The organism is Luteimonas panaciterrae (assembly GCF_020511115.1).
Lineage (GTDB): Bacteria > Pseudomonadota > Gammaproteobacteria > Xanthomonadales > Xanthomonadaceae > Luteimonas > Luteimonas panaciterrae.
Map to the genome: position 1 here is coordinate 57672 of NZ_JAJAVH010000014.1, position 57671 is coordinate 115342.

Here is a 57671-nt window from a genome sequence, read left to right on the forward strand (position 1 = left end):
ATCGCTGCATCTCGCAGTGCCCGCTGCCGTCCGGTACGGGTGATCGATTGAGAACAAAAACGATGACTGAAAGCCTGTTTCTTCAACCTCCCACGGGGGGCTTGACCCTTGAACGTCTGCCGAACGTGCTTGCACGCACTGGCCTGTCCCGCGCCGTCATCTACCGGCGCATCGCTTCCGGTGAATTTCCGGCCCCCGTCAAACTCGGCGAGCGCGCCTCCGCGTGGGATGCCCGCGAGGTGGACCGCTGGATTGCTGAGCGCATTGCCGTGCGCGATGCGACGGGGGCCACATGAGCCGGCTTCCGGGGGGATGTCCCCTAACTATTGGTCCTGAGAACAGGAACCCTTCTTCGGTCTCGATCGGCCTGCGGCTCACTGGCAATCGTTGTCAGTGCGCCGCCTGCGGTCTGCTGTTCTCCAGCGTCCGGGAGTTCGACCGGCACCGGACCGGCGCCTATGCGCGGCCGGGAGAGTTAACCCACAAGCGCCGATGTCTCACCCCAACCGAACTTGCCGAACTGGGGTGGCGAACGAACGCCCAAGGCTTCTGGATGCAACCCCGTCCAGGACATGCGCCGGTAAGGGTAGAAGCCCCATCTAGCCCCACACCCGCTATAGGCGTACAGGGGAGCCGCTATGGCCCGTAAACCCAAGCCCGGCGCGGACCGCTGGGCGGATATCAAGGGTGGCATGGCGTTCGTTGTGCCGGTGCAACTGACTAGGCACGAGAGCTGGCGGCTCATGTCACCCTGGGCACACAAGCTAGTAGCGGACTTGTCTACCCAGTACACCGGGTACAACAACGGTTATCTGTGCGCCGCTTGGACCTTAATGAAGAAGCGAGGCTGGAAGTCCCGCACAACCCTAGCCAAAGCCTGTGCGGAGCTGGAACACTATCGAGTCATCGAACGCACCCAGCAGGGCGGCAGGAACCGGCCGAACCTCTACGCCTTCACCTGGAGACGTATTGATCGGATCGAGGGCCGCCCCTTGGATGTGGGAGCAACTCTTACATCCAGCAATGCATGGGATGCGCCCCTGGTCCCTTTCCGCTATAGACCAAAATTCAGATCTTCATGCCCACTCAATGGGCTAGAGAGCCAATGACAGGCCCAGCGGATGGATTCAGTGTGGCCATCTATTGGGCTTAAGAATGATTACAAGCCCAGCCAGCGGGCCTATGAGTAGGTAAAAAACACTTCGCCTTGACCACCTACTGGACACCTAATAATTGTTACCAGTACATAGAGCCGTGAGTGTTAGTAGTACGCACTAGCTCATGGCTGGATGACCGCTGCCCGCCAAAAGCGAACACTGACGGGCTAAGGTCGCGGCTTGCAATTGTGCCCTCACGCACTGAAGCCCGCTGATCCATTGTCCAGACCTCGTTCTCGCCATGCTTGCTGAGGCCAGGCCTAATCGGCAAAATGCCACAATGGCGACTTTTAGCCTTGGCCGATATCAATGAACGGCGAAACCCGGTTGGCCAAATTTGCGGATGCCCTTACGAAGAAGGGAGCGAAGCCGTCCAGTGGACAGGATGTAAAGAGTACGACCGATCATGCCCTGATAAACGGCCATGCAAATGACATGGTCTATAAGCTGCTGCCACGCAAAGATAGGCGTGTGCATGGTGTGTTTTTCTCGGGTTCAACGTGGGCACGAGCCCTCGTGGAACAGTTGAACATTGAACAATGGTCACGATTCCTGGACCCAAGTGCAGGCACGGGCGATCTCCTTCTGGAAATCTGTAAGGGCTTGCCGCTAGAAGAGACCTCAACTCTCACAATCAAAGCTTGGGAGAAACGTCTCGGTGCGATTGATCTCCGGGAATCCTTCCTAAGGATTGCGTGGGCACGAATCCAAGCTTTGGCGATGACTCGTCATAGAGAAACGATAGACACATCACATTTCAGGCCACTCCCGCGAAGTTTTCGCGCTGGGAACTTATTCACAACGCCTTTGACGTTGCATTCCGGCGATTGCTTGGTCATGAACCCGCCGTATCAGCGCATGTTAGCGGGCCGTGATAGCTACGTCGGCGCGGGGAAGCGATCTGCGGCCGCTCTCCACGTCGAATACGTATTGCGTTCAGCACCAGAAAATGTCGGCCTGATCGCCCTCGTTCCTGATGTTCTCCGTAGCGGAAGCTCGTATAAGGGCTTTCGCGAAGCACTCAGAAATCGCATGGAAATTACGAGCTTCAACGGACACGGAAGTTTTGGCGGAGATGCCGATATTGATGTGGCGATCCTTCGCGCGGTAACGAAGAGCCTTGCAGTGAAAGTCTCTGCAGTGGAGCTTCTTACGCCCAGCCAAAAATCTACTGGAACCCTGGAGAAGGTGGCGGATCTTTGCAGTGTTGGCGTCGGACCGGTGGTCCCACACCGGACCGAAGAAACAGGAAGGCCACACGGATATCTGACTGCGAGAAATTCGCCGATCTGGGGGGCAGTCGAGACGCCTACAGAGAAAGCACGGTTTGAAGCACGCCTGCAAAATGGTCCATTTGTGGTTGTGCGTCGAACATCCAGCCCAAAAGACAAGCAGCGCGCACGCGCGACACTCGTCCGCGGCAAGGGACCATGGCTGGTCGAAAATCACCTGCTGGTGATTAGTCCTCGGAGCGGAACGATCAAGGACTGCCAGAAGATCATTAAGAATTTCAAGGATTTCCGCACAGATGAATGGCTAAACCATCACATCCGTTGTCGCCATCTCACAGTTGAAGCGATTGCGTCCGTGCCAATCTGGGATGGCGAGCAGGCTTAGGGGCAGCATAATCATGATTCCAGCATCAAGCAGCTTTCGTTTCGCTCCCTCTATCCTGACACGGCTGGGCGAAGAACTGGTTCCCAATCTTGACCAAGCGATTATCGAGCTTATTCGAAACGCCTACGATGCTGACGCCTCACTCTGCACGATCGAGCTTAAGGATGTAAAGCAGCCTGGGGGGACAATTGTGCTCTCAGACGACGGCATCGGAATGCGGGTAGACGACATTAGGAATGGCTGGCTGATACTTGGTGGATCATCCAAGGAAAGCAGCAAGCTCACGCCCATCCGCGGTCGACGCACTGTTGGAGACAAGGGATTAGGCCGTCTCGCTGCGCTGCGCGCAGGCGCTAAAGCGCTGATGATCACTCGGCACATGGATGAAAACGAGGCTTATGCTGTAGAGGTCGATTGGAAGAATTTTGAATCCGTTCGTGTTGTCGAAGATGTTGTCCTGCCCATCACGCTTGCTGAGCGGGATAGCCCAGGCACGACCATCACGTTGACAGGAATAAGACGTGCACTTAACCGTGCGGAGGTCGATCGACTTGGACGCAGCATTGTGCTTCTCACAAGTCCTTTCGACGGAGGAAGCGACTTTCGCGTGAATTTGACAGCCCCTGAGTATCCGGAGCTCGAAGCACGTGTCAGGAATGCATATCTGGAGGACGCTGAGTTCATCCTGCGCGCCGAGATACGCGATGACGGTACGGCGTTCGCAGAGGTACGTGATTGGAAGAATATACTTCTTTACAGTGCGGAAGCCCCCGATTGGCTTCCCCGACAGCCCGCCAGCGAAGCTAAGTACAACGCTCCGAGAACGATCTTTGAACTCTACAATTTCGTTTTCAATAAGAATGCATTTGCTGGCAGATCGTCGACGATTGGCGAGGTCAGGCAATGGCTGAAACTCGTGGGCGGTGTTCATTTCTATCATCGCCATTTTCGAGTTCCTCCATACGGTGATCCTGGTCACGACTGGCTTGACATGAACCTGGCTCGTGCTCGAAGCCCAGAGGAACGGCCATCGACCAACAACAGCGTTGGGCGCGTTGTTGTTGACGATCCTGACGGCATTCTGCGCCAGAAGACAGATCGTTTCGGATTTATCGAAAGCGAAGAATTTTTAGAAATTAGGCGCTTCGCCAAGAACGCTCTTGAATGGTTCGCCAGACGCCGCCTGCGCGATGCTGAGGCGCGTCGGGACCTCGAGAAAGAAGAGATGCGCCGGGGACCTACCGAGGCTAGAGCGGATCTGGAAAGATCGATCACCAGGGCTATGCCGGCGCAAGAACAGGAACGCGCGATCAGGGCGCTTGATCGCATGCAGCAGACCTTTGAGAAGGCTCTAAAATCTACTCGCGACGATCTCGTTCTTTATCGTTCCCTGGCTACTGCAGGCACAACTGCCGCTGTATTTGCCCATGAAGTTGGGAAACCAATTCGTACTATTGCCGGCTCCCAGAAGAGTATTCGACACCGCGTAAAATCTCTTAAGCCAGCAAGGACCGTCGAGAGGCTAATCCCGGCTCTGGATCGAATCGTGAGTGCATCTAACCGTCTAACGCGCTTCGCAGGAATGCAGATCGATTTTCTTAAGCGCGAGAAGCGCCGACACGGCGCTGTGGATGTTAACAAGGTTATCCACCAACTTCATGATCTCTGGCAACCAGTACTGCGCGACGCCAAGATCGTTTTGCACTTCGAGCCGCACGATGTAGAGAGTGCCGTAATGTTTGGCGCTGAAGCACTGGTGGAAACAATCATCACCAATTGCTTAACAAACGCTGTAAGTGCGTTTGAGCAACCGGGTGCCCGTACTAAGGACCGTCAGGTGCATCTACGGGCTATTGCCGAAGGCAACACTGTTGCCATAGAGATTGAAGATAACGGTCCGGGCATATCGATGGATATTGCTGATATCTGGCTTCCCGGAAAGACCACTCGTCCGGAAGGAACAGGGTTCGGCTTGACAATCGCTAAGGACTCGGCACTCGACCTCAGCGGGACCTATGCCGCATCCAACACGCCTGACGGAGGAGCCAAGTTTCGCTTTGTTTTTCCTCTCATGTCCAACTACAGCTAATTGGAACTGCCATCATGCGCGCGATAAAAACGGTCGCAGTCATAGACGACGACGACGATGCAGCGGAGACAATTATTGGGGCTCTTGAAGACGGAGATTTCACAGCATTCCGCCAAGAAGCGCACGAGTCCATCGAGGAACTCGTGAACGCCATAGTCACAAGTTCCGATGCTGCAGTTTGTGATCATCGGCTTCGGTATGGCGGTTTCGCCGATATCTCAGGAGCCGATCTGGCGTCCAGACTAGTACTTAGGGAGCACCCGACGATCCTGGTAACCCAGTACCTTGATCAGGATGCCGATATCGCAATCCGCAGCTATAGACCGAATCTTCCTGTCGTCCTAAGGCGCGAAGACGCCGATGAGCCGGACGAGCTACGCGATGCCTTTGCCCGTTGTGTTGTGGAGATTACACGTGGCCGAAAAGATGACCGGATCCCACAGTTAACGCTGCTGGAAGTTCTTTCCATCGAAAAAGTGAACGGCGCTAAGGTGATAGATGCGGTTGTTCACGGCTGGCACTCCTCGAACGCAGTCCGGTTTCCGATGTCGCTAGTAAAAGAAGCTGACAGAGACGGCATCAAGCCTGGTGATACGCTGAGTGCAATGACGAACCTGCGGACAGAAAAGCAGATCGATTTGTATTTTGAGGATGTGAAGCTTGCCCCAGCGCCGGATCCGAACGATGGCCTCGAGTGAGCTAATTGTTGTAGACGTTGGGCATGGCAATTGCGCCATTATTCAACATGGCACTGAGGCCATCGTCATTGATGCCCCAGCGAAGCCCATCGTCGCGCGAATTCTGGATGAGCTCGGCATTCAATCGATAAATTATTTAGTCCTATCGCACGCAGATGCAGATCATCTATCCGGCGCGGTCCCTCTGATTCTCAATCGGGAACGCCCCGTTGCCCATGTGTATGTCAATCCGGACAGACGGACTTCGCAGGCGTGGTTGCGATTTCGCCAAGCTGTAGCTACTGCACACAAAGAATTTCAGACCGCCACGACGGTCCATCCTTCGGTAAGCACTGCCGATTCTGGCACTATCACTATGGCTGGAACCACCTTGCACATCGTGCATCCACAACCTGAAATGTGCTTGACCGGCACGGGCGGAATCGATATCGATGGACAGAAGGTCACGGCAAATAACATGTCTGCCGTAGTTTTGGTCGAGCACAATGGGAACAGGATTTGTTTGCTAGCTGGTGACGCAGACCGACGCAGCCTCGATCGCATGGTTGACAACAAAGCTAACCTGCATGCTCAGATACTGATCTTTCCACACCACGGCGGACGCGCCGCCGTCAGCGACAACCGGAGTTTCGCCCGCGACCTTGTCGCATCTGTCGAACCTTCAGTTGTACTGTTCTCGCTCGGCCGCGGTTCTCACGGCACCCCTCGCCCTGAAATTGTTGCCGGCGTCAGAGAAGCAATGACCGAACAGCCGTCTCCCTACATCGCTTGTACCCAACTCTCCGCGCGCTGCGCAACAGTGTTACCAGCATCTGCGCCGAGAGTGCTCGATTCACGATCTGATGGATTCAAGGATAATAGGTGCTGTGCTGGAACGTTGACTCTTTCCTTGGCAGATGACGGCTTAGCTAAATTACTAGCGGACCTAGCGGAGCATCATGGGAACTTCGTGACCAAAGAGGTGCCTGGGGCGCTTTGTCGAAAGACATTGACAGCACGATGATTGTTAGCTGGAGCATGCCACGCGCCGTTCAAACAGACTAATTGCGAACATCCGCTTTGTATCGATAGTTGGCATAAATTATCAAGTCTAAAGTAGAAGAAAATAGACACGCCGCTCCAAGCTTATGGCCTCGGCTTTGGGCAAAGCCGTGCGGCCCGAATTTAATACTGGGTAGAAATTGATCCGGCCCCAGACCTTGGGGATGCGGACGCCTTTTGCAGGACTGGAATGGACCTAGAAGGTGCGCCGGCAGGAATAGAAGGCCATCCTAGACTCTGGCCGCTATAGGGGTGGCTCCCACCCGCTAGAAGGCCGTGAAATGCGGTTCGGCGCACCCAAGAGAGTTTTTGGACATAGAAAAAGTATGTGCCTGGGGCTGTGCCCAAGGACGGAGTTTTCTGACACTGTAAAAAGGAGATCGGCGTCTCAGCCAGCCGCGTTTCGCCGACTGAGAACAAGGCGGAACAATGAGAGGAGTTTGCGTTCCGGTTAGAGCGCCAACCCCGCCGATGCCTCTGTCTCACGCGACCCGAGGTTTCTTTATCGGAATGACCTTGTCCGCATCGTTTCGCAGCGCGTCCAGATAATCCGCCCATGCCTGCATCATCTTGCGGCGTTCGGCCAGGTGCGCTGTGCGATTGTAGGCGCGGCCGTTCGGATCGCGGACGGCGTGGGCAAGCTGGTGTTCGATATAGTCGGGGCGGAAGCCCAGCACCTCGTCCAGAATGGTACGTGCCATCGCGCGGAAGCCGTGACCGGTCATTGTGTCACCATCGAAGCCCATGCGACGTAGTGCAGCGGTCACGGTGTTCTCGCTCATCGGCCGATCCTTGCCGCGCACGCCCGGAAAGACGTATTCGCCGCGCCCGGTCAGCGGATGCAGGTCGCGCAGGATTTCCACGGCCTGCGACGCCAGCGGCACGATATGCGGCATCCCGGTCTTGCTTGCCGTGTAGCGCCACTCGCCCGCATCCAAGTCCATGTCAGCCCAGCGCGCGCGGCGCAGTTCCCCAGGGCGCACGAAAAACAACGGGGCCAGCTTCAATGCAGCCATGACGACTGGGGTTCCCTGATATCCGTGCAGCGCGCGCAGCAAGGGAGCAACTTCTGCCGGCTCGGTCAGGCTGGCAAAATGTCCGCCCTGCGGCTGCGACAATGCCCCAGCCAATTCCGCCGCCGGGTTGAACTGCAAGCGCCCGGTGGCAATACCGAAGCGGAACACCTGGGTCGCCAGCGTGCGCGCACGGTGTGCGGTCTCCACAGCGCCGCGCCGCTCGATACGCTGCAATGCAGCCAACAGCATCAGCGGCGTAATGTCGGCTATGGGTACACTCCCGATGTACGGCCCAAGGTCTTTTTCCAGCAGGCGACGCTCACGGATCGCCGTGCCGGGAGCAAGCTTCCCCGCCCGCTTCGCCATCAATTCGGCGGCGATGACCGCAAAACTATTGGCCGCACGCTCTTTGCCTGCGGCCTTTTCGGCTTTGCGCTGGATGCCGGGATCGCCGCCAGCGGCCAGCAGCTTGCGCGCCTCGTCTCGCTTGGCGCGCGCTTGCGCCAGCCCGACATCGGGATAGACCCCGAGCGCCAACCGCTTTTCCTTGCCCCCATAGCGGTATTTCAGCCGCCACCACTTGCCCCCAGCGGGCGCGATTTCCAGATATAGGCCGCCGCCGTCGAACAAGCGCAACGGCTTGTCTGCGGGCTTTGCTTTGCGAATGGCAGCATCGGAAAGGGGCATGGGGGCATCTCACTGGGGGCATCAGGCTGGCACGTCTCTCCATCTGCCCCCATATTTGCCCCCAGTTGCCCCAAGATTGCAAGAGCCGGCACTGGACGCCCCAAGACTCCGAGACAACAAAAAACCCGCATTTCTGCGGGTTTCTTGGACTTTCAAAGCCGTCACGAGACGGTAATTTGGTCGGGGTAGCCGGATTTGAACCGACGACCACTTGTCCCCCAGACAAGTGCGCTACCAGGCTGCGCTATACCCCGGTGCGAGGGATTATACCCTCTGGTCGATCACTCTTTGGAATCTTCCTGCCTGTCTCCGGTCCGCGGGCCAGATTCGGCCGACTCGGCTAATCCCGCTGATTCCTGCCCGGCAACCGGCGGCAAGGCGATCGGTGGCGGCGCCTCGCGCTTCCGGACTACAAGCCAGATCACGAGCACGATCACCGCTACGGGAACAAGGAAGCAACCCAGCGTGATCAGCCAATGAAAGATGCTGAAACTTCCCATGTCTTTCCTTCCTCCTTGAATGCAGGCAGGAAACGCAGACTGGATCAGCGGCGCAGCAGCTGCAGGATCTCCTCGAGCTCCATCCGCACCTGCTTGACGATCTGGCTGCTCAGCGCCGATTCCTGCTTGGCGCCATCACCTTCCAGGCGCAGGCGCGCACCGCCGATGGTGTAGCCCTGCTCGTACAGCAGGCCGCGGATCTGCCGCACCATCAGCACGTCGTGACGCTGGTAGTAGCGGCGGTTGCCGCGGCGCTTGGCCGGGCTCAGGCTCGGGAATTCGGTTTCCCAGTAGCGCAGCACGTGCGGCTTGACGTCGCACAGCTCGCTGACCTCACCGATGGTGAAGTAGCGCTTGGCCGGGATCGGCGGAAGTTCGCGATTGCTGCCGGGATCAAGCATGGTCACCGCCTGCGTAGGCTTCCACACGTTCCTTCAGCTTCTGTCCGGGACGGAACGTCACCACCGTGCGCGCGGAAATCGGAATTTCCTCGCCGGTCTTGGGATTGCGTCCGGGACGTTGATTCTTGCGGCGCAGATCGAAATTGCCGAAGCCGGACAGTTTCACCTGCCGCCCCTGCTGCAGCGCTTCGCGCAGCACGTCGAAGAACGCGTCGACGAATTCCTTCGCCTCGCGCTTGTTCAGGCCGACTTCTTCATACAACCGCTCGGCCATTTCCGCTTTCGTCAGTGCCGCCATGTCTGCTCCTTTACAAACCCTGATGCCATCCATGACGCAGCCCACACTGTCTTCGGACGTCCTGCCCCACCGTCCATGGTCGGGCATTCAGGAATCGCGCAGTGCCTGAAGGCACAGCGCCACTCCTTCAACTTCTGATCCGCCCCCCATGCGTGGACGCCAGGGCAGCCGTCACTTCGGCCACCACCACATCCACGTCGCGGTCGGTCAGAGTGCGGGAATCGTCCTGCAGAATCAAGCCCATGGCGAGACTCTTGAAACCGGTTTCGACCCCCTTGCCGACGTAGCGATCGAACAGGCGCAGCTCGCGCAGGCTGGTGCCCGCGGCCTTGCGCACCGTCGCGGAGATCGCCTCCCAGGCGAGATTTTCCGGAACGATGAACGCGAGATCGCGTCGTACCGAAGGAAATTTGGACAGCACGCCAGCGCGCGGCAACACCCGCTGCTGCAATGCGTCAAGCCCCAGCTCGAAGGCGATCACGGGGTGATCAAGGTCGAGGGCACGCTGCAATCGGGGGTGCAATTCACCGATCCAGCCTACCTGCACGCCGTCGCGGAACACGTCCGCCGAGCGGCCCGGATGCCCCCACGGCGCGCGTGACAGACGATATTCGAGCTGCGCGCCGGAGAGCGCGGCCAGGCTGTCGAGATCGCCCTTGAGATCGTGGAAATCGACGGAGCGCGATGCGACACCCCACTGCTCGGATGCGGCGGGACCGTAGACGGCGGTGGCGATGTGCTTCGTTTCTACAGGGCCGGATTCAGGCGTCTCATTCGCCGCAAATACATTGCCGACTTCGAACAGCCGCACCCGCGGCTGCTGACGCGCCACGTTGCGCGCCAACGCTTCGACCAGCCCCGGCAACAGACGCGTGCGCATGATGCCGAGTTCGGCGCTCAGCGGATTGGCCAGCGGCACGCTGCCTTGCGCGACATCCCAGCGCTGCAACAGCGCGGCATCCACGAAGGCGTAGTTGATCGCTTCCAGACAATCGCGCGCGATCAGCTGGCGGCGCAGTTCGGATTCGCCCACGAGCGTCTCGCTCGGCGTCACCACGCCCGCCGTGCTGCCTGGCAGCGTGGTCGGAATCGTGTCGTAGCCGTGGATGCGCGCGATCTCCTCGATCAGATCTTCCTCGATCGCGATGTCGAAGCGGCGCGTCGGCGGCGTCACGCGCCAGCCGTCGGCATTGGATTCGACCGCGAGACCGAGCGCGTGCAGGATGCGCTCGACTTCCGTATCGGCCACCGTCAGGCCGAGCACGCGCGCCAGCCGCGCACGCCGCAGCGTCACCGGCTGCGGGCGTGGGAGATATTCGGGCAACACGGCTTCGGTGATCGGGCCGGGCGCGCCGCCGGCGATCTCGACGATCAGGCGCGTGGCGTGCTCGATCGCGATGCGCGGCAGTTCCGGATCGACACCGCGTTCGAAACGATGACCGGCATCGGTATGCAAACCGAGCTTGCGCCCGCGACCGATGATCACCGCCGGTGTGAAATGCGCCGCTTCCAGGAACACATTGCGCGTCACGTCGGTGACGCGGCTGTCGTAGCCGCCCATGATGCCGCCGAGCGCAACGACGCGCTGCTCGGCACCGGCGCCGTCGGTGATGGCGAGGAACTGTTCGTCCAGCGTCACCGTCTCGCCGTTGAGCAGCTTGGTCGTCTCGCCCGCGCGCGCATGGCGCACGCCGACCGGCCCGCGCAGCGTGTCGCGATCGAAGGCGTGCATCGGCTGACCGATTTCCAGCATCACGTACTGAGTGACGTCGACCAGGAACGAGACCGGACGGATGCCGCTGCGACGCAGACGCTCGCTCATCCACAACGGTGTCGCCACCGCCGCGTTGACACCCTCGATCACGCGGCCGCAGTAGCGCGGCACGTCGGCGCCGGCGTGCAGTTCCACCGGCAGGGCGGCATCGTTGAGCGCCGGCATCGGTGTCACGTCGAATGACGTCACCTTGCTGCCACAGGCCGCGGCGACGTCGTAGGCGATGCCGCGAATGCCGAAGCAGTCGGCGCGGTTGGGCGTAAGCTTCAGTTCGATACTGGCATCGGGCAGGCAGAGCACTTCGGCGAGCGGTGCGCCGATGGGCGCGTCGTCCGGAAGCTCCAGCAGGCCGGACGCATCGGCATCCACGCCCAGCTCTTTCGCTGAGCACAGCATGCCGTTGGATTCGACACCGCGCAGCTTCGCCGCCTTGATGACGATGTCGCCGACCCTGGTGCCGATCGTCGCCAACGGCGCGACCAGACCAGGGCGTGCATTCGGCGCGCCGCAGACGATCTGCAGCAGTTCGCCCTTCCCGGCATCGACCTGGCACACCTGCAGGCGATCGGCCTCGGGATGCTTCGCGCACTTGACGATACGCGCCACGATCACGCCATCGAGCGATGCGCCGAGCGGCGTGATGTCCTCGACTTCCAGGCCGATCGCGGTCAGGGTGGCGGCCAGCTGCTCGCGTGTGGCGTCGACTTCGACGTGTTGGCGGAGCCAGTTTTCGGAGAATTTCATTGCTTACTCATCCGGTCAGCGTTGAGCGGCGGCGGAAAGACAACTCTTGTCGTCTTGCCGGCCGCTCGCCGTTTGTCTTCAGGCGAACTGCTTCAGGAAACGCACGTCGTTGTCGAAGAAGCTGCGCAGATCGTCGACGCCGTAACGCAACATCGCATGCCGCTCCACGCCCATGCCGAAGGCGAAGCCGGTGTAGCGCTCCGGATCGATGCCGCAGTTGCGCAGCACGTTCGGATGCACCATGCCGCAACCCATGACCTCGAGCCAGCGCGTGCTGCCGTCGGCCTGTTCCCACGCGATGTCGACTTCCGCCGACGGTTCGGTGAAGGGGAAGTAGCTCGGGCGGAAGCGCATGGCGAAATCGCGCTCGAAGAAGGCGCGCTCGAATTCGGCGATGGTGCCCTTCAGATCGGCCATGCTGGCGTGCTCGTCGATCACCAGGCCCTCGCACTGATGGAACATCGGCGTGTGGGTCTGGTCGGAATCGGAGCGGTACACCTTGCCGATCGCGATCATGCGCAGCGGCGGCTTGTGCTGCAGCATGTAGCGGATCTGCATGTTCGAGGTATGCGTGCGCAGCAGGCGGCCGTCGCCGAAATAGAACGTGTCGTGCATCGCGCGCGCCGGATGATGCGGCGGGAAGTTCAGCGCCTCGAAGTTGTGCCAGTCGTCCTCGATTTCCGGGCCGCTCTCGATGTCGTAGCCCATGCGGCCAAAGATGTCGGCCATGCGCTCGATAGTGCGGCTGATCGGATGCAAACCGCCGCGCGCGGCGTCGCGACCGGGCAAGGTCACGTCGATGGTTTCCGCCGCCAGGCGCGCATCCAGCACCGCGGCGTCGAGCGCCGCCTTGCGCGCCGTCAGCGCTTCGCCGATGGCGTCGCGGGCACGGTTGATGACCTCGCCCACCGCCTTGCGCTGATCGCCGGGCAGCGCGCCCAGCGATTTCAGCTGCGCGGTGATGCTGCCGGACTTGCCGAGCAGTGCCACGCGCAGCGCTTCGACCGCATCGGGTGTCTGCGCCGAGGCGATGTCGGCCAGCGCCTGCTGTTTGATTTGTTCGACGTCACTCATTGATTCGATTCTCGCAAATCCCTCACCGTCGCACCGCGAGTGCGAGATGACGGATAGAAAACGAACGCCCAAACGAAATGTGGGGAAGGACTTGCGCCCTTCCCCACGTATTCGGCGATTCGCACCGCCTCGGTATTGCTTCTGTGGAGATCGCGGATTACGCCGCGAGCGCGCCCTTCGCCTTTTCAGCCAAGGCCGCAAAACCCTTCGCGTCGTGCACGGCGATATCCGCCAGCACCTTGCGGTCGAGGGTGATGCCGGCCTTCAGCAGGCCGTTCATAAATCGGCTGTAGCTCAGGCCGTTGATGCGGGCCGCGGCGTTGATACGCGCAATCCACAGCGTGCGGAACTGGCGCTTTTTCTGCTTACGGCCGATGTAGGCGTACTGCAGGGCCTTCGTCACCGCCTGCTTGGCGACGCGGAAAACCTTGCGACGGGCGTTGTAGTAGCCCTTGGCCTGCTTCAGAACCTTCTTGTGACGGCGGCGTGCCTGCACACCACGTTTGACTCGTGCCATTGTTCAGCCCTCCTCAGAGATACGGCAGCATGCGGTCCAGACGGCCGCTGTCTTCGGCACGAATGTGATTCGTCTGCCGGAGGTTGCGCTTCCGCTTGGTCGCTTTCTTGGTGAGGATGTGGCTGCGGTTGGCGTGGCCTGCCTTGTACTTGCCGGAAGCGGTCTTCCGGAAGCGCTTGGCCGCGCCCCGATGCGTCTTGATCTTGGGCATAGCGATTTCCTTAGGGATTTTCTTCGACTGGCCTGGGCGGTGACTTGACGCCACACTTTCCGTCCTGCCCGTGCCGGCTTGTAAGTCACTGATTCCAAAAGAAATCCGCGACAGGTCCAAATACAGCAAAAAACAACCCGGCAAACCGGGCCGAGCATTATGCCCTGCCCTGGTTTCCCTTGCAAATCAGGAGGTTCGCTCCGGCTTTGGCGCCGGGAGCGGATGCCGGTTACTTCTTCTTCGGGGCGATCATCATCACCATCTGCCGGCCTTCCAGGCGCGGGCGGGATTCGATGACGATGTCCTCGCCGAGATCAGCCTCGATGCGCGCGGCCATTTCACGGCCGAGTTCCTGATGGCTCATCTCGCGACCGCGGAAGCGGATGTTGACCTTGATCTTGTCGCCCTCTTCCAGGAAGCGGCGCATATTGCGCAGCTTGATCTGGTAGTCACCTTCGTCGGTGACCGGGCGGAACTTCATTTCCTTGATCTCGACCTGCTTCTGCTTCTTCTTGGCCTCGTTGGCCTTCTTCTGCTGCTCGAAGCGGAACTTGCCGAAATCCATGATCTTGCAGACCGGCGGATCGGCGTTGGGCTGGATTTCAACCAGATCCAAGCCTTCGTCCTCGGCCATCTGCAGCGCTTCATCGCGCGTGAGCACGCCGATCATTTCGCCGTCGGACCCAATCACGCGCACGCGTGGGACGCGAATTTCGTTGTTGCGGCGATTCTGCTTTTCAGGGGTACTGATGTTTCGATCTCCAAGATGACTCATGCCGGATGCATTCCGCATCCGGGCCTACCGCGCACGCCCGAATATGGGCATGCGCGATCAATGCTTCAAGCAGCCGCGCCTTCATCACGCGGACGGCTCGACTCAATGCTACGCAAGCGCGCGGCGAAGTCTGCGACAGACATCGAGCCCAGATCTTCCCCCGTTCGCGAGCGCACAGCGATGGCCGCGTTTTCCTTTTCGCGGTCGCCCGCTACGAGCAGATACGGCACGCGCTGGAGCGTATGTTCGCGAATCTTATAGCCGATTTTTTCGTTCCGCAAATCCGATTCGACCCGGAAGCCTTGATTTACAAGGGTTTTCCGAACCTCCTCGACATAGTCGGCCTGATTATCCGTGATATTCATCACAGTTGCCTGCACCGGAGCCAGCCAGGCCGGGAATGCACCAGCGTGGTGCTCGATCAGGATGCCGATGAACCGCTCCATCGAGCCGACGATGGCCCGGTGCAGCATCACCGGCGTCTGGCGCTGGCTGTGCTCGTCCACGTACTCGGCGCCGAGGCGGCCGGGCATCATGAAATCGACCTGCATCGTGCCCAGCTGCCAGGTCCGGCCGATGGCGTCCTTCAGGTGGTACTCGATCTTGGGACCGTAGAAGGCGCCCTCGCCCGGCAGCTCCTGCCATTCCACCCCGCAGGCCGACAGGGCGCTGCGCAGGGCGGCCTCCGCCTTGTCCCAGGTCGCGTCGTCGCCCAAGCGCGGTTCCGGGCGCAGGGCGATCTTGATCTGGATGTCGTCGAAGCCGAAATCCTGGTAGACCGCCAGGGCCTGGCGATGGAAAGCGGTGACCTCGGCCTCGATCTGGTCCTCGCGGCAGAAGATGTGGCCGTCGTCCTGGGTGAAGCCGCGTACGCGCAGGATGCCGTGCAGCGCGCCCGAGGGCTCGTTGCGATGACAGGAGCCGAACTCGCCGTAGCGGATCGGCAGGTCGCGATAGCTGTGCAGGCCCTGGTTGAACACCTGAACATGGCCCGGGCAGTTCATCGGCTTGACCGCGTAGGTGCGCTTCTCCGACTCGGTGAAGAACATGTTCTCCTTGTAGTTGTCCCAGTGGCCGGACTTCTGCCACAGCGACACGTCCAGGATCTGCGGGCAGCGCACTTCACCGTAGCCGCTCTCACGGTAGACGCGGCGCATGTACTGCTCGACCACCTGCCAGATCGACCAGCCCTTCGGATGCCAGAACACCAGGCCCGGCGCTTCTTCCTGCAGATGGAACAGGTCCTGCTGCTTGCCGATCCTGCGATGGTCGCGCTTCTCGGCTTCCTCGATGCGCTGGATGTAGGCCGCCAGCTGCTTCTTGTCGGCCCAGGCGGTGCCGTAGATGCGCTGCAGCTGCTCGTTCTTGGAATCACCGCGCCAGTACGCACCGGAAATGCGCGTGAGCTTGAAGGCCTTCAGGAAGCGCGTGTTCGGCACGTGCGGACCGCGGCACATGTCGACGTATTCCTGGTGGTAGTACAGGCCCATCTGCGTCTCGTTGGGCATGTCGTCGATCAGGCGCAGCTTGTAGTCCTCGCCGCGCGACTTGAACACATCGATGACCTCCGCGCGCGGCGTCATCTTCTTGACCACGTCGTAGTCCTGGTCGATCAGCTCGACCATGCGCTTCTCGATCGCGGCCAGGTCGTCCGGCGTGAACGGGCGCTCGTACCAGATGTCGTAGAAGAAGCCTTCCTCGATCACCGGACCGATCACCATCTTCGCGGTCGGATACAGCTGCTTGACCGCATGGCCGACCAGATGCGCGGACGAATGGCGGATGATCTCCAGCCCCTCCTCGTCCTTGGGCGTGATGATCGAAAGCGTCGCGTCGTGGTCGATGCGGTCGCTAGCATCGACCAGCTGGCCGTCGACCTTGCCGGCGAGGGTCGCCTTGGCCAGGCCCGGGCCGATGGATTGGGCCACTTCCATGACGGAAACGGGATGTTCGTATTCGCGGCGGCTGCCGTCGGGGAGCGTGATCGTGATCATTGGGTATCAGGCGGATGCGCATATCTCCGACACCCGCTGGAATCGGAGCATGGGCTTTGGCGTTGGGAAGTCCGGCCATCGAACCACGCCGTCAGCGTGGTGAGGTGGCCGGGCTCTTGTTCAGGGACGAACGTAACGGTCAGCGATGGGCGGTGGTAGTGCTCATGTCGCACGCTCGGCCGGCGTTTCCGCGGGCCACCTTGTCCCTGGGTGGATGGCCGAATTCTAACGCGGATTTAGCGCTCGGAAAGCCCCATCGGCGGCGGGCGTATCATTCTGCTCCCCATCACGACCGTACCTCGACCGCGCCGCATGACGACCCGGGGCAAACCGACATCGCTGGACATCGCCCACCTGGCCGGGGTCTCCCAGCCGACGGTGTCGCGCGCGCTCAGCGGCAGTCCCATGGTCAACGAGGAGACCCGCCGCCGCATCCTCGCCATCGCCGAGCAGCTGAACTACAAGGTCGACAAGAACGCCTCCAACCTGCGCCGGCAGCATTCGGGCACGATCGCCCTGCTGTTCTTCGAGGATCCGACGCCCGACGACTCGCAGATCAACCCGTTCTTTCTCTCCATGCTCGGCTCGATCACCCGCGCCTGCGGCCAGCGCGGCTACGACCTGCTGATCTCCTTCCAGCAGCTGTCCGAGGACTGGCAGGCCGAGTACGAGGACAGCCACAAGGCCGACGGCATCCTGCTGCTCGGCTACGGCGACTATCTCGAATCGCAATCACGACTGCTGCGGATGGCCGAGCGCGGCACGCACTTCGTGCGCTGGGGCTCGGCCTCGAAGGACCAGCCCGGCGTTTCGATCGGTTGCGACAACGTGCAGGGCGGACACGACATCACCGCGCATCTGATCGCACAAGGGCGCCGCCGCATCGCCTTCCTTGGACATGCCTCCGAGCACTATCCGGAATTCCTGGAACGCTATCGCGGCTATACCGCGGCCTTGCACGAGGCCGGACTGGAGCCCGTGGCGTCGCTGCAAGCCGATGCGATCACGACCGAGCAGTCCGGTTATGAGGCTGCCATCACCCTGCTCGCGAATGGCGAAAGCTTCGACGCCGTTTTCGGCGCCAGCGACCTGATCGCCATCGGCGCCTTGCGCGCATTGGCGGAACACGGACTGCGCGTTCCCGGCGACGTCGCCGTCGCCGGTTTCGACGACATCCCCATGGCCAGCCTGGTGACGCCGGCATTGTCGACCGTGCAACAGGACACGCGCCTTGCCGGCACGCTGCTGGTCGAAAGCCTGCTGCGGTTGATCCAGGGTGAGCAGGTCGAGAATCAGACGATTCCCGCGAAGCTGATCGTGCGGGCCTCGACGGGCGCTTAAGGGCTCGTCATTCCGGCGCAAGCCGGAATGACGAGCGACAACTAATTCTTCGACTCGGCCGCCTGGGATCGCGATTTTCTCGTCATCAGTTCTTCCAGTCGCGCCCGAAGATCGCTCCTGGTGATCGGACCATCGAAGAAAAAGACGCGCACGCCATGCGCAGGGACTTCAGCCGCCAGCGTTTCCTGCACCTTCGAATCACGGCCACCGAACGCATCGCGCCATGTCCCGGGCTCCAGATACTCACGAGCCTCCATGCGCTTCGCGGCATTTCCCTTGTTGAGCATGACGAGCGCGACCTGATGCTCGCCGCCATGCGCATACACACGGTAGAACACCGCCTCATCGCCCTTTAGACGCACATTCAACTGCAAGCCGCGCTGCAACGCGGGCGAAGCCTGCCGCACCGAGGCGATGCGCGCCAGCGATGTCCGGATCGGATTCCCGCGCGCGGCCTCGATGCGCCCCTGGCCGAAATAGTTGCGATTGCCGGCGTGCTCGGCACGCCCGCGCATGAATCCGACTTCGGATCCGTAGTAGATCACCGGAATCCCGCGCGCGGTGAACAACCAGTTGTGCGCATCGATGAACCCCGCATCCGTGGCATCCAGCCGCGGCATGTCGTGATTGTCATAGAACGTCATCAACTCGTATGGATTGGCGAAGGGTCCGTTTTCCAGATGCAGCGGCTCGACCAGATTTTCGAACCCTGCGTTGGAATGACCGAATACCTCAGCCAGCTCCGCATTCAGCGGAAAATCCAGCACGCTGGTCTCGCCATGCCCGCGCCAGGTGTGATGGGCGATCTTGTTCGCGTCGTAATCAAAGGCTTCGCCAAACATGAAAAAGCCGGGATGCTTGGCGCGGATGCGGCTCGTGAACTTCTGCCAGAACGCATCCGGCATCCAACCGATCGTATCGATGCGGAAGGCATCGGCGCCCTGCCCGATCCACTGCTCATATGCGCCAGCAAGATAGTCCAGCACCGCCGGGTTGTTCTCGTTGAAATCCGACAGCTCCGCCAACCCGCCGCCGGTGTTGTAGAAGGCATGCAAGGGATTGTGCGCGGGATCGAGCTTCGACGGCGGCAGGTTCTGATGGTCCGCCAGCAGCTTGCCGTCCTTGTCGAAGATCTGACCGAACTTCGGCTGCGCCTTCGGCATCGTGTACGCAGGCGAACCATGGTTGCCGACGATGTCCAGCACCACCTTCAGGTCCTGCGCGTGCATCGCCTTCGTGAAACCGGCGAAATCGAGGCCTGGGCTCGGCAGATGCTCGTCGACACGGTAGAAATTCACGCCCCAATAGCCGTGATAGCCGGCCTTGCCGCGATCCGTCAGGAAACTGCCCCACGTGACGGGCTTGCCGCCGGTGAAGGCTTCATCGGGATTATCGACGATGGGCGTGATCCAGACCGCATCGAACCCCATCTCCCGGATGTAGCCGGCGTTGTCGAGGATGCCTTTGAAATCGCCGCCGAGGTAGCCGATGTTATCGCTCTCGCCATTCGGACCCGAGATCGGAATATCGAAAGTGCGATGTTCACCGCCTTGGTCGCGATGATCGTTTCCGGTGTCACCATTGACGAAGCGGTCGGTCACGACGAAATAGATCGCGTTCGCCGCGAACGGCTCCAGCGTTCCGTAATAATCATCAGCCACCACGCTCTTCTTCGGTACAGCGGAATCACTCTGGGGCTGACAACCAGCGACCGCAGCCGCCAGCGCGAACAATGCCAGACCAGCCAGCGAGCGCACCATCATCGCGCCACCGAAGTTTGTGACACGGGCGCGGGCTGCGGAACGCGCAGCACGCAAAGCCCCGCGACAACCAGGCTGATGCCCCCGATCGTCAACGCCTGGATCGGCGCTCCGCCGAAGAACGTCTTCAAAAGCACACCCAAAACACTGGCCGCCACCAACTGCGGAATCACGATGAAGAAGTTGAAGATACCCATGTAAACGCCCATCTTCTGCGCCGGCACGCTGTCCGAGAGCAAGGCATATGGCAGCGACAGGATCGATGCCCAGGCGAAGCCGACGCCCGCCATCGACAGCAGCAGCCATTGCGGATCGCGGATCACCGTGATCGACAGCAGGCCCAGCCCACCGAGCACGGCATTGATCAGATGGCTGAAACGAATGCCGAACATCCGCACCATCCACGGAATCGCAATCGCGGCCAACGCCGCGAAGCCGTTGTAGGCCGCGAACAACACGCCAACCCAGTTCGCGCCCTCGTTATAAGCCGCAGACGTGGTATCGGTGCTGCCGAAGTGCATCTCGGCAACCGCCGAGGTGGTGTAGATCCACATCGCGAACAACGCGAACCAGGAGAAGAACTGCACCACCGCCAGCGTGCGCATGGCGGCCGGCATCTCCTGCATGTCGTCCACGATATTGGTGAAGGCATTCGTGGAGCGCAACCAGGTCCGGATCAGCAATGCGGCGCCGTAGAAGATCATGAGACCGGCGAGAATCAGCAACTGCTTGTCCAGCCTCCACTCCACGATCCCGGCAACGGCAGCGATGCCAGCGACGAGCCACGCAAGGGCATGACGCCGGATACGCTTCGGCTCGAAATCGCGCGCGGGTAATGGCGGCGCCTCATCCCAGGCTTCGAGGGTCTCCGGCGGATATTCCCGTGTGCGCAGCACCGTCCACAGGATCGCGAGAAACAGTACGGCGCCGCCGAAATAGAACGCATAACGCACGGTATCCGGCACCTCGCCAGGCCCCGCCGTGTTTCCGACGCCAGCCTTCGCCAGCAGCCACGGCAGCAGACTCGCGATGACGGATCCGATCCCGATGAAGAAGCTCTGCATCAGATAGCCCGTCGGACGTTGCTTCTGCGGCAGCTGGTCGCCGACGAAGGCGCGGAATGGCTCCATCGAAACGTTGATCGAGGCGTCCAGTATCCACAGCAGGCCAGCCGCGATCCACAAGGTCGGCGAATTCGGCATCGCCAGCAATGCAAGCGTGGCGAGGATCGCGCCCACCATGAAATACGGACGCCGGCGTCCAAGACGCGTCCAGGTCCGGTCGGAGAAATAGCCGACGATCGGCTGCACCAGCAGCCCGGTCAGCGGCGCCGCGATCCACAGCATCGGGATCTCGTCGACGTCGGCGCCGAGTGTCTGGAAAATGCGGCTGACATTGGCGTTCTGCAGCGCGAAACCGAACTGGATGCCCAGGAATCCGAAGCACATGTTCCAGATCTGCCAGAACGACAGCTGCGGTTTACCGGTCATGCACTACACCAGTCGGCGATGCGGACAGCATACAGACTCGCGCGGGAGCGTTTGCGACGCTCCCGCGCGATCGGTCAGAACTTGGCGCTGAAACGGATGCCGTACATCCGCGGGGTGTTGAGGTAGCGGATGTTGACCGAGTTGTTGATGAAGCCCTTGCCGGAATAGACCTCGTCGGTCAGGTTCGAGATGAAGCCGTCGACGCGCATGCTCTCGTCCTGCCCGAAATTCAGGCCAGCCGAAACGTTGACAGTGGTGAAGCCGTCGACGTCGTCGCGCATGGCCAAGCCGTTCAACGGCGTCGGCCCGAAGGCGTCGTTGTTGTTGTTGAACTTCATTTGCTCAAGGGGGATTTCTCTAACCCCGACACGGTTGCCCGCGGTGTCGTAGACACCTGCGAATCCCTTGCCATTGAACGCCGTCAAATAGTACTTCGATCGATACGACAAGTTGATCGTCCAATCGAAAGAACCAATCCCACCCCAACTCACATCTACAGTCTGCGAAAGGTTGAGGTTGACGTTGTACTTCGAAGTGAATGGAAGGCGATTCCCATCGATCGGCACAAACAACCCATCATCGTCACAGCCACATCCCGGGGTTCGCGTATCGAGAATATCCGAATTCTTAAATTTGGTATCCAGATACGTGAAGTTGTACCCGAGATCGATGCCGTGGGCGAAACCAAACTTCCCCTCCAACTCTAGTCCAAGAACCCTAGCATTTGCTGCATTGTCGTTGTAGACCAAACGTTTCGTGGCATTGGGATTACCACCGTTTGGGTTTGGGATATCGATCATGTTCTGCAACACCTTGTCCTTATAGTCGTAGTAGAACAAAGCGGTGTTCATACGCACGGGCACTTCGCCCCAGGTCATGTCGCTCTTCAAGCCAACCTCATAGGAAGTCAGCTTCTCTGGCTTGAAGGTGGTGGCTAGCTTGGTGCCATTGTCTAGAAACAGCGGTCGATTCAGGCCGCCGGAACGCGTACCTGTGGACACCGTGGCATAGAACATCATGTCGTCGGTGATGTCGTATTCGACGCCCGCACGCCAGTCGACGAAGCTGTCCTTGTAGACGTCCTTGCTCGTGCCGTTGGGGAAGTCAGACGTGATCCGGACCTCGATCTGGTCGTGGTACGCGCGCAGGAAATCGTCCCAGTTGTCGTTGGCGCCCCAGTTCGCGATGCCATCCAGGAAGTAGTCCACGGAGTTGGGGCCGGGCGTGCAACCGCTGGCACCGCAGACACTCGGCGTGTTGAATGAACGCTCGCCCGGCGCCTTCAACCGGAAACCCGGTGAACCGATGACGAGATCGGATGGCGTGATACCGAAGTCGGCGAACAACTCTTCCGGCACGATGAACTGGTACTGCGCGTTCGTTTCCTTCGCGGTCTTCTTGTCGCGGGTGTAACGGGCGCCACCGATCAGGCGCAGCTTGTCGTTGACGGCGAAACTGAGATCGGCGTAGACGGCATTCGATTCGACTTCCGAACCGTTGCCGCGGTTTTCGCCGCCCAGACCGTTCTGCCAACCACAGATGGTGCCGGGGCGATACCAGTCGCAATCACCCCAGTAGCCGTTGCCCACGTCCCAGGAGACGTAGTCGTATTTCTCGCCGTAGTTGAACAGGCCCGCAGACCAGATCAGACGGCCGGTGTCGCCGAAGAAACGCAGCTCGTTGACGCGCGAACTGGACTTGTCGGCCTGATAAAACGTGTCATACCACTGCAGGCGATTCGGTGCGTGATAGGCGTCCGCTTCCGAACCGGGATACACCGGACCGAGCTGCCATTCGCGCGAGGCGTTCTTGTTGTAGAAATCGTACTTGCGATAGGACGTGTTGAACTCCACCGACACCGCATCGTTGAAGTGGTAGGTGAAGGTGCCCGAGATGCCCTTGATGTCGTTGGTGCTGTAGCCCGGCCGGCGGAAGTACTGGCGGAAGGGGTCGTCGAGATCCTTGATGTCGTAACCGGCGGACAACGCACGCTCGGTGAACATGCCGGGATCGCCCGTGCCCTTCTCCTTGACGTTGTCCAGCATCATGTAGGCGGAGAATTTATCGTTCGGCTGCCACAGGAACGATGCACGCACGGCGGTGTTGTCGATCGCACCCGGTCCCTCGTAGTCGAAGGGATAGCCGTTCTCGATGTAGGAATCGCGCTTCTCGTTGAACAGCGCGATACGCGTGGCCAGCGTTTCGGTCAGGGGAACGTTGACCACGGCCTCGAACTGGCGGAAGTCGTAGTTGCCGACGCCGAGTTTCACGTTGCCGCCGAACTCGCCCAGCTGCGGCTGGTTCGGGATCACGTTGATCGAACCGGCGGCGGCGTTGCGGCCGCGCACCGTGCCTTGCGGGCCCTTGTTGACTTCCACGCGCTCGATGTCGAAGAACATCGGCCCGATCGAACGCGGGCGCGGCAGGTACACGCCGTTGTAGTAGGTGGCGACGGCGGGATCGGAGGAGAAGTCGGAATCGGAAGCACCGATGCCGCGCAGGTACATCTCGTACTTGCCTTCCTGCTTGGTGATCTGCAGCGCCGGCACGACGGCCGAGAGATTGCGGATGTCGGTGTTGACGCCGAGCTTGTCCAGCTGCGTCGCGGTGAACGACTGGATCGTGCCGGAATACTTCTGGATCGACTGCACGCGACGGTTACCGGTCACCTGCACGGTTTCGAGCGTGGAGGCTCCAGCAGTGGCCGTTTGCGTTTCGGCAGCGGGTTGCGTGTCCGCGGGCGCAGGCGTCGATTCCTGGGCAACGGCGGAAAAGGCGAAGCCTGCACATGCGGACGCCAGCGCGGCGGCCAGCAGGTCACGCTTTGGAAAGCGAGACTTGAACATCAGACGTACCCCCTCCGGGTCGTTGATATGGATTTTTTTGCTGCGCTTGCGGATGCGAGGACGATCGCGCTACGCAGTTCCTAACCGCCCCCTCGGCGCGGTGGCAATGGTGTTACGCCGAGGTGACGGAAACAATTGCATGCATACGTATTCATTGCGTCGAGATCGTTCTTCGACGCACAAGCAAGATTTCGCTGCATCGCAGCATTTTCGAAAGCGTTTACAAACCCGATGAATCCGGAGATTCGCGACTCGCATTACCTCAAACGCGCGAATAGCACACCGTGCGCCGGAAGGCGCACCGCTCCACTCTCGAACGTCCCGGAAGGCAAACCATGGCCCTCCAACGGAGCAGCATCCTGCAGTGGCAGGCTTACTTCGGCTTCCGCGCCGGAAAGATTGAATGCCGCCAGTACCCGCTCCCCTTCGTGCTCACGCTGGAAAGCCAGCACGGGCTCGGGTGTCTCGAACATCTGGATCGCGCCATTGCGCAGTACTGGTTGCGCGCGGCGCCAACGCAGGAACGTCTGAAATGCCTGCAATACGGACTCCGGATCGCGCTCCTGCGCAGCGATCGAACGCATGCGATGCGACTCGGGAATGGGCAGCCAGGATTGCCCGTGGCTGAAACCGCCATCGGCATCGTGGGTCCACGGCATCGGCGTGCGACAGCCGTCGCGGCCTTTGAAATTCGGCCAGAACGCGATGCCGTAGGGGTCGCGCAATGCTTCGAAAGGAACTTCCGCTTCCGGCAAACCGAGTTCCTCGCCCTGATACACGCAGACTGACCCGCGCAATGAGCAAAGCATCGCATTGAGCAGCTTGGCCAAGGCAGGCGGCGCGTCTTGCCCGCCCCAGCGACTGGCCACGCGCCGCACGTCATGATTCGATAGCGCCCAACACGGCCAGCCTTGATCGAGCCCTGCTTCCAGGCGCGAAACCGTGTCGCGGATGTAATGCGCGCTGAAATCGTCGGTCAGCAGCTCGAAGCTGTAACCCATGTGGAGGCGCCCTTCGCGCGTGTACTCGGCGGTGATCGCCAACGAATCCTCGGACGAGATTTCGCCAAGCGCCGCCGTACCTGGATAGCGATCGAGCAGCGATCGCAGCTGTTCGAGAAACGGCAAGTTTTCCGGCTGCGTATTGTTGTAGTAGTGATACTGGAATGCGTAGGGATTGTCGGGACTGAAGCCGCGCCCCACTCGCTTTTCCAGCGGTTTCGGCGGGTTGTCGCGCAGCTGTGCATCGTGGAAACAGAAGTTGATCGCATCCAATCGCAGGCCGTCGACGCCACGATCGAGCCAAAATTTCACATTCTCCAGCGTCGACGCTTGCACTTCCGGATTGTGGAAGTTCAAGTCCGGCTGCGAGGAGAGGAAATTGTGCAGGTAGTACTGGCCGCGCCGCGGCTCCCACGTCCAGGCCACGCCACCGAACAGCGACATCCAGTTATTGGGCGGCGTGCCGTCTTCGCGCGCATCGGCCCACACGTACCAGTCGGCCTTGGGATTGTCGCGGCTCTGCCGGCTTTCGCGGAACCAGGCATGCTCGCTCGAAGTGTGGCTGAGCACCTGATCGATCATCACCTTCAAGCCAAGCGCATGCGCCTTGTGGAGCAGGCGATCGAAATCCTCCAGCGTGCCGAACAGCGGATCGACCGCGCGATAGTCGGCGATGTCGTAGCCGAAATCGGCCATCGGCGACTTGAAGAACGGCGAGATCCAGATCGCATCCACGCCGAGGTCGGCGATGTAGTCGAGCCTGTCGACAATGCCGGGCAAATCGCCGACGCCGTCACCGTCGGTATCGAGGAAACTGCGCGGATAGACCTGATAGATGACGGCGCCGCGCCACCATTGCGTATCGCTCATCGCTTGCCCGAATCGAGGTGTCGAAACCGGGGCGAAGCATAAGCCGCCTCGCAGTCGTGGCAGCGGCTTTGCATACGTATTCACCGGTTGGTCCGGCATGCGCCGGATCAACCCCCAAAGTTTGCTTTGCAAACTTTGGGCCCCAGGTGCGTGACATCCATAACCCCGCCGCTGTCGCGGCGCCCCCTTAACTTAAGGGGGCTTTATCTCCAGGCATATTTCGACGCGTTAGAGGCGCTTGGCTAGGTCCGCGCGTAGTCCGGCGAGGTCCTTGGCGAAGGTGGCGATACCGTCGCGCAGCTTTTCGGTGGCCATGGGATCGGCGGCGAGGTCACGCTGGTATGCCTCGGCATCGATCGGTGCTTCCGTCGATGCACCGGCGGCGCCGGGTGACACGAGCTTGCGCGTCAGCGTGCCGGTATCGTCCTCGAGCGCCTGCAACAGATCGGGCGAGATCGTCAGTCGGTCGCAGCCGGCCAGTGCTTCGATCTGCGCGGTGGAGCGGAACGAGGCGCCCATCACCACGGTCGACACGCCGCGACGCTTGAATGCGTCGTAGACGCCACGCACGAAACGCACGCCGGGATCGTCATCGATGGTGGCTGGCTTTTCGCCATGCGCCACGTACCAATCGAGGATGCGGCCGACGAAGGGCGAGATCAGGAACACGCCGGCTTCCGCGCAGGCCAGCGCTTGGGTGCGATTGAAGATCAAGGTGAGATTGCAGTCGATGCCCTCGCGCTGCAACTGTTCGGCGGCGCGAATACCTTCCCAGGTCGCGGCGACCTTGATCAGGATGCGCTCGCGCGGAATGCCGATACCGTCGTACATCGCGATGAAGCGGCGGGCCTTGGTAATGGTCGCTTCGGTGTCGTACGAAAGATCGGCATCGACTTCGGTGGACACGCGTCCCGGGATCAGTCCCGAGAGCCGCTTGCCGACGCCGACGGTCAGGCGATCGGCCACTTCCGCGGCGATGCGCCCGGGATCACCGGATTGCGTGCGTCCCCACTGCAGATGTTCCTCGATCAGATCGGCGTAGACGGGCAGATCCAGCGCCTTGCGCACGATGGTCGGATTGGTGGTGCAATCCACCGGCCGCAGGCGTTCGACCGCGGCGTAATCGCCGGTATCGGCCACCACCACCGACATTTCGCGCAGCTGCGCCAGCTTGGAGGCGGTATCGGGAGCGAGATAGGAAGCAGGATTCGTGTTCATGCGGCTTGGCGTCTACGGGGGAAGGCTTTCCTCAGTATCGCGCAAGTCGCATGGATCATCACGTCCCGGGTCATTTCTGGATCACGTCTTGGATTCAGCTTCCTCGGAGAAATCGCGCCAAGGCATCTCCGACGCTTTCAGCGACTCGGCATGCTGCCCGAGCGCCGGCGCCGCGGATGGCACCGGCCCCGGCGTGCGCCCGAACTTGATCGGATGCGTAACCCCGCGATAACGCCCCACCAGCGGATGCTCGAACGTGCCCACGATGCCTTCGGCGAGCACCTGCGGATGTTCGAACATGTCCTCGATGCGGCGGGCCGCGGCGCAAGGCACTTCATCGCCGAACAGTGTTTCCCATTCATGCGCACCGCGCGTGGCGAGCGCTGCGTGTAATTGGGGGATGATTTCGGCCGCATGCTCCGCACGCTTGCGCACACTGTCGTAACGCGGGTCATCCGCGAGCGCATCCAGCCCGGTTTTCGCGCACAGCGCTTTCCAGAAATGCGCGGTGTTCGCGGAAAGATAGAGATAACCCTCACCGGTCGGATGGATGCCGGTGACGCCGCCCGAGCGCATGTCACGGCCAATGTCGAGCGCCTCGCCCTCGGCCCAGATCATCCGCGCCGATTGCATCGTCAGCGCGCTGCGCAGCAGGGAAACACCGACGTACTGGCCCAGACCGCTGCGTTCGCGCTCGTACAGCGCCGATGCCACGCCGGAAGCCAGCAGCGCGGCCGCGTAGTAGTCCACCACCGAGCCATAGATGATTTCCGGCGCGCCACCACGCTTGCCCTGCAGCGCGCACATGCCGGTCATCGTCTGCAACACCTGGTCGTAGCCGGCCTTGTCCTTCATCGGGCCGGTCTCGCCGTAGCCGGTCACCGCGCAGTAGATCAGGCGTGGATTGATCAAGTTCAGGCGATCGTGATCGATGCCCAGCCGCTTCGGCACGCTCGGCCGAAAGTTGTGCACTAGCACATCGGCCTCGCGCACCAGTCGCAGCAGCGCGGCGTGGTCCTCCGACTTCTTGAGGTCGAGCACGAGGCCGCGCTTGCCGCGATTGACGCCGAGAAAGGCGCGGCTTTCGCTCGACAACGTCGATGGATACTGGCGCAGGTTGTCGCCATCCGGCGGCTCGATCTTGATCACGTCCGCGCCCTGATCGGCGAGCAGCGTGCAGCCGTAGGGGCCAGCGATGTAGGCACTGAGATCGAGCACGCGCACGCCGCTCAGCGGCCCGCGGGCCTCCTGGCCGTGCTTCGCCGGATCAGGCGGAGAGGTTTGCATACGTGGGGGTCGTAGGGTCGCCATGGCTGCGTCCTTTCACTCTGCGCAATGATGCGCCTGAGAAACAGGCTAGCTTCATATGTTCTGGCGCTACAAATTATTGCGAAAGCGGCGATGAACGCGTCACGACGCGGGTGTCTGGGCCTCGTCTTCCGGGGCCAGCTGCATCCAGGTGAGGCGCCAGGCGCCGTCGCGGCGGCCGCCGGTGACGTAATACGGCTGGAAGACGATCGGCGCGCGGTATCCCGGATCCAGCCCGATGCGCGGCGGATCGCCGTCGCGCACGGCCGGCAGCAGCCGCAGCCATTGCGTTTGCGGTGTCTTCGGAAGCCGCAAGGTTTCCTCGATCTTGAACCCGTCGATCAGTTCGCTGGCATACACCAGCGGGCCGCGCGTGATCGCGAGATATTCGAAGCGCAGCACCTGCTGTTGCACGGGGCTGCCGTCCGGCGCGCGTGATTCCTGGACGTTGCGGTTGATCGCGCGATGCATGCGCGGCTCCATCGGGAAAAGCGCGGAGATGGCGTCTCCAGGCTGCCACTCGCGCTCGATCACGGCATAGCCGCCGGGTTCGACGGCATAGTCCTCGGCCGCGACGCCGCCGACGCGCAGCTTCGCGCCTTGCGCCCATGCGGGAACTCGCAGGCGCACCGCGAACCTCGCCGCGCGCTCCGGCTCGATCGCGATGCGAATCTCGCTGTCGAACGGATAGACCGTGGTCTGCTCGACCACGATCCGCCCCGCCTTCTCGTCCTCGTACAACGCACGGCCCGGGCCGAGCAGATTGATGACGATGCCCTGCCCCATCGATACGCCATAAGCGATCGCGGGCAACTCCTCCAGCGCCATCGCGCCACTCGATTTGCAGCAGCGCCAATACGTGGTGTGCACGCGCTTGCCGTTCGGGAAGACGTAGTAGCACCAATCCTCGCCATCCGGCGCTTGCGCGCCCAACAAATCGTTGTAGGCGGAGCGCTCGATCTCCTCGGTATAACGCGCTTCGCCGGTGATCGCGAGTAGCTCGCGATTCAATTGAATCCACGCCAACGTCGAACAGGTTTCCACGTAGCCGTAGGGGCTGAACACGCCGGCGGGATTGAATACCTCTCGCGAGCGATGCGCCACGCCGCCCCAGGGACCGCCGCCAAGCGTGAGGTGATGATCGCGGATGCTGCGCCAGAGATTGTCCACGGCAAGCCGAAGATCCTCGCGTCTGGTTGCCTTGTGCAGTTTGGCCAACCCCACCAGGTTCCAGGCCAATTGGTAGGCCTTGCCGGTCGCGATCTCCGATGCGTCGATGCCTTCCACCGCGCGCGTGAGCAATGCAAGCGCGGGATTGGCATCCGCCTGTCTCAAGATGAGCAAGGCCAGATCCAGATAGCGGCGTTCGCCGGTGACGAAATACAGCTCGGCCGCGGGGTCCATCAGTACGGTCGCCGACATGCCGTGATGGTTGCCGAGTTCGTTGATATCGATCCCTTCGGCATCGAGGGTCCGCCAGCAGAGATCACCGATCTTGCGCGCGGCTTCGAGATAACGCGGCTCGCCGAGATGCCGGTACGTTTCGATCAAGCCGAGGATCAGATAACTATGCGTCCAGATATCCCAGGTCCGCACGCTCGGCGCGCCGTCCCAGGTACCGGGTTTCGGTGGCTGCTTGCGCATGAAGCGCCGCTCAGGCGCGTAGGTGCCGAGATAACCATCCGCTTCCTGCACCGAAACCAGATAGTCCGCGACCTGGCGCAGGTTTGCCTCAAGCTCCGCATCGCTGCTGCGCGCCACGGCTTTCGCGGTCGCGATCAGCCACTTCCCGGCGTGTTCTCCGTACCAGTCACCCTCGTGATTGTCCTGGCGACGCTCCGGCGCAAATATCGCGATCGCCGGACTGGTCTCGTCCACGATGAAGTGCGACAGGCGGCCACGCCGGTTCGCATCCAGCGCGTCGCCAAGCAATCCTCGCAGTTGCACCTCGCGCAGGATCATGGCCGGCGCGCGTCCACCACGCAGCGGAACCCGACGCAACCGGAACGATCCTTGCACGGCGCCATCAGCAGATACTTGCCGTGCTGGTCGAGCCGATAGGCTTGCGGGAAATACCAGTGCGAGGTCTGCGGCTGATAGGCACTGCCGCCGCGCAGCACGGCGGCGCGCGTGTGTTCGTCGACGTATTCGTCGGTCCATTGCCAGACGTTGCCGACCAGATCCAGCACGCCGAACGGACTGGCGCCTTGCGGATGCGCATCGACGTCGTCGGGAGCGATCAGTTCGCGCCCGCGATTGACCTGGGGCACCGCATCGTCACGCCAATCGTTACCCCAGGGATACAGTCGCCCACCCGTGCCTTGCGCCGCGTACTGCCATTCCCATTCGCGCGGCAGGCGTTTGCCGGCCCACTGCGCGTAGGCGCGCGCGTCCTCGAGCGAAACCCAGATCACGGGCTTGTTCCCGTGTCCCGCCTGCGGCGCGCCATCGCGCCAATGACGCAGGAAGTTGTGCGCATCGCGTGGCCGATAACCGCTGGCATCGAGGAATTCTTTGAACTGCGCGTTGGTCACCGGCGTGCGATCGATGAAGAACGGTTCCATCCGCATGCGCCGGCGATGGCCGCGCCGCGGGCTGTCCTCCCAGGGATATTGCACGTCCGTGCCTTCCCAGGTCTGGCCTTCGATCTCGATTCCACCAACGACGAAATCGAAATCACCTTCTGGAATCTCGACCATGCCGGACGGAGCCGCATCCACCGGGGCGGTGGGCTCGATCGGCACCAACCGCTGCGGCAACGAACGCCAGACGTTGGAAAACGATTGGAGCGGCGTCGCGGCGCGTTCGCGCATGCCTGCCAGAAATGCTTCCAACCCATCGACGTCGACATCGCCCGCCAATGCCAACACAGCGCCGAATCCACGCCCTTCGAGCGCAAAATCGAACACCGCATATCCCTCATCGAGACGCGGCTGCAACGCGGCGCCGTTCCATGCATCGAAATAGCGCGCCCCCTCGTCATGCGGTATCGCGATCTGTTCGCCACCGACCGTGTACTCGTTGCGATTGACCAGAGTCCACAGCGTCATGCCGGCACCGGGAAAACGGCTCGCGAACACACCGGCCTGCAGGGTCGGCTCGTAAGGTCGCCACTCCGTGCTCACCATCAGCGCCGCGAACTTGCGCTCGATGGCGGCGATGCGGCGCAATGCTTCGGCATCGCGCGGCGTGAGCTGGTTCCAGATGCCCCAGATGTTTTCCCAGGCGTTGTAGCCGACGCCGTTGAAGAAGATGTACTGGAGATCGTTCGTTCGGTCGCGCCCCCAGCGGTTCTCATAGTTGATCATGTGGCGCGGTTCCAGCCACTTGAACTTGGCGACCGAAGGCACGACGTCGGCGGGCACTTTCTTGCCCCAGCTCTGCACGTTCCAGATCAGCTGCTCTTCCGCGCTGATCGTCGATTCCGGCTGCAACACCACGGGATGCCCCAACGCATCGCAGGCATCGAAGAACGCGCGCGGAACGCCGTTGTAGGTGTCACCATTGACGCCATCGGCACCCACCGCCGCGACCAGGTCGGCGATGCTCTGCCAATCGTTCTTCTCGGGCGGACGCGTGCCGTTGTCCCAAGGCATCGTGGGCAGGAACACGCGGACGCCGCGCTGGTGGAAGTCCTCGACGGCGCCGCGCAGACCTTCGACTCCACCGGGCAGATCATGGGCCAGATCGGTCTTGTTGCGATCATCGATACCGATGTTCGGATAGACGAACCAGATCAGCACGCTGTCGATGCCGCCGAAGCGCTGCTCGAGATCGTCGAGATAGCGGTCGACCGTGTACTTTCCCGCCACCGGATCATAGAAGTAACGATCCTCGACCATCATCTGCGCATGCACGAAATTGCGCTGCGCCCATTGCAGCTCCGGGCGACGATAGTTGGCATCGTCGTAGCCGATCCGGGTCAGGTGTTCGCGGCGCCAGTCGATCAGCTCCGCGATCCAGTCGTCCGCGGTGCTGTTGACGTCGATCTTCCAGTGTCCGATCTCCGCGAACGGCCAGCCCGGCGCCTTGCCAGGCAGCGGCAGGTAACGGCCCGTCGTGACGTGCGAGAACTTGTACTCCGTCTTCACCTTGCGTCGCGGCGTCTCGGGCGATGTCGTCTTCAGTGCGTCGGGGGAGTCGGAGTCGCTGCTCATGTCAGGGATGCAATGCGTGGTGGAGAGAAGTGTCGCGCAAGACCGCAGTAGGTGGCGAGCGCATCGTACGCGGCTTCCGGTTCGGGCGTGGCCGAGATCAGCAAGGCTTCGACCTCTTCCTGCGTCGGGATACTGGTTTGCGCGCCCATCCGGGTGCAGGCCAATGCCGAGGCGGCGCAAGCGCGGCGCATGGCATCGTCGAGCGTCCCGCCCCGAGCGAGCGATGCGACAAGCGTTCCGCAGAACGTATCGCCGGCCGCCGTGGTGTCCATCGGATCGATGCGGAAGCCGGGCTGCAGGCGAATCCCGCCATCCGCATAAGCGCAACAACCTCGCGCGCCCAGCGTGACGATCACGCATGGCACGCCGGTCGCGACGAGCGCGGCGGCGATGTCGCCCTTGATGCCGGTGACTGTCGCCAGCTCGCCCTCGTTGACGATCAACACATCGATCACGGCCAATAGAGATTCGGGCAATTCGCGCGCCGGCGCGGCATTCAACGCCACGCGAACGTTCGCGGCCTTCGCGGCGCGCGCCCAGTCCACGACCGTGTCCAGCGGTGTTTCCAATTGCAGCAACAGTGTGTCGATGCCCGCGAGATCCGGCAGATGCTCTGGCCTCAACGCGGCATTGGCGCCAGGAGCGACGATGATCGCGTTCTCCGCATCGTCGGACAGGCAGATGAAGGCCGTTCCGGTGGCGCGATCCTCGCGGCGAACGATTTCAAGCTGCACACCGGCGTCCCGTAGCGATGTTTCGATCGGCACGGCGAACGCATCGGCGCCGAGTGCGAGCAGCATGCGTGTGCGCGCACCACCCGCGCGTGCGCTCGCGACAGCCTGATTCGCGCCTTTCCCGCCGGGGAACGTGGCGAAATCGCGCCCGAGCACAGTTTCCCCGGGTGCAGGCACGTGCGATGCACGCACCACGAAATCCAGATTCGCCGATCCCGCCACCAGAATCGCTCCACTTGCAGCCACCATCATCGCTCCAGGCTTTCGTAGACCAGGCGATAGAAATCGCGGCTGATTCTCGGCAGATCGTGAACACCCTCGCGCGGAAGATGCTGCAGCATCAGGATCGCCACCAGATGTTCCCGCGGATTGATCATGTAGGTCGTGGATGCGGCGCCGGACCAGCCGAACTGCCCCATCGCCCCACCTTGTTCGCGCTTGCCGGGGTCGGTCACGACGTAGCCACCGAAGCCGAAACCTTCGCCCGCACTGAACTGCGTGACCGGCGGATCGAGCATGGTGAGCTGGTTGCGCAGCATCGACGCGACCGTTTCGCGCTTCAGGATGCGGACATCGTCCAGCGTGCCGCCATCGAGCAGCATCTGGCAGAAGCGCGCGTAGTCGGCCGCCGTCGAATACAAGCCACCGGCGCCGCTGGGATAGGCATTCAAGGGAGCTCCTGGCTCCACCGCGCTGGGACTGGTATCCAGTACCAAGCGACCATCCCGCCCCATCGTGGTGAGATCGATGACGCGCTTGCGCTTTTCCGCAGGCACGTTGAAACCCGTATCGCGCATGCGCAACGGATCCAGGATGTGCTTGCGCAGATAGACCTCGTAAGGCTCCTTGCTCACCACCTCGACCAGACGCGCCAACACTTCCAGCGCCGCGCCGTCATAGCCGAAACGCGTACCGGGCTGCGCTGCCAAAGGCGCACGGCTCAGGCGTTCGACGAAACCGCGCAGATCCTTGGCGCCATGCGGATCGATGCGCTCCAGCGCTTTCACCGCCTCCTCATCACCATCGAGGCCGGCTGGGAATCCCGCGGTGTGGGTGAGCAATTCGCGGATCGTGATCTGGCTACGCGCCGACGCCAGCTTCGGTGCATCGGCCGTGCCACCGATCATCACCTGCGGTTTGGACAATTCCGGCAGGTACCGCGCGACCGGATCATCAACTTCGAGCTTTCCCGCTTCCGCCAATTGCAGGACGGCGACCGATGTCACCGTCTTGGTCATCGAATAGATGCGGAAGATCGCATCGCGCGGGAGAATCTCGCGGCGCGCGAGGTCGCGGTGGCCGTAGGCCCGCCAGTCGACGATATGGCCATCGCGCGCGATCAGAACGACACCGCCGAGATAACCTTGCTGATCCGTCGCTTTCCGCAGGAAGCGCTCAAGCCTCTGCAATCGTCGCGGGGAAAATCCTTCCGATGCGGGCGTGGCAAGGGGCAGCGGTGAACGCACCGCCGCCCCTTCGGTGGCTGCCTGCTTGCCGAACGCCTGCGTCCCGGCAAGCGCCAGTCCGCAAGACAGTAAAACGAACCAGCGCATGCCCGTACAGTACTGCGATCGCGCTCCTACCACGTGAACTCATGCGTGAACGAGATCATCCGCCCGCGTCCCGCCCAGTAGTTGCGGAAGCCCGGCACCTGCGACCAGCTCAGGATGTATTGCTTGTCGGTCAGGTTTTCGACACCCAGCGAGAAGCGGCCATATTTGTCGGTTTTGTAGTTCACGCCGAGGTCGAGCAGCGTGTAGCCCTTGGTGTGTTCCTCGTAGGTGAACTCTCTTCCATCGTATTCGCGCACGTCGCTGCCGGACAGGTCGCGCGAGAGCAACGTGGTCGACCCCAAGGTGATGTCGCCCTTCGGCGAGAACTTCCAGCGCACCGTCAGGCCGATCTTGTCGGGGTTGACGTCCAACGCGCCCATCGGCTTGTTCAAGCCACCCGCGGACCAGCGCCCGGCCGGATCCTCGGTCCAGAACGCGGTCTTGCCACGGATACGCGAATACAACGCGCTCACCTTCCACGCATCGTTGATGTTCCAGTCGCCGGACATCTCGATACCCTTGATACGCGTCGGCGCGCGGAAGAGCACATAGTCGTTCGTGGCCGGATCGATCGCGAAGGATGTGCCGTAATCGGAGCGGGAATCGTAGTACGAAGCGCTGAACGAAGCCTTCTCGCCGACCCAGTTCACGCCATACTCGCGGTTGTTCACCACCACGGCTTTCAGCTCACGGAACGTGGAGTCCACCGAGGCTTTGGGACAATCCGGCTCGACCTCGTACGGCGCTCCGGGACAGGAGACGTTGCGCAGCGGGATGCCGACATTCGGCAAACCGAAGCCCTCGCCATAGGCCGTGAATACCGACCATTGCCCGTTGATGCGCCAGATGGCGCCGAGATTGCGCAGCGTCTCCGTATACGTGAGCTTGCCGCCGGTAACCTCGCGGCGACCGCGATACCAGGTGGTGGTGTAGTCGTCGACCTCCAGCTCGCCGTCCTCGCGGCGAAGCCCGCCACTGATCGTGAACGGACCGATGTCGTAACTCAGCTGCGCATACGGCGCCACGCTGGTGTACTTCATCGGCGGCACCCAGGTGCGATCGGTGAGCGCAAGACGCTGCTCCGCTTCGTCGCGCACCCAGTCGATGCCGGTGCGCAGCTCCAACCCTTCCACGTTGAATAGCGAGGAACGCACCCAGGCGGTTCGCAGGCCGACTTTCTTCGTATCGATCTCCGATTGATCCCAGATCAGCCCGTCCGGCCCGTTGGGTGGAATCAGCGGGTCCTGACGATCCTCGCCATTCTCCGGCGGATAGCGCATCGCCTGATCGGCCCAATAGGCGTTGGCGCTGAACGTGCCGCCGAAGACATCGCCGTCGGTGTACATCAGGTTGAACTGTTCGAAGTCGTTGAACTCGGCCTTGCTGCCGAAGATGTGGCCGCGCTCGGAGGTATTGGGTTTCGGATTCGGGCAATCCACCGGATCGTAATACCGGCAGCCGTCCACCTGGATGTAGTCGCCGTTGCCTTCGATCTTGAAGTGGCTGTAGGTCGCCTGCAGGCGCTTCTCGCCGTTTTCGCCGAAATTGAAGCCACCTTTGAGGAACAGGTTCTTGGCCACCGAATCGTTGACAGAACCGCTGGTGTTCATGCCCAGACGGCGACCATCGGCGTCGTAGCCCATGCCGCGATCGATGACCGACATGCCGACCACGAGATCGTAGTTGTCCTGCTTGCGCATGAAGTTCAGGCCGACCTTCCAGCCTTCGCTGTCGTCGGCGAACTGGGTGGAATAACGCGTCAGCAAACGGAATTCGTTGCCTTCCTTGGTCGGTACCGCGGAAATGTAGTTGATGATACCGCCGGCCGCGCCGATGCCTTCCGACGCCGACGGACCATTGATCACTTCGACGCGATCGACGATGCCCATGTCGGTGAAGGTCGCATTGCGGCTGCCGTCGCGCAGCGGCGATCCCTGCGGCACACCGTCGAACAAGCGCAGCGCGACGCGGCCGCGCAAAGTTTCGCCGGCATTGCTCATCGCCTGCGAGGCTTCCGCGTAACCCGGCACGGTGCGCGCCAGCACCGCGGTCGCGTCTTCCGTGACCAGCAGCGTGTGCTTGATCTCTTCCTTCGACACCAGCGTGATCGCGCCGGGAATCTTGTCCACCGCCTTCGGTGTGCGCGTGCCGGTCACGACCACCTTGTCGAGATCGGTCGCTCCCTGCGCCGGGTTCGTGCCGTTCGCAGGCGCCTTCTCCTCCTGCGCATTGGCGTCGGGCGGAGTACTTTGAGCGTTCTCCTGTGCACGGGCGTTCTCGACAGGAACGCCTGCGAACAGGAGGCAGGCGATCGCTGCGGAAAGCGGCTTGATCATCGTCGTGTCTCTCGAAGTTCCGGTGGCTGCGGGAGCACGACAACACCACGTGCTCATTCGGCATTGATGCGACACAACGCGTCACACCTGTACCGACGGCAGCCTATGCGCTTCGCTCGATATGTGAAATCCGCGTGAACTATGTTCAGAGGCTAGTTTTTGTTGCTTACGCCGATAGGAAATCTTTGTTGCGACGCAACAACGCGCAGGTCCCTCTGCAAGAGCCCGCACTTCCATGTGCGGACTTTCCAATGCTCACTCCGTTTAGCATCGCCCCGTCGGTGAAAAACTCACTGCATTGTCTTGCGACTTTCTTCGAGCAGCACGTTGACGAGACGGATACGCACGCTGGAACGCGACCAGACGATACCGATGCGCCGTGGTTCTCCCGCATCGGGCAAGGGCAATCGCACAAGGCGCAATCCTTCCGGCCAGGGCCGTGCCCAGTCGGGCACCAGCGAAACGCCCAGCCCGCGATCGACCATCACTGCGATGGCATTGAGTCCATTGAGCTCGAAACGCTCACGCGGAACGATGCCGGCGCGGCGCAGATAGTCGTCGGCCAATCGTCCGCCCCACTGGTTGCGGTCGTAGCGGATCAGCGGTTCGTTGGCGAGCAGTTCGTGCGGATCGCGTCCCGCCATCGATTGCGGCGCGATCACCACCAGCGGTTCCTCGCGCAGCAACTGCCAGTCGCAGGTCTTGGGCAGGGTGAACGGCGCCTGCAGCACCAATGCCGCATCGAGTTCTCCGGTTTCCACCGCGCGATACAGCTCGGCGGAATATCCCGGACGGATGAAGACGTTGATCTCCGGGAACTGCTCCACCATCCGTGCCAGGATGTCCGGCAGCATCCCCGCGAGCGCGGTCGGGCATGCGCCCAGGTGCAGCTCGCCGGACACGGCGCTGTCGTTGGCGATGCTGCGCAGATCGGCGACGCCACGCAGCAGTTCGCGCGCGCGCTGCAGGATGCGAGCGCCCTCCTCGGTCATGCTCACGGTGCGGCCGACGCGCGCGATCAGGCTGGTGCCGAGTTCGCGCTCCACCGTGCGGATCTGCTGTGCCACCGCCGCGGGCGTGATGTTGAGCACGCGCGCCGCCGCCGCCATCGATCCCTGTTCGACCACGGTGACGAAAGTATTGAGGAACTGGGTTTCCACGTTGTCGATCCGGGCGGGATTGCAAAGACGTAATTGCAAGGAATATCCAGGCCGCATTGGCCTTCGGGACCGCTTGTCCACCGTCTCCGCCGATGCGGAAACGACGGCAGAGTTTACAGGCTTTCCGGCGCCTCTTTGTCCGCACCGGCGATGGCTGGCGCGGCTGGAGCGGCATCCTGGCGATAGATCGTCAGCCCGTGCAGAGAACGCGTCGGTGCCGGGAACAGCAGGCTCGCCAGATACCCGATCACGATGCAGAGCAGGATCGAGATCGCCAGGTAGAAGTACGGATGCACCAAATCGAACGACCACGCCACCAGGGTCAGGCAGATGCTGGAGCCGATCCCGATCGCCACGCCTGGCGAGTTCGCCCGACGCGTGAACATGCCCAGCGTGTAGGCGCCGGCGAATCCGCCGCCGAGCAGACCGGCCAGCTCGATCGACACATCGAACAGGGAATGGATGTCGAAGCGCGACATCAGCAGCGCCACGCCGATGCCGACCAATCCCACCACCACGGTCATGATCTCGGCGAACAGCACACTTTGCTTCGGCGTCGGATTTTTCGCGATCTTCTCGTAGAAATCCACGGAGATCAGCGTGGCGACACTGTTCATGATGCTCGACAGCGTCGCCATCGCCGCGGCGAAGATGCCGGCGATGATGAGCCCCGTGACGCCGGTCGGTAGTTCCGCGGCGATGAACAGCGGGAATGTGGCATCGATCGGCAGCAAGGGATTCATGCGCTCCGGATGCGCCTTGTAGTAGACGAACAGCGCGGTGCCGATCATGTAGAACACGAAGCCGCCGGGAATCATGATCGCGGCGAAGGCCCAGATCGAGCGCCCGGCCTCCTTGTCGGATTTCGTCGACAAGGTGCGCTGCATCAGCACCTGGTCCTTCGGGAAGGTCAGCACCACATCGAACAGCACGAGGAAGATGAAGCCCCACACTGTCGCCTTGGTGAGATCGAAGCCGAAATCGAGCAGGTGGAACTTGTTCTCGGCCATCGCCGTCGAGTAGAACTCGTCGAAGCCACCATGCAGTTTCCAGATGATGAAACCGATGGCGAAGATCGCGCCGCCCATCTTGACGATGACCTGCACGACATCGGTCCAGATCACCGCCTTCATCCCGCCCATCGCGGTGTAGATGATGGTGAAGCCGCCCATCAGGATCACGCTCCACACCACGCTGATGCCGGTGATGGTGGCGATCGCCAGCGCAGGCAGGAACAGGATCACGCTGAGCCGGCTGCCGATCTGCATCACGATGCACAGGGCGCTGGCGAGCATGCGGATCGCGGGATGAAAGCGCGTTTCCAGATACGAGAACACCGACATCAGGTTAAGACGCCGCAGGAGCGGGACGATCCAGACCGCGACGAACATCAGGCCCAGCACCGCGATCAGATTGTTCGTCAGATATTGCCAGTTGCTCTCGAACGATTTGGCCGGAATGGCGATGAAGCTGATCGAACTGGTGTTGGCCGCGTACAGGCTCACGCCCGCCGCCCAGAACGGGATGCTGCGCCCGCCGACGAAGAAGCTCGCCGTCGAATTGCGCTTCTCGCGCAGATAGAAGTACAACCCGATGCCGAGCATCGATGCCAGATAGATGGCGATCACCAGCCAGTCCTGCCATTTCAGCAATTGCCGGCTGGGCTGGATCTGGGCGTAGGCGAATTCGATGCGTCGCCCATCCGCCGCCGATCGTGCCCAGAAGACACCATCGCGCCAGGCGGCCGTCGCGATCGGATCGGTAGCGGTCGCGCCCGGCAATGCCGTCCAGGCGCCGGTGATGATCTGCAGCGTCATGGGAGTCGCCAGCGCATCGCTTCGCGCCGGATCACGCACCAGGTAAAGCACGTGCGCCTGACCGATCGCGCGCGCTGAACCCGCCACGATCGCGCCGGGAACCCGGCCCTGCTCCGTCCAGCCTTTTTCGCTTTCGCGCGTGGACCAGCGCCACAGATGCTCGCCTCCGCCGGATGCATCCGCCACGGTGACGAACACGGCCGCCGTCTGCACCGCGAACGATGTCGCCACGCCCGAAGGCCATCCCGACAGACGCGTCCACTGCGGTTTTTCCGCTCCGATCGTGATCCGCAGCATCTGCGGCCGCGTACCTTCGTTGCCCACGACGTACAGCGTGTCGTCCTTCAAGGCGCCACGTGCGTTTTCCAGGGGAACAGGAAGCGGCGGCAAGGGTTGCAAGCTCACCCTATCGTTGGCGATGCCGATACGGGCGACACCGATCACCGCTCGCGATTCCGCTGCGGTGATCAGGGCATAACTCTGCGCTTCGTTACCGAAGAGACCGGCGATATTCGTGGAAGCAGCTCCGCTTTCCCAGCGAAGTCGCGACCATGCCGATCCATCCGGCGACAACCTCCAAACCGAATCGCGCAGGATCGCGAGCGCATGCCCATCCGCCTGCGCGACACCGATGATTGGCGCGTCTGCGTCGAGCACCGGAAGCGTTCCGCTCCGCATCGGCGCCAGGTTTTCCGCGAATGCCGGTATTGTCGCGAGCAACAGACACGCAGCCACGAATCCTCGAATCATCCTGAAAAACATCATCTGCATCATCGCGCGGCCGCAACGATGGCCTGGGCGCGTTTGAGGAACGGCAGATCGATCATCTTGCCGTCCACGACGAAAACGCCACGCCCCTGCTCCACCGCCGTCCGCGCGGCGTCGACGATGCGCCGCGCCGAAGCCAGTTCTTCCTCCGATACCGCGAACGCCGCATTGGCCAAAGCCACTTGCCGCGGATGGATGCAGCTTTTGCCCACGAATCCGAGCCGGCGCGCCATTTTCGCTTCGGCCGAGAACCCCGCCGCATCTTCCAGATCGGCGAAAGCCCCGTCGACGGCGAACACGCCGGCCTGGGCCGCCGCCATGCGCACGGCGAACATCGTCGCGTGCACGTTGGCGATATCGTGACGATCGACGCCGTGTGGCTCGAACAGATCACCGAGACCGAGCTGCAATCCCGCCACGCGCGGACTGGCCACGGCGATGTCCGCCGCATTCGCCATGGCTTTTGGCGTTTCGATGTTGACCAGCAGCCGGATCGGCTGCGACACCGCGTTCGCGGTCTCGGCACGCTGCAGGATTTCGACCGTCGCATGCAATCCGGCGGCCGACTCGATCTTCGGGATGTTCAACAACGCCACGCCATCATGCGCGACGGCGCGCACGTCTTCCTCGAAATGGCCGCTGCCGGGTCCGTTCACGCGGACGATGATGAGCTTGGCGGCATCGCGGGCCGCATCCGATCGGATGAATCCGGCCACCGCGGCTCTCGCCTCCGCCTTGCGTTCGTCCGCGACCGAATCCTCGAGATCGAGCGACAACGCATCCGCCTCCCCGGCCAGCGCCTTGGCGAACAGTTCCGGCCGAACACCCGGTACGAACAATTTGCTACGCATGGGGCTTCGCCGTCATGCGCGGAGTGTGCGCCAAGAGACATCACATTTTGGATATCCCGGCCATATTCAAACGATAGGGATTCTTTTGATTGCCGCATGTTGCTCACAAGCAAAAACCCTTGCGCAGACCTGTCCGTTGGCGGGTCGAGCCGACCAGCGCCGCGCTTGCTGGCCGCCATCGCGTGTGAAACGGCAATGCTAGAGTATCGGCCAGGGGCGATACACATCCGGAAGCGTCCAGGGATCACGGGCTCCGCGTTTGCGGGACCGAGGGAGATTTATGTTTCTGTCGATGACAATCGCATTGGCCCTTGGCTTGTCCGGGCAGGCGGACCCGGATTCCATCGAGCCGGGCAAGGCCGGCACCGCTCAGCTCTATGCGGAGTGCGCCGGCTACTACGATTTCATCGCCGACTCGCAGGAGAGCAGCGCCAGGAAGCAATCCGCGGACATCATGCGCAACATGTCCAGGAACGCGGTGCTGATCTCGCGACGCATCTACACGTCGGACTGGCAGCTCAAGCACCCGGACGGCAAGCGCCAGGCCATCGATTGGGAACGCGAAGCCATCGCTCCGCACAGGAAGCGTGTGAAACTGATGCTGCTCGCCCTGGACAGACAGGACGATCCGTCCATGCGCGACAGCTATGGCTCGAAATGCGCCAGGCTCACGGAGATGACCGACCTGCTGCTGAAGTCGATCGAGCGGCAGACTCCTGGCAAGTAAGCGGGCTCGTCCCAAGACCATGGGGCCGGACCGGCGGCCACGCCCCAGGAAACGGCCCCGCCGATCCTGGCTCGCTTGTCGCTCCCCCTGCCCCCAGGCTAGAATTCGCGTTCCTTCGGGCGGTTAGCTCAGCGGTAGAGCACTACCTTGACATGGTAGGGGTCACAGGTTCGAACCCTGTACCGCCCACCACGCATGTGGAAAGCGTGGGATTCTCGAGACGGCGCGGCCTGGCTAGGCGGCGCCGTTCGCGTTTCCGGGCCCGACTCAGCTGGCCAACGTAGCTTCCTTGATCCGACGAATCTGGTCGCGCACCCGAGCCGCCGCCTCGAACTCCAGATCGCGGGCATGCTGGTACATCTCCTGCTCCAGCGCCTTGAGCCTGGACGCGAGCTGGGCCGGATCGAGCACGGCGTATTCGGCGGCCTCCTCGGCCACGCGCTTGGCCTGGCCGCGGGCGCGCTTCTCGGCCGCCGGCACGCTGCGGGCACCTTCCATGATGTCGACGATCGGCTTGGCCACCGACTTCGGCACGATGCCGTGCTCGGCGTTGAACTCGAGCTGCCTCTGTCGACGACGGCCCGTCTCATCGAGCGCGGCCTGTATCGAGCGCGTGATCGTGTCCGCGTACAGGATCGCCTTGCCGCGCAGGTTGCGGGCGGCGCGGCCGATGGTCTGGATCAGCGAGCCGGACGAGCGCAGGAATCCTTCCTTGTCGGCGTCGAGAATCGCCACCAGCGATACCTCCGGCATGTCCAGGCCTTCACGCAGCAGGTTGATGCCAACCAGCACGTCGAATTTGCCCAGGCGCAGGTCGCGGATGATCTCCACGCGCTCCACCGTTTCGATGTCCGAGTGCAGGTAGCGCACGCGCACGCCATGCTCGCTGAGGTATTCGGTGAGGTTCTCGGCCATGCGCTTGGTGAGCGTGGTCACCAGCACGCGATCGCCGAGCGCGACGCGTTCGTGGATTTCGCCGAGCAGATCGTCGACCTGCGTCGCCACCGGGCGGATCTCGACTTCCGGGTCTATCAGTCCTGTCGGCCTGACCACCAGCTCGATGATCTGCCCTTCCGTCTTCTCCTGTTCGTACCGGCCCGGCGTGGCGGAGACGTAGATGCTGCGCGGCGAGCGCGCCTCCCACTCTTCGAAGCGCAGCGGCCGGTTGTCCAGCGCCGACGGCAGGCGGAAGCCGAATTCCACCAGTGTTTCCTTGCGCGAGCGGTCGCCCTTGTACATGGCGCCGATCTGCGGAATGGTGGCGTGCGATTCGTCCACGACCAGCAGCGCGTCCGGCGGCAGATAGTCGAAGAGGCACGGCGGCGCTTCGCCCGGCATGCGCCCGGTCAAGTGCCGCGAGTAGTTCTCGATGCCGTTGCAGTAGCCGACCTCGGCCATCATCTCCAGGTCGAACTGCGTGCGCTGCTGCAGGCGCTGCGCCTCCACCAGCTTGCTCTGCGCGTAGAACTGCTCCAGCCGCTGCGGCAATTCCAGCTTGATCGCTTCGATCGCATCCAGTGTGGTGCGTCGCGTGGTGACGTAGTGCGATTTCGGATAGATGGTGTAACGCGGCAGCGTCCGCTGCGTCTCGCCGGTGAGCGGATCGAACAGCGTCAGCTTCTCGATCTCACCGTCGAACAATTCGATGCGGAGCGCCTCGGTGTCGGACTCGGCCGGATGCACGTCGATCACCTCGCCGCGCACGCGATAGGTGGCACGGCGTAGCTCGGTGTCGTTGCGGGTGTACTGCATCTCGGTCAGACGGCGGATCAGCTCGCGCTGATCGATGCGCTCGCCCTTGACCATGTGCAGCACCATCTTGAAGTACTCGCTCGGATCGCCCAGGCCGTAGATCGCCGACACCGTGCAGACGATGATCGCGTCGCGCCGTTCCAGCAGCGCCTTGGTCGCCGACAGGCGCATCTGCTCGATGTGCTCGTTCACCGAGCTGTCCTTCTCGATGTACGTGTCCGAGGACGGGACGTAGGCCTCCGGCTGGTAGTAATCGTAGTAGCTGACGAAATACTCCACCGCGTTGTGCGGGAAGAACGCCTTGAATTCGCCATACAGCTGCGCGGCGAGCGTCTTGTTGTGCGCCATCACCAGGGTCGGTTTCTGGATCTCCTGGATTACGTTGGCGATCGTGTAGGTCTTGCCGGAACCAGTCACGCCCAGCAGCGTCTGCCGGGCCAGGCCCGACTCGAAGCCGTCGACCAGGCGCGCGATCGCCTGCGGCTGATCGCCAGCCGGCTGATAGGGCGCGACGAGTTGGAATCCCGCGCTGGTGGATGCGTCGTTCATACGGGCGCCAAGAGTCAATCCAGTAGTTTAGCGGCTTCCCGACACGGGCTTCGTCAAGCAGGAAGGCCGCTTCGAGCAGCCCGCCGGGAGATCGTTGCCGACAAATCCGGCCGGGATATCCCTACATCCCGCATCGCCGGGCGCCGATTCTGCGATCCGCCCATGCTCCGGAAAATCCGTCTCAAGAATGGAGACCGGAGCAGGACATGAAACGCAGTCAAACAGGCTTCACGTTAATCGAGGCGATCGCCGCCGTCGCCATCATGGCGATCGTAATGGGTGCCGGTGTCCCTTCTTTCAAGCGGATTCTGACCTACCAGCGCGTGGCTTCAGGCATGTCCCTGCTCTCCACCTCGCTGGCGTCGGCACGCATGGCGGCGATTTCGGCGGCCACGCCGATCACCGTCTGCCCGATCACGACCGGCAGCCGCCGCTGCCGTCAGGACAGCGTCTGGGACGGCGGCTGGATGGTCTTCCGCGATCGCCTGCGCAAGGGACAGCCTCGAAGCGACAAGGATGTCCTTCAGGTGATCGAGCGCTCCGATCGCCATTTGGTGCTGTGGAGCACCGCCAGCCGGAAATACGTCCGCTTCCAGGCGGACGGACGCGCCGGTGGCAACAATCTGATCATCCGGATCTGCAGCGACGGGAAACTGAACGGCGAGGTGGCGGTCAACAACGTCGGCCGGGTGCGATCAAGGCGTGTTTCGGGCGACCGCCCCTGCGGGGACCGACGCTGAGCGGTGCCGACGCTGAGCGGTGCCGACGCTGAGCGGTGCCGACGCAAAAAAGGCCGCTTTCGCGGCCTTAAGTGCTTGAATTCATGGCGCCCGAAGTTGGACTCGAACCAACGACCCCCTGATTAACAGTCAAGTGCTCTAACCGGCTGAGCTATTCGGGCGGGGGACGCAATATTAATGGCGAGGTCGTGCGCTCGCAACCCATCGTGCGGTCACGGCCGCGATTAATGCGGGTTGGATGCCCGTTTCGACCGTGCCATGCAACTGCGGCATGGCGCGAGCATCAGGATCACCAGCACTCGGCCGGCTCGGTCGGAGTCTTGGCGCCCACGCTGTTGACGCCCAATTCGCCGCACCTGTCGTTCGTCTGATCCGTTCCGTCGACCGGCGTCGCGGTCAGAGTGAATGCGTCCGCATCCGCGTCGTCTCCGTCACGAGCCAGATTGTAGAAGGGACGCTCCGAGTTCCGAGGCGAGATTTTCTCCTCGTCGGGAATGGTCGCCCAGAATCCCGCATAGGTGTTGTTGACCGTGTGGAAGCGTTCGGCGCGCTGCGTCAGCTCCACCAGATCCGCCTTCGCCTGCGCACGGCGCGACTTGCGCACGTACTCGACGTAGGACGGATACGCGATCGCGACGATGACCGCGATCACAAGGACCACGATCATCAGCTCGATCAACGTGAAGCCGCGGGACTTGCGCATGTTTGCCACCGGAAGAGCGATCATGGACATCATCCCACCTATCGGACCTGTCGCCAGGATTGACGGCCGCAGGGACGCGGCAAGTAGAGCGGATCCGCACCCGGCGCGCGCAGCACGAAGGTGCACATCTTGGCGTTGATGCGCTGCTGCAGGCAGCCCGGCGTGGTCGGATCGCACAGGGCTTGCAGCTCTTCCAGCGTCGGCGTCGGCGGCACGAACACGTTGGTGTCCTTCACGGGCGGCATGTTCTTGCCGTCCTTGTTGAGGGAGATCGCACCGCATTCGCCCGTGCACACCGGGTTGCCACCGCGAGAGTTCGAGACACCGGACATGCCACCCGCACCCGTCAGCAGGTTCAACGCATACAGCCAGTTGATGCCGCCACCGGCCGAACAGGTCGTGTCCACGCCTTCGTAGGTGGTGAAGATCACCTTGCCGTTCTGGATCCTCGGCGTGCCGATGAAGCGCTCGCCCTTGCCGGACGTGCCTACCTTCAAGTCGATGTACCAGCCGCGCTTGGTGCCGTAGGTGACCAGGTTGTTCGAAACATCACGCGTGTCGTAGCCACCGGACGTCGCGACATTGGAAATGGTCTGCTCGACCAGCATGTCGCGGCCGGTGATGCGATCGTCGCTCTGGTTGTCCCAGATGCCGTACAGGCTCTGCACCGGCGGATTGTTGCTGACGGTGTTGTCGCCCACGGCGAAGTAACGGCCGGTACCGAACAGGATGCTGACGCCACCGCTCGGTCCGCTAGTGACCTCGATGCCGCCGGTGATCGGCTGAGCGACGGTACCGATCTTCGCCGTGAACAGCGGCTCCCCGCTGTAAGCCACGGTCCAGTTGGCCGGGTTCGTCTCGGTCAGATTGAACTTCCACACATTGCCTTGCAGGTCGCCGCCGTAGACGGTGTCGACGATGCCGTCATTGTTCGCCAACGCCACCGGCGCGACGCTCATCAAGCCGTTGCGCACGGCGTAGGCGGTACCGGTGGGCTTCAGGCGCGACAGCACGGTTCCGTCGTTGGCGTCGACGACGAACAGCACGGGCGCACCGGAATCCGAATTGACGCCGTTGCCGAAGATCGCCACCCAGCGCGGCCGCCCGCTGCTGCCCTTGATCGGCACGATGATGGGCTTGCCCATGACCATGCCGAGATCGTTGATCGTGCTGCCGCTCAACTCCCACAGCGCATCGTTGGCCGTGAAGCCTCCGGGGTTGGACACGTTCAGGCCGAACACCGATTTGCCGCCCGCTCCCGTGGCGCCGACGAGCAGCGTGCGCCAGTTGCCCGTCGAGGTGGACGGCACGTCGGAAGTGGTGATGGCGCCATCCACGTAATAGCGATGGAGCAGGTTCGGATCGGCCAGGCTCGCCAGATGATCCAGCGAACCGGAAGGAATGAAGCCGAAAAGCTCGGTGCCGCCCGTGGTGTCGTTCTTCGCGTTGAAGGCATGCAGCATGCCGTCGTTGGCGCCGACGTAGATGACCGGGTCGCGGGAAGCCTTGGTTTCGAGATAGGTCCTGTAGCTCTCGCCCAGCTCCCGCTTCCAGTCCACCGTGGTGAAGCTCGCCCAGGAGTCGTAGCCGTAATCATCGCGCGGCGAGGCGATTTCAGGCGTCGAGTTGATGATGTCGCCCAGCGCGGAGCTGCGGTTGCGCAAGGTTTTGTTGGGATCGCCGCCCGTGCCACGTTCGTTGGCGTGGTCGCCCTTGATGTAGGCCACCAGGTTGTTGACGGTGTACGTGCTGCGGAACCACGTGGGAATGATCGTCATGCCCATTGCCGCGAGCTTGGCTTCGCGGGTTCCACCCGGGATGTTGTTGCCCGTAAATGTCCTGGACATGGCGGGCGTGCGCACTGTTCCGTCGGCTCTGATCTCGGTCGGCACGCTCACCATGAAGATGTTGTCGCGGCTGGACGCGGGTGGCAGCTTGGCCGCGGCGCTCCAGATCTCGTTGCCCGCCGAACCATCGGGATTCACCTGGACTCCACGCACGTTGCCGATCCAGTCGTTGACCGATTTGTCGGTCAGTTCGTATGTCGCTTCCAGCGTGAACGAATTGCCGGTGATGCGCGCGCCGCCGCCGGCGCCGCCCGTCGGCGCCTTGTTGCCCGCCGCTTCCGCGAAGATGCGATCGAGCTCGGACTTCAACTTGGACGGGTCGCGGGCAAGGAAGTAGTTGTCGGGCGTTCCCGCCACGCGCTTGTCCCACTCGCCCGCATCGGGCTTGTTATTGCCGTTGGCATCCTTGAAACCGCCGTACTTGGCCGCGTACCAGAGCGGGCTTTCCAGCAGCTTGGCGTTGCTGGTGCCGACGGTGAACTTCATCACCTTCGGCTTGTACCAGTCCGTGCGCGGCTCGTCGGTGACGGTCAGGATCGAGCCGTCGCTGCTGCCAGGACGCAAGGCGAGGCGATAGACGCCATCTCTGTTCGATCCCGTCACGGCGAAGCCGGTCATCATCGCGTTGCCGGCGTAAGCGGACAGGTTCTCGATGCGCACCAGCACTTCATTGGCGGCCACATTCGGCGATCCGCCTGCGCAGACGGGCGAATCGGAACGCCAGCAGATGTCCTTGCCGGTGTAGCCGGTGTTCTTCGGGTTGGTATTGGCGTCGCAGGTCGCGCCGACACAGTAGGTCATCATCGAGACCACGTCGTTGTCGTGGTCGTTGCCCCACAGCGAATCTTCCCAGACCAGGGAGAAGCTACCCGCATTTCCGTTGGCCGTCAGCGCGCGGCCATAGACGTGCTGTGGCGAGACTGCGGACGTCTTCGCGCCCACGCCCACCGATCCCAGGAAGCAGGTGCGCCAGTTCCTGTCCCGATTGCTACCGTCGATCAGGGCTTGACCGGACTTGTTCGCCTGGCACAGCGGCGACAGCGTGATCTTGCCGTTTCCGATCGGAATATCGAATTTCGGCAGGTTCTCGGCCATCGCCACCGCATAGGTCGTCACGGTGTTCTTGTAGCTGGCCGGCTTGTTCTGCAAGCCCGGCCGCATATCGGTGATCTTCGCCTGGAATGCCAGGCCCGACATGAGATAGCTGCCTTCGATCGACGGCACATCCGGGCACATGCCTCGCGCCTTCGACAACTCGCTCAGCGGCTTGGCGGTACAGATGTCTTCGTGAGTATTGACGGAATTGCCGACGGCGAGCTCCGCCTGATTGGCCACGACACGGCCGATCATGTAATTGCCGTTGATGTTCTCGTTCGTGCCCAGACCATCGGTCGCGGTGGCGGCGCCGGCGATTCGCGGCACGCCCGGCACTTCGTCGCTGTCGAACGACGGCAGACCCGAGGACATCACCAGGATGTTGCAGGTCGCGCAGAAGGAGTTGCCGCCCTGGGCCGTGGCGCGATACGGGTCGAGCCAGGTGAGCGTGGAAGGCAGGCCGGTCAGATCGGTTCCGCCGGTGAAATTTCCCGTGGCCGTGGTTTCGCCCGCCACGTAGCGCAGCGCTTCCGCATACATTTCGGCCAGCGGATTGCCCCAAGCGCTGCAATTCTGAGTGCCGGTGCCCGGATTGTTGAGCGAGCCATTTCCCGCGTCCGGATATCCCTGACGATTCAGATAACCCCAGTTGTTGCAGTCGTTCCAGACACTGCTGTAATTCCACTGCGTCAGCTTGAAGCGCGACAGCGTATTGATGATGCCTTCGGCATTGTCGGTCTGGTTACAGAAGCGGCCATTGCTGAGATCCACTTCATCTCCGGCAATGCAGCCCGTGTTCGTGCCGCTGTTGCCCGCCAGCTTGCCGATATTGCGGCGAAGCACGCCGCCACTGCGCGGCTTGGAATACGAACCGCTGACCATGCCGAAACGCAGGCGTCCGGTCTCTCCGTACGTCTGGAGCAGTCCGACCGGCTTGTAGCTGTCGGTGGTGCCGCTGCTGTATTTCTGGCAGAAGCTCTCGCGGCGATTGGTGGCGGCTTCCGCCGGATCGCAAACTTCCACGCGAACGGTGTAGGTGCTGTCGACGCCAGTAGGACGATCCGGGTTGTCATTGCCGACGGTGCACTGCTGCAATGCCGTGGCCGCCCATTCCGACCAGTTGCCCGACTTCACGCGCATGAAGGGAGCGCCGGTACTGCTGGTGCTCGTATTGCAGAACGACTGCACGCCCGTGAGCGGCGCGTAATTGCCGATATCGGCGCCGCTGTACACCTTCACCCAAGCATGCAGGTCGCTCGGGATATTGGCGCGCTCCAGCACCGTGGTCGTGTCGTCGGTACTGCGCTGTCCGCCGTAAAGCACGAAACGCAGCACGTCGAGGCGACTCATCGTCACCCAGTTCAGGAAGTTGCCGCTCCAGCGTCCGGTCTGTCCCGAGCAGGAATGGCCTGTCGCCGGACCGGTGGCCTTGAAACGGCCAGAGCTGTAGCTGTAGCAGAGCTTCGAGTCGAAATAGCCCGCGTAATCGAAACGGTCCTGATAGGTGATGTCCAGCAGGCCATCGCCGTCCAGGTCCGTGTAGTCGGTGTAGGCCTTGTTGAACAACTGCTCGTCGCGCGACATCACGAGCATCATCAACGGCGGATCGCTCTGGCCGGAGAACAACGGCACCTGCGACACGTCGTAGTCGTTGCTGCCCGCAGTGAGATCGACGCTACGGGTGACCAGCAGCGTCACCAGAAGTACGACCGCGGAAAGGCGGAACCATGTTGGGATGGTCATAGTTGTCTCCGCGGTCCTCAGGGAATGAACACTGTGTCGATGACCGCACTGGCGCTGGGGTTGTCGTCATCGTCGTTGGTGTCGCTCGCCAACGCCGTGATTTCGTAGATGTTGCCGGTCTCTTCGTTTTCCTTGTTGCCGATGCGGCGGCTGGAAGCCGCGAAGCAGCGATCGACACGCCGGATATAGGTATCTTCATTGACGTCGCCCAGAGGGCGCGCGCTGTCGTTGCCGTCGGCCCAGCTCGCCGGATCGAACGTCGGCGAACACACTTCCTGATCGGCGGCGAAGGTGCCGGTGAGTCCCAACTTGTCGCTGATGTCCGCTTCCGAATCGCGCGCCGCCAGCTCGGCGTTCTGGAACGCCAGATTGACGCGGTTGTAATTGGACGACATGCGCTCCTGCATGCCGATCACGCGCATGCCGGCGATGCCGATCAGGGCCATCAGGATCAGCATGATCAAGGCCACGTACAGCACCGCGCCTCGCTGCTTGTAGGGAACCATCGACTCGGTGTTTCGATTCTTCATGGCGAGCCTCGCGTCAATTCCCGTACAGCCGGTTGCGCAATGCGACCGTGGATTGATAGACGGTGCGATAGCGGCCATCGTTGGGCAGCGTGAATCCCACGCCCAGGGACGATGGCGAGACGGCCGCCTCCGCCTGGGCCGACCCGGCGCGACTATCGCTTGCGGCCAGCAGCCCGACCTGCACCAGACCGACCCGGCGCCAGCTGTTGTCCGCGGGCGTGACCGCGTTGACGGTTGCCGCCGTGCCCACGCGATCGACGTAACCCGTCGGCGGGTTGGCGGCGTTCAACTCGCGATCCTGGCCGTACAGCAACTGCAGGTTCTCGACCCCTTCGACCAGTTCCTGCTGGTCGGATTCGAGCGTGCCGCCTGGCGTGGTCCGGAATCGCACGCGATAGAGAGCAGGCCGCGGATTCGCATCGTCGTTGAGACCGATGTAGTACACGACGCTCTCGGCGCGATACAGCATCGCCTGACCCGCGGTGAACACCTTGCTGAAAGAGGTTTCGTTTTCCGGCGCATCGTCGTCCATGACGATCATCCCGGTGGTGCTGTCTTCCCCCGCTTCGAACACGGTGGCATTCATGCAATCGGCCACGCCGAACAGGCCGGGATTGTCGACGCCGCTACGCAGCACGTCCCAGCGCGCGGCATCGAATGAGAACGTCGGAGCGCCACCCGAACCACCGATGGCGGTGATCGGCACGCCCTCGGGAGCGAAATAGCGCAACGCGATGATGTCGCTGCCGGCGATGCGATTGTCCGTCGCATCGGCGATCTCGGCCGGCAACGCGGGAGTGAACGCCGTGCCGCCCGCCGTGGGGTTCTCCGAGATCGTCACGCCGGTGGCGCCAGGCGCGGTGCCCGTGGCCTCGTAGCCGCGAATCGATACCCCGAACTGCAAGCCTTCCTCGGCGCCGGCACCGAATGTCGTATCCAGCCCGCTTGGAGACTGCTGCGCGTGCGCCTGATCGTTGACGCAGCCGAAATGCCCGGCCATGCGGATATCGCGCTGCAGGTAGTCGACCGCGAACCGGCCATTCTCCTGCGTCCGGCTCAAGCCTTCCGACAATTGGTAGGACGCGCGCGAAGCACTGAACACCTGCAACAACCCCAGCATCAGGATCGTGCCGATCAGCATCGCGATCATGAGTTCGATCAGGGAGAGGCCCTGACTGTTGCGCCGCATGTTCATAGCCGGGTCGTCGCCTCGAAGGTGAGCGGGTCGGAGCCGACGGTCCAACGCTCGTCATCCCAGCTGATGGCCACCGTGACCTGATCGTCAGCAGCCTGGGTCACGCTGGCTGTCGCGCCGGCACCCAGCGTCCTGCCCAGGCGGCAGCGCCACGCCGTGAGGTACTGCGTCGTGGTCAAACCGTTGCCGACGGCCGGCACGCAGGACGTCGCGCTGGTCGTGGCCGTATAGGTGCCCTCGTAGGCGGCGACATTGATTCGATTGACTCGGATCTGATCGAGCAGCTCGTACGCCATGTTCGTGGCCTGGGTACGGTAGTTCGAGCTTTCCGCATAGCGCACGCTCATGGTCTGCAGCATCGCCAGACCGAGCAGTCCGAAGGACAGCACCAGGATCGCGATCAGCACCTCGATCAGGCTGAAGCCGCGCATGGCGCGCGCGGCACCCATGCGGTGATGTTGCGAACTCATGAGCAAGCCTCCCTGGGCTGGGCGCTCGCCCGGCCCGTGGTCGTGATCTCCAGCCTGACCTGCAGATCGGAGTTCCCGCACTCCTTCGCCCGGAGGACGACTTCCTGATCGTCCGCGTTGGCGCGTCGGCCGCGGTTGTCGAAGGTGATCACGCCATCCTCCGGCCCGGTGATCGTCATCCTGTCGTTCGCCTCGACGAAGCGCACGAGCGTTTCGCCGGCATCGATCGTGCCGTCACCGTTGGTGTCATCCCAGACCAGCCATCCCCCGCTCCAGTCGTCGGCGCAGGCGGCACCGTCCGTGCTTCCGCAGACGCTGGCCGGCCGCGCGCTGCGGATGGCCTCGCTGCGCGCGAGCGTGAGTGAGGCGATCATTTCGTTGGTCGCCGTGGCGAGACGATTGGAGCGCATGACACCCTCAAAGCTGGGGAACGCGATAGCAGCGAGGACTGCCAGCACAGCCACTGTGATCATCAGTTCCACGAGTGTGAAACCGCGTGCCGGCCCCAATCGCATATGTACCCCCTCCCCTCGATATGCCAAGGTTAGCGGCCCGCCATCGGCGGGCAAGCGGATTCGGGACAAGCGGTCGGATGGCTCCGACGGACGCATGCGACCGGCCCACTCGTATCATGTGACCCAATGCCCACTTCTTCTCCACAACGCAGTCCGCAGCACAGTCCGCTCGACACCTTGTGGCAAGCGCCCGCGATCGCCTGGATGCTGTTCGCCGGTGAAGCGTTGGCGCTGGTTCTCGCGCTCGCGCCAAGCAGCGAGGAGCATCGACTGCGTTATTTCGGACTGGTCTCGATCGCCATCCAGTGGACGCTGTTGTGGACGCTCGCCGCCACTTACCTGATTCGCAAACCGCTGCGCGTGCTTCCGCCGCAGCGCATCGCGTATGTCGTGCTCGCCATCCTGCTGTTCAACACCTGGGGCATCACCGAACTGATCGGATTCCTGTTCCGCGACACCTGGCAGATCACGCGCGAGCAATGGTCGTGGACGCAATGGCGCGTGCTTGGAATCATCACCACAGTCGGCATCTTCGGCCTGGCCGCGTTCCAGAACCAATGGCGCACGCGACAGATGGCGCTGCGCGCCAAGCAGTCACAACTGGAAGCACTGCAGGCCCGCATCCGCCCGCACTTCTTGTTCAACACCTTGAACACGGGTGCGGCGCTCGTGCATCAGCAACCCGAGGCCGCCGAACGCGTGTTGCTGGATCTGGCCGATCTGTTCCGGGCGGCATTGGCCGGCCCGCGCGAGATTTCGCTCGACGACGAACTGTCGCTGGTGCGCCGCTATCTCGAAATCGAAGCGTTCCGGCTCGGCGACCGATTGAAGATCCACTGGCATCTCCCACAAGCCATGCCCGCGGTCAACGTTCCCGCCCTGTCGATCCAGCCGTTGGTGGAGAACGCCATCCGGCACGGCATTGAGCGGATTCCCGCCGGTGGCGATGTCGAGATCGCGGTGACCGTCACGCCCAACGCCGTGACGGTCCGCATCACCAACCCCGTGCCGCCCGCCGGAGAGCGCTCGCATGGCCATCAAGTGGGCTTGAGCGCCTCGCAGGTACGCATCGAAGCACTGACGGGCGGCCGCGGCAGCGTGCGAATCCAGAGCGACGGACAGCGGTTCTACGCCACCGTGCGGCTGCCTCTCAATTCGAGCGAAGCGAGCGGGAGCTAGCGCCCCCGCCTCAACAATTCAGCCGGATCAGGCCAGCACTTCGTAGCACGGACGATATTCGCCCGCGATCTTCATGCGACGCTGCTCGACGAACGCGCGCAGCAACGCATCCAGCGCCTGCATCATGTCGGTGTCGCCGTGGATCTGGAACGGCCCGAACTGCTCGATGCGCCGCATGCCGTCTTCCTTGACGTTGCCGGCGACGATGCCGGAGAACGCGCGACGCAGATCGGCCGCCAGCTCGTGCGGCTTGCGCCCATGATGCAAATCGAGCCCGGCCATCGCCTCGTGCGTGGGCGCGAACGGCTGCTGGAACGTGAGCGGAATCGTCAGCGCCCAGTTGAAATAGAACGAATCCTTCTGCGCGATGCGGTACTCACGCACCTTGGCGATACCGGTCGTCATGCGCTTGGCCACGGCCGCCGGGTCGCCAACGATGATCTCGTAGCGATCCGTCGCCGCATCGCCGAGCGTGAGACGGATGAACTTGTCGATCTGCTCGAAGTACGGCGCCGCCGCCACCGGTCCGGTGAGGATCAGCGGGAACGGCAGCTGCGCGTTTTCCTCACGCAACAGAATGCCGAGCAGATACAGGATTTCCTCCGCCGTGCCGACGCCACCGGGGAAGACGATGATGCCGTGACCCAGGCGCACGAACGCTTCGAGACGTTTCTCGATGTCCGGCATGATCACCAGGTGATTCACGATCGGGTTCGGCGATTCGGCCGCAATGATGCCCGGCTCGGTGATGCCGATGTAGCGCGTGCGGCGCTTGCGCTGCTTGGCGTGGGCAATCGTCGCGCCCTTCATCGGTCCCTTCATCGCGCCCGGGCCGCAGCCGGTGCAGATGTCGAGCCCGCGCAGGCCGAGTTCGTAGCCCACGTCCTTGGTGTATTCGTATTCGTCGCGGCTGATGGAATGGCCACCCCAGCACACGACCAGATTGGGCTCGGCCGGCTGCAGGATGCGCGCATTGCGCAGCAGGCCGAACACCGCGTTGGTCAGCCCCGCGGAAGATTCGAGGTCGGCCGCGTACTCCGGCCCCAGCTCGATGGCGGTATAGGCCAGGTCGCGCACGACCGCGAACAGCAGCTCCGCGACGCCGCGGATGATCTCGCCATCCACGAACGCCATCGCCGGCGCGTTGATCAGATCGATGCGCACACCGCGATCCTGCTGCAGCACCTGGATGTCGAAATCCGGATACAGCTCCTGCGCGGCGCGCGGATCATCGGAAGCGCTGCCGCTGGTCAGCACCGCCAGCGCGCAGCGGCGCAGCAGCTCGTGCATGCCGCCGCTGGAAGCGTCCTTCAGCCGCGCGACCTCGTCACGCGAGAGCACATCCAGCCCGCCCTTCGGATAGATCCGGGCGTTCACCACCGGCAGCGCCTTCGCCGCCGTACTCGTCTCGGTCATTTTCATCGTGTCTCTTCTTGATACCGCCGGACTTTAACGCAAACCCGGCGGCAAAAAAACGGCCGGGTCGCCCCGGCCGTTTTTCGTTGCTGCGGCTCAGCGCTACATCAGAACTTGTAGCGGAAGCCCACCTGCACCGACCACTGCGAGACACCGACGTTGAAACCGTCGGCATCGGCGTTGGCCACGGCCGGCGCCTCCGGGCTGGTGAAGTTGTAGATGTACTTGCCGCTCGTGGGATCGATGCCGGTGGCACGCAGCACCGTGGCGTCGGCGAAGAAGCCGTAGTCGTAGATGTGGCCCCAGTCCTTGTCGATCAGGTTGCCGACGTTCTGGATGTCCAGCCAGATCTCCGACTTGTGACCCTTGAAGAAGCCCGGCAGCTCCTGGCTGATGCGGATGTCGAAGGTGTTCACCCAATCGCCACGGAAGCCATTGCGCGGCGCTGCCTGGCCGGCGTAACGGGCGAGTTCGGGATGCTTCGACAGCCATTCGAAGAACTGCTGCTCCATCTGCGCGCCGCCACTGAACACCACGTCGCCAGGACCCGCCGGCACGTAGAACAGATCGTTGACGCGGCTGTCGCCGTTGACGTCATTGGAGTAGATGTAGCTGAACGGACGACCGCTGCGGCCTTCGTAGAACAGACCGATGCTGGTCTCGTAGTCGCCGAAGAACTTGTGCTTCCAGTTCAGAGCACCGGTGAGGCGATCCTTGATCTCGTAACGGGCCGTGTCGGCCTCGTCCTGGTTGATCTGGAAGATGTTGTTGTAGTTCCAGCCGGAGGTCGCGGTCGAGCTGGTCAGGCCGCTGACTTCTTCGGCATTGGTGTGGGTGTAACCCAGCGACCAGGACCAGTCGCTCTCGGCGCTCCACGGCTTTTCCAGGCTGACGGTGAACTGGTTGCTCTTGCCCTTGTCGGTGTTGTCGAGCAACAGCACATCGCCGAAGCGCGAATCGCGATTGGCGCGGGCGCTGCTGAAGGTGTTCGAGTTGCGCCAGTACAGCAGACGGCCGTCCTGACCCACGGACGGGCCGGTCTGGCTGGCGCTGTTCGGCGCGCCGACGTCCAGACGCTGGTAGTACAGCGCCGACTTGACGTCGGTGAGCAGCAACTCGGCCGAGAACACGATGCCGTACCACGGCAGTTCGTGGTCGATCGCCAGGTTGGCCTTCCACACCGACGGCAGTTCGAAGTCTGGTGCGATGAAGTTGATGTTCTGGCGCGGGGTCGACGGCGTGCTGCCGCTGGCGAACTCTTCGACCTGGGTGTAGTTCAGACCGGTGGTGTTGTAGGCGTTGCTCAGCCACACCTGCGGCGAATCACCCTGGAACAGACCGACGCCGCCGCGCAACTGCGTCGGACGCTCGGTGGCGAAGGTGTAGTTGAAGCCGAAGCGCGGCTGC

43 protein-coding genes and 3 tRNA genes (1 of these 46 only partly in view) are annotated in these 57671 nt (G+C 62.3%); 11 read left to right on the plus strand and 35 right to left on the minus strand.

All coding sequences use genetic code 11. The annotated features are described in order from the left end of the window. Positions 1 to 62 precede the first annotated feature (62 nt). From LG367_RS15145 to LG367_RS15165, 6 genes are all read left to right on the plus strand, one after another. Complete coding sequence (locus LG367_RS15145) at positions 63 to 296, plus strand: helix-turn-helix transcriptional regulator (protein WP_226470106.1); 234 nt, start codon at positions 63 to 65, stop codon at positions 294 to 296. Then, positions 293 to 649 (plus strand): FDXHR family putative zinc-binding protein, encoded by a 357-nt coding sequence (locus LG367_RS18755; protein WP_425490983.1) that lies wholly within the window; start codon positions 293 to 295, stop codon positions 647 to 649. The genes LG367_RS15145 and LG367_RS18755 overlap by 4 nt, the downstream gene beginning before the upstream one ends. An 817-nt stretch (positions 650 to 1466) precedes the next feature. Next, positions 1467 to 2774, plus strand: a complete 1308-nt coding sequence (locus LG367_RS15150; RefSeq protein ID WP_226470107.1) for a hypothetical protein — start codon at positions 1467 to 1469, stop codon at positions 2772 to 2774. 13 nt (positions 2775 to 2787) lie between these two features. Beyond that, positions 2788 to 4863 carry a sensor histidine kinase gene (locus tag LG367_RS15155; protein ID WP_226470108.1) on the plus strand — a complete coding sequence of 692 codons (2076 nt, stop codon included), beginning with the start codon at positions 2788 to 2790 and terminating at the stop codon, positions 4861 to 4863. Between the two features lie 14 nt (positions 4864 to 4877). Next, on the plus strand, positions 4878 to 5561 hold the full coding sequence (locus LG367_RS15160) for a hypothetical protein (protein WP_226470109.1): 684 nt from the start codon (positions 4878 to 4880) through the stop codon (positions 5559 to 5561). Beyond that, positions 5548 to 6564, plus strand: a complete 1017-nt coding sequence (locus LG367_RS15165; RefSeq protein WP_226470110.1) for a ComEC/Rec2 family competence protein — start codon at positions 5548 to 5550, stop codon at positions 6562 to 6564. Before LG367_RS15160 ends, LG367_RS15165 begins: the two co-directional genes overlap by 14 nt. Before the next feature lie 520 nt (positions 6565 to 7084). Here LG367_RS15165 and LG367_RS15170 read toward each other — a convergent pair. From LG367_RS15170 to thrS, 11 genes are all read right to left on the minus strand, one after another. Further along, entirely contained in the window at positions 7085 to 8305 is a 1221-nt protein-coding gene (locus LG367_RS15170; RefSeq protein WP_226470111.1) for a tyrosine-type recombinase/integrase, read from the minus strand. Positions 8306 to 8482: 177 nt separating this feature from the next. Continuing rightward, positions 8483 to 8559: transfer RNA gene (locus LG367_RS15175), tRNA-Pro, on the minus strand. A 27-nt stretch (positions 8560 to 8586) separates the two neighbouring features. Beyond that, positions 8587 to 8805 (minus strand): hypothetical protein, encoded by a 219-nt coding sequence (locus LG367_RS15180; RefSeq protein ID WP_226470112.1) that lies wholly within the window; start codon positions 8803 to 8805, stop codon positions 8587 to 8589. Positions 8806 to 8849: 44 nt separating this feature from the next. Next, positions 8850 to 9206, minus strand: a complete 357-nt coding sequence (locus tag LG367_RS15185) for a MerR family transcriptional regulator (protein WP_226470113.1) — start codon at positions 9204 to 9206, stop codon at positions 8850 to 8852. After that, a complete protein-coding gene (locus LG367_RS15190; protein WP_226470114.1) occupies positions 9199 to 9504 on the minus strand; it encodes an integration host factor subunit alpha in 306 nt (101 codons plus the stop codon). The genes LG367_RS15185 and LG367_RS15190 overlap by 8 nt, the downstream gene beginning before the upstream one ends. 127 nt (positions 9505 to 9631) lie before the next feature. Next, positions 9632 to 12022, minus strand: coding sequence for a phenylalanine--tRNA ligase subunit beta (gene pheT, locus LG367_RS15195; protein ID WP_226470115.1), 2391 nt, complete (start codon positions 12020 to 12022; stop codon positions 9632 to 9634). Between the two features lie 78 nt (positions 12023 to 12100). Continuing rightward, positions 12101 to 13096 carry a phenylalanine--tRNA ligase subunit alpha gene (gene pheS / locus LG367_RS15200; RefSeq protein WP_226470116.1) on the minus strand — a complete coding sequence of 332 codons (996 nt, stop codon included), beginning with the start codon at positions 13094 to 13096 and terminating at the stop codon, positions 12101 to 12103. A gap of 157 nt (positions 13097 to 13253) precedes the next feature. After that, the gene (rplT, locus tag LG367_RS15205; protein WP_226470117.1) at positions 13254 to 13613 is read right to left on the minus strand and encodes a 50S ribosomal protein L20; all 360 of its coding nucleotides are present in this window, start codon (positions 13611 to 13613) and stop codon (positions 13254 to 13256) included. Between the two features lie 13 nt (positions 13614 to 13626). After that, on the minus strand, positions 13627 to 13824 hold the full coding sequence (gene rpmI, locus LG367_RS15210) for a 50S ribosomal protein L35 (RefSeq protein ID WP_226470118.1): 198 nt from the start codon (positions 13822 to 13824) through the stop codon (positions 13627 to 13629). Between the two features lie 229 nt (positions 13825 to 14053). Further along, positions 14054 to 14599, minus strand: a complete 546-nt coding sequence (infC, locus tag LG367_RS15215; protein WP_226470119.1) for a translation initiation factor IF-3 — start codon at positions 14597 to 14599, stop codon at positions 14054 to 14056. A 65-nt stretch (positions 14600 to 14664) separates the two neighbouring features. Next, positions 14665 to 16593 carry a threonine--tRNA ligase gene (thrS, locus tag LG367_RS15220; RefSeq protein WP_226470120.1) on the minus strand — a complete coding sequence of 643 codons (1929 nt, stop codon included), beginning with the start codon at positions 16591 to 16593 and terminating at the stop codon, positions 14665 to 14667. A 312-nt stretch (positions 16594 to 16905) separates the two neighbouring features. On the opposite strand from thrS, the gene LG367_RS15225 reads away from it, so the two are divergent. Further along, entirely contained in the window at positions 16906 to 17934 is a 1029-nt protein-coding gene (locus LG367_RS15225) for a LacI family DNA-binding transcriptional regulator (RefSeq protein WP_226470121.1), read from the plus strand. A gap of 41 nt (positions 17935 to 17975) precedes the next feature. Here the strand turns inward: LG367_RS15225 and LG367_RS15230 are convergent, their stop codons facing one another. From LG367_RS15230 to LG367_RS15295, 14 genes are all read right to left on the minus strand, one after another. Continuing rightward, positions 17976 to 19694 carry an alpha-amylase family glycosyl hydrolase gene (locus LG367_RS15230; protein WP_226470191.1) on the minus strand — a complete coding sequence of 573 codons (1719 nt, stop codon included), beginning with the start codon at positions 19692 to 19694 and terminating at the stop codon, positions 17976 to 17978. Further along, positions 19694 to 21184, minus strand: coding sequence for an MFS transporter (locus LG367_RS15235; RefSeq protein WP_226470122.1), 1491 nt, complete (start codon positions 21182 to 21184; stop codon positions 19694 to 19696). Before LG367_RS15235 ends, LG367_RS15230 begins: the two co-directional genes overlap by 1 nt. Positions 21185 to 21258: 74 nt before the next feature. Next, positions 21259 to 24030 (minus strand): TonB-dependent receptor, encoded by a 2772-nt coding sequence (locus LG367_RS15240; protein WP_226470123.1) that lies wholly within the window; start codon positions 24028 to 24030, stop codon positions 21259 to 21261. A 257-nt stretch (positions 24031 to 24287) separates the two neighbouring features. Next, a complete protein-coding gene (locus LG367_RS15245) occupies positions 24288 to 25901 on the minus strand; it encodes an alpha-glucosidase (RefSeq protein ID WP_226470124.1) in 1614 nt (537 codons plus the stop codon). Between the two features lie 228 nt (positions 25902 to 26129). Then, positions 26130 to 27119: a transaldolase gene (locus LG367_RS15250; RefSeq protein ID WP_226470125.1), complete on the minus strand. Its 990-nt coding sequence runs from the start codon at positions 27117 to 27119 to the stop codon at positions 26130 to 26132. An 81-nt stretch (positions 27120 to 27200) separates the two neighbouring features. Continuing rightward, positions 27201 to 28406 (minus strand): CaiB/BaiF CoA transferase family protein, encoded by a 1206-nt coding sequence (locus tag LG367_RS15255; protein WP_226470126.1) that lies wholly within the window; start codon positions 28404 to 28406, stop codon positions 27201 to 27203. 123 nt (positions 28407 to 28529) lie between these two features. Continuing rightward, positions 28530 to 30428, minus strand: a complete 1899-nt coding sequence (locus tag LG367_RS15260; protein WP_226470127.1) for a glycoside hydrolase family 127 protein — start codon at positions 30426 to 30428, stop codon at positions 28530 to 28532. Further along, positions 30386 to 32584, minus strand: a complete 2199-nt coding sequence (locus tag LG367_RS15265) for a formylglycine-generating enzyme family protein (protein ID WP_226470128.1) — start codon at positions 32582 to 32584, stop codon at positions 30386 to 30388. Before LG367_RS15265 ends, LG367_RS15260 begins: the two co-directional genes overlap by 43 nt. Then, on the minus strand, positions 32581 to 33567 hold the full coding sequence (locus LG367_RS15270; RefSeq protein WP_425490985.1) for a ribokinase: 987 nt from the start codon (positions 33565 to 33567) through the stop codon (positions 32581 to 32583). Before LG367_RS15270 ends, LG367_RS15265 begins: the two co-directional genes overlap by 4 nt. Continuing rightward, a complete protein-coding gene (locus tag LG367_RS15275; RefSeq protein WP_226470130.1) occupies positions 33567 to 34871 on the minus strand; it encodes a serine hydrolase domain-containing protein in 1305 nt (434 codons plus the stop codon). The genes LG367_RS15270 and LG367_RS15275 overlap by 1 nt, the downstream gene beginning before the upstream one ends. Positions 34872 to 34897: 26 nt before the next feature. Continuing rightward, complete coding sequence (locus LG367_RS15280; RefSeq protein WP_226470131.1) at positions 34898 to 37207, minus strand: TonB-dependent receptor; 2310 nt, start codon at positions 37205 to 37207, stop codon at positions 34898 to 34900. 290 nt (positions 37208 to 37497) lie between these two features. Further along, a complete protein-coding gene (locus LG367_RS15285; RefSeq protein ID WP_226470132.1) occupies positions 37498 to 38406 on the minus strand; it encodes a LysR family transcriptional regulator in 909 nt (302 codons plus the stop codon). A 74-nt stretch (positions 38407 to 38480) separates the two neighbouring features. Then, positions 38481 to 40841 carry a sodium:solute symporter family protein gene (locus tag LG367_RS18660; protein WP_226470133.1) on the minus strand — a complete coding sequence of 787 codons (2361 nt, stop codon included), beginning with the start codon at positions 40839 to 40841 and terminating at the stop codon, positions 38481 to 38483. A 113-nt stretch (positions 40842 to 40954) separates the two neighbouring features. Next, positions 40955 to 41803: an HpcH/HpaI aldolase/citrate lyase family protein gene (locus LG367_RS15295; protein ID WP_226470134.1), complete on the minus strand. Its 849-nt coding sequence runs from the start codon at positions 41801 to 41803 to the stop codon at positions 40955 to 40957. 292 nt (positions 41804 to 42095) lie between these two features. Between LG367_RS15295 and LG367_RS15300 the strand changes: the two genes are divergently transcribed. Together LG367_RS15300 and LG367_RS15305 are read left to right on the plus strand one after the other, a co-directional pair. Then, positions 42096 to 42530: a hypothetical protein gene (locus LG367_RS15300; RefSeq protein ID WP_226470135.1), complete on the plus strand. Its 435-nt coding sequence runs from the start codon at positions 42096 to 42098 to the stop codon at positions 42528 to 42530. Positions 42531 to 42647: 117 nt separating this feature from the next. After that, positions 42648 to 42722 (plus strand) — tRNA-Val (locus LG367_RS15305). 75 nt (positions 42723 to 42797) lie between these two features. Here LG367_RS15305 and uvrB read toward each other — a convergent pair. After that, on the minus strand, positions 42798 to 44831 hold the full coding sequence (gene uvrB / locus LG367_RS15310) for an excinuclease ABC subunit UvrB (protein ID WP_226470136.1): 2034 nt from the start codon (positions 44829 to 44831) through the stop codon (positions 42798 to 42800). 206 nt (positions 44832 to 45037) lie between these two features. Between uvrB and LG367_RS15315 the strand changes: the two genes are divergently transcribed. Then, positions 45038 to 45571, plus strand: coding sequence for a GspH/FimT family pseudopilin (locus LG367_RS15315; RefSeq protein WP_226470137.1), 534 nt, complete (start codon positions 45038 to 45040; stop codon positions 45569 to 45571). 84 nt (positions 45572 to 45655) lie between these two features. Here the strand turns inward: LG367_RS15315 and LG367_RS15320 are convergent. From LG367_RS15320 to LG367_RS15350, 7 genes are all read right to left on the minus strand, one after another. Beyond that, positions 45656 to 45732 (minus strand) — tRNA-Asn (locus tag LG367_RS15320). Positions 45733 to 45860: 128 nt separating this feature from the next. Next, complete coding sequence (locus LG367_RS15325) at positions 45861 to 46298, minus strand: type IV pilin protein (protein ID WP_226470138.1); 438 nt, start codon at positions 46296 to 46298, stop codon at positions 45861 to 45863. A gap of 14 nt (positions 46299 to 46312) precedes the next feature. Then, on the minus strand, positions 46313 to 50959 hold the full coding sequence (locus LG367_RS15330; RefSeq protein ID WP_226470139.1) for a pilus assembly protein: 4647 nt from the start codon (positions 50957 to 50959) through the stop codon (positions 46313 to 46315). Between the two features lie 17 nt (positions 50960 to 50976). After that, the gene (locus tag LG367_RS15335; RefSeq protein WP_226470140.1) at positions 50977 to 51489 is read right to left on the minus strand and encodes a pilus assembly PilX family protein; all 513 of its coding nucleotides are present in this window, start codon (positions 51487 to 51489) and stop codon (positions 50977 to 50979) included. A gap of 13 nt (positions 51490 to 51502) precedes the next feature. Further along, positions 51503 to 52678 carry a PilW family protein gene (locus LG367_RS15340; RefSeq protein ID WP_319004030.1) on the minus strand — a complete coding sequence of 392 codons (1176 nt, stop codon included), beginning with the start codon at positions 52676 to 52678 and terminating at the stop codon, positions 51503 to 51505. Positions 52679 to 52680: 2 nt separating this feature from the next. Continuing rightward, positions 52681 to 53154 carry a type IV pilus modification protein PilV gene (gene pilV / locus LG367_RS15345; protein ID WP_226470142.1) on the minus strand — a complete coding sequence of 158 codons (474 nt, stop codon included), beginning with the start codon at positions 53152 to 53154 and terminating at the stop codon, positions 52681 to 52683. After that, on the minus strand, positions 53151 to 53669 hold the full coding sequence (locus LG367_RS15350) for a GspH/FimT family pseudopilin (RefSeq protein WP_226470143.1): 519 nt from the start codon (positions 53667 to 53669) through the stop codon (positions 53151 to 53153). The genes pilV and LG367_RS15350 overlap by 4 nt, the downstream gene beginning before the upstream one ends. A gap of 126 nt (positions 53670 to 53795) precedes the next feature. Between LG367_RS15350 and LG367_RS15355 the strand changes: the two genes are divergently transcribed. Then, positions 53796 to 54848 carry a sensor histidine kinase gene (locus LG367_RS15355; protein ID WP_226470144.1) on the plus strand — a complete coding sequence of 351 codons (1053 nt, stop codon included), beginning with the start codon at positions 53796 to 53798 and terminating at the stop codon, positions 54846 to 54848. Positions 54849 to 54875: 27 nt separating this feature from the next. Here LG367_RS15355 and ppnN read toward each other — a convergent pair whose 3' ends face one another. Both ppnN and LG367_RS15365 read right to left on the minus strand, forming a co-directional pair. After that, entirely contained in the window at positions 54876 to 56264 is a 1389-nt protein-coding gene (gene ppnN / locus LG367_RS15360; RefSeq protein ID WP_226470192.1) for a nucleotide 5'-monophosphate nucleosidase PpnN, read from the minus strand. Positions 56265 to 56371: 107 nt separating this feature from the next. Next, a protein-coding gene (locus LG367_RS15365; RefSeq protein WP_226470145.1) for a TonB-dependent receptor crosses the window boundary here: on the minus strand, positions 56372 to 57671 show its final stretch. The gene runs 1874 nt beyond the window's last position; 1300 of the gene's 3174 nt are visible here — the last part of the coding sequence; the start codon falls outside the window, past its right edge; the stop codon is at positions 56372 to 56374.

Bases quoted from the DNA above. Each gene is read 5' to 3' on its own strand.
- LG367_RS18755 (WP_425490983.1), top strand. From the start codon at position 293: ATGAGCCGGCTTCCGGGGGGATGTCCCCTAACTATTGGTCCTGAGAAC.
- LG367_RS15230 (WP_226470191.1), bottom strand. From the start codon at position 19,694: ATGGTGCGCTCGCTGGCTGGTCTGGCATTGTTCGCGCTGGCGGCTGCG.
- ppnN (WP_226470192.1), bottom strand. From the start codon at position 56,264: ATGACCGAGACGAGTACGGCGGCGAAGGCGCTGCCGGTGGTGAACGCC.
- LG367_RS15295 (WP_226470134.1), bottom strand. From the start codon at position 41,803: ATGCGTAGCAAATTGTTCGTACCGGGTGTTCGGCCGGAACTGTTCGCC.
- LG367_RS15150 (WP_226470107.1), top strand. From the start codon at position 1,467: ATGAACGGCGAAACCCGGTTGGCCAAATTTGCGGATGCCCTTACGAAG.
- LG367_RS15255 (WP_226470126.1), bottom strand. From the start codon at position 28,406: ATGCAAACCTCTCCGCCTGATCCGGCGAAGCACGGCCAGGAGGCCCGC.
- LG367_RS15180 (WP_226470112.1), bottom strand. From the start codon at position 8,805: ATGGGAAGTTTCAGCATCTTTCATTGGCTGATCACGCTGGGTTGCTTC.
- pheS (WP_226470116.1), bottom strand. From the start codon at position 13,096: ATGAGTGACGTCGAACAAATCAAACAGCAGGCGCTGGCCGACATCGCC.
- LG367_RS15300 (WP_226470135.1), top strand. From the start codon at position 42,096: ATGACAATCGCATTGGCCCTTGGCTTGTCCGGGCAGGCGGACCCGGAT.
- LG367_RS15355 (WP_226470144.1), top strand. From the start codon at position 53,796: ATGCCCACTTCTTCTCCACAACGCAGTCCGCAGCACAGTCCGCTCGAC.
- LG367_RS15265 (WP_226470128.1), bottom strand. From the start codon at position 32,584: ATGAGCAGCGACTCCGACTCCCCCGACGCACTGAAGACGACATCGCCC.
- thrS (WP_226470120.1), bottom strand. From the start codon at position 16,593: ATGATCACGATCACGCTCCCCGACGGCAGCCGCCGCGAATACGAACAT.
- LG367_RS15325 (WP_226470138.1), bottom strand. From the start codon at position 46,298: ATGATCGCTCTTCCGGTGGCAAACATGCGCAAGTCCCGCGGCTTCACG.
- LG367_RS15315 (WP_226470137.1), top strand. From the start codon at position 45,038: ATGAAACGCAGTCAAACAGGCTTCACGTTAATCGAGGCGATCGCCGCC.
- LG367_RS15225 (WP_226470121.1), top strand. From the start codon at position 16,906: ATGACGACCCGGGGCAAACCGACATCGCTGGACATCGCCCACCTGGCC.
- LG367_RS15350 (WP_226470143.1), bottom strand. From the start codon at position 53,669: ATGCGATTGGGGCCGGCACGCGGTTTCACACTCGTGGAACTGATGATC.
- uvrB (WP_226470136.1), bottom strand. From the start codon at position 44,831: ATGAACGACGCATCCACCAGCGCGGGATTCCAACTCGTCGCGCCCTAT.
- LG367_RS15270 (WP_425490985.1), bottom strand. From the start codon at position 33,567: ATGGTGGCTGCAAGTGGAGCGATTCTGGTGGCGGGATCGGCGAATCTG.
- LG367_RS15155 (WP_226470108.1), top strand. From the start codon at position 2,788: ATGATTCCAGCATCAAGCAGCTTTCGTTTCGCTCCCTCTATCCTGACA.
- LG367_RS15160 (WP_226470109.1), top strand. From the start codon at position 4,878: ATGCGCGCGATAAAAACGGTCGCAGTCATAGACGACGACGACGATGCA.
- LG367_RS15275 (WP_226470130.1), bottom strand. From the start codon at position 34,871: ATGCGCTGGTTCGTTTTACTGTCTTGCGGACTGGCGCTTGCCGGGACG.
- LG367_RS15190 (WP_226470114.1), bottom strand. From the start codon at position 9,504: ATGGCGGCACTGACGAAAGCGGAAATGGCCGAGCGGTTGTATGAAGAA.
- LG367_RS15235 (WP_226470122.1), bottom strand. From the start codon at position 21,184: ATGACCGGTAAACCGCAGCTGTCGTTCTGGCAGATCTGGAACATGTGC.
- LG367_RS15250 (WP_226470125.1), bottom strand. From the start codon at position 27,119: ATGAACACGAATCCTGCTTCCTATCTCGCTCCCGATACCGCCTCCAAG.
- LG367_RS15165 (WP_226470110.1), top strand. From the start codon at position 5,548: ATGGCCTCGAGTGAGCTAATTGTTGTAGACGTTGGGCATGGCAATTGC.
- rplT (WP_226470117.1), bottom strand. From the start codon at position 13,613: ATGGCACGAGTCAAACGTGGTGTGCAGGCACGCCGCCGTCACAAGAAG.
- LG367_RS15280 (WP_226470131.1), bottom strand. From the start codon at position 37,207: ATGATCAAGCCGCTTTCCGCAGCGATCGCCTGCCTCCTGTTCGCAGGC.
- LG367_RS15340 (WP_319004030.1), bottom strand. From the start codon at position 52,678: ATGCGGCGCAACAGTCAGGGCCTCTCCCTGATCGAACTCATGATCGCG.
- infC (WP_226470119.1), bottom strand. From the start codon at position 14,599: ATGAGTCATCTTGGAGATCGAAACATCAGTACCCCTGAAAAGCAGAAT.
- LG367_RS15245 (WP_226470124.1), bottom strand. From the start codon at position 25,901: ATGAGCGATACGCAATGGTGGCGCGGCGCCGTCATCTATCAGGTCTAT.
- rpmI (WP_226470118.1), bottom strand. From the start codon at position 13,824: ATGCCCAAGATCAAGACGCATCGGGGCGCGGCCAAGCGCTTCCGGAAG.
- LG367_RS15145 (WP_226470106.1), top strand. From the start codon at position 63: ATGACTGAAAGCCTGTTTCTTCAACCTCCCACGGGGGGCTTGACCCTT.
- LG367_RS15240 (WP_226470123.1), bottom strand. From the start codon at position 24,030: ATGTTCAAGTCTCGCTTTCCAAAGCGTGACCTGCTGGCCGCCGCGCTG.
- pilV (WP_226470142.1), bottom strand. From the start codon at position 53,154: ATGAGTTCGCAACATCACCGCATGGGTGCCGCGCGCGCCATGCGCGGC.
- pheT (WP_226470115.1), bottom strand. From the start codon at position 12,022: ATGAAATTCTCCGAAAACTGGCTCCGCCAACACGTCGAAGTCGACGCC.
- LG367_RS15335 (WP_226470140.1), bottom strand. From the start codon at position 51,489: ATGAAGAATCGAAACACCGAGTCGATGGTTCCCTACAAGCAGCGAGGC.
- LG367_RS15185 (WP_226470113.1), bottom strand. From the start codon at position 9,206: ATGCTTGATCCCGGCAGCAATCGCGAACTTCCGCCGATCCCGGCCAAG.
- LG367_RS15170 (WP_226470111.1), bottom strand. From the start codon at position 8,305: ATGCCCCTTTCCGATGCTGCCATTCGCAAAGCAAAGCCCGCAGACAAG.
- LG367_RS15330 (WP_226470139.1), bottom strand. From the start codon at position 50,959: ATGACCATCCCAACATGGTTCCGCCTTTCCGCGGTCGTACTTCTGGTG.